The sequence below is a fragment of the Streptomyces sp. NPDC047841 genome (assembly GCF_040704085.1).
Lineage (GTDB): Bacteria > Actinomycetota > Actinomycetes > Streptomycetales > Streptomycetaceae > Streptomyces > Streptomyces argyrophylli.
Genome location: NZ_JBEYRP010000038.1, coordinates 1 through 55,252, shown reverse-complemented (window position 1 = coordinate 55,252; position 55,252 = coordinate 1). Strand labels below are relative to the sequence as shown.

The following is a 55,252-nucleotide window of genomic DNA, read 5'->3' as shown; positions in this document are numbered from 1 at the left end:
CCCGGGTGACCGACCACCAGTGCCGGCAGCGGAGCGCCGGCCGGGGTGTCGGGGAGGTAGAGGTGGGCGGCGATCTCGATACCGGCGCTGTCGAAGCTGACGGTGGTCCTGGCCATGAGGGCACTCCTGTGGAGACTCGTTGAGGTGGGTGACACACCCGGCAGCGGCCCCCCGACAGGGAGCCGCACCCTTTCCGGGCACACACCCACACTCCGCCACCCCGCCCCCGCACGGAAGAGACAAGTCCCTGCCCGGGAAAGAATCTGCCCCCCTTTCCGTCCGCTCGGGAGTGCCCGTCATACGTGTTGCCCCGCATGACATCGTCACCCGTGCGAGGCCGTCAGGAGCGGACGGCCAGGATCCAGCGATTGGCGGCCAGCGCGTCGTCCGGCGCCGGCCGCAGGGCGACGCCGTGGCGGCCCGCGAAGTCGAACGGCGTGTGTACGGCCGTGTCCCAGCCCCGCGCCTCGAGATCGGCGACGGAGTCCGGGCGGGGTTCGGTGCTGAACAGGGCGAGCAGGTCGATGCCGAGCCGCTCCCGGACCGCCGCGTAGACGGGGTAGTCGCGTTGCCCGGCCGGGTCCACCCCGCGTTTGACCTCGTAGCCGAGCGCACTGCCCGGTGCGCTGTGCGCGTTGACGGTCGCGAGGAGTTCCTGTTCCGCGGCCGGCGGCAGATACGGCACCAGCCCCTCGGCGAGCCAGGCCGTCGGGCGCGTCGGATCGAAACCGGCCGTGATCAGGGCGTGGGTCCAGTCCTCGCGCAGGTCGGCGGCGAGGGTGACGCGGGTGGCCCGCGGCACGGCCCCGAGCGTGTCCAGGACGGACTGCTTGAAGGCGAGCACCTCCTCCTGGTCGATCTCGAAGACCGTGCTGCCGTCGGGCCACGGCAGCCGGTGGGCGCGGGTGTCCAGACCGGCGCCCAGCACGACCGCCTGCCGGCAGCCGCCGGCCGCGGCGCTGAGCAGGAAGCCGTCGAAGACGCGGGTGCGCAGTCCGAAGAACCGGGCCAGCCGTCCCCACAGCGGATCGGCGTCGCCGTCCGGCACCTCGTCGAACCGGCGCGGCCAGTCGGCGCAGCCGGGCGCCGCGCGGACGAAGTGCTCCGCGTACTCGTCCCGCGCCGGTGCGTCGGGCCGGGAGGTCTCGATCGCGCGGGCCGCGGCGACCAGTAAGGCGGTCACGCCCACCCCCGCGACTCCGGTGCTGCTTCCTCGGGCGGTATCGGTCATGTCCCTCTCCGCGGTGCCGTGTCGCTGCGCGGTTCCCGCGCCTGACATCCTGTGCCTGACACGTCCCCGGGCGGGCCCGGAGTTCACTCGACACGTGTGCGCGGGTGCGGACCCGGTGCGCGGGGGCGTCCGCGCCGGAGGCCGTCCATGCCCGCCCCCGCCACTCGTCGCCGTACCCCGGACGGCATGATGGTGTTTCCCGCACCCGCGTCCGGAGGGGAAGACATGTCCGCCGCACCGGCACCGGAAGGCCGCCCGGTCCCCGTCTCGATCCTGCTCGTCGAGGACGACGAGGTGATCCGCAGATCCGTCGCGCTCGCCCTGGAGCGCTACGGCTACCAGGTCACCACGGCCGGGGACGGGCTGACCGGACTGGAGCGGTTCCGGGAGGGCGGGCACGACGTGCTGCTGCTGGACGTGATGCTGCCGCACCTGGACGGTGTCGGACTGTGCCGGCGTGTCCGGGAGACCAGCACGACGCCCGTGCTGATGATGTCCGCGCGCGGCGACGCCCTGGACGTGGTCTCGGGTCTGGAGGCCGGCGCCGACGACTACGTGGTCAAACCCGTGGACACCGCCGTACTGGTGGCGCGGATCCGCTCGCTGCTGCGCCGTGCCACCTTCGTCGCGGCCGGCGCCTCGCCCGTCGAGGCCGCGCGGAAGGACACCGTGCTGGTCTTCGGTGACCTGGCCGTCGACACGGCGGGGCTGGAGGTGACACGGGGCGGTGAGCCGGTCGCGCTGGCCCCCACCGAGCTGCGGCTGCTGCTGGAGTTCGCCGCCAGCCCCGGCATCGTCCTCGACCGGCAGACGCTCCTTCGCACCGTGTGGGACTACGGCTGGGAGGGCGACACCCGGGTGGTCGACCTGTGCGTGCAGCGGCTGCGGAAGAAGATCGGCGCCGACCGGATCGAGACCGTACGCGGCTTCGGCTACAAGCTGCGGCGGACCTGACGTGCACACCGTCCGCTCCCTGCTCAACTGGCGTTCGCTGCGCTGGAAGATCGCCCTGCTGGTGGCCGTGGCCTGCTGCGCCGTCGCGCTCACCGTCGGACTGCTCGTCCACCGCAGCACCCTGGACCGCTCCATGAACGACGGCGCCGCCAAGGCGGTGACCGCCCTGTCCCACTCGGTGGAGCGCTACGCGCGCGAGGGGACGCTCGAACCGGGCGACGAGCTGGACCCCGCGACCGTGCCCGAGGAACTGCTGCGCCGGCTCCACGAACGGAAGGACCCGGTCCACAACCCCGTCACCTGGTACGACGGCGATCCCCAGGCCCCCCGGATGTACGCGGCGACCAGCTACCGGGGTGAGCCCTTCGCCGTGTACGCGGACATGACCCCCGATCTGCTCACCCGACAGGCGCTGGACCGGCACATGTGGAAGTACTCGCTGCTGATGCTCGGGATCGTGGTGCCGGTGTCGGCGCTCGCCGCCGAGCTGCCCCACCGCAGACTGCGACGGGTCGCGAAGACCGCGCGCCGCATCTCGGACGGCGACCTGTCCGCGCGCACCGGGGCCGGCGGCGGGGACGAGATCGGCGCCATCTCCGCCACCGTCGACGCGATGGCCGACAGCCTGCACGAACGCCTGCTCGCCGAGCAGCGGTTCACCGCCGACGTCGCCCACGAACTGCGCACCCCGCTGATGGGGCTGGTCACCGCGAGCGGCCTGCTGCCCGAGGGCGAGGCCACCGATCTGGTCCGGGACCGGGTGGCGGTGCTGCGGAACCTCGTCGAGGAGCTGCTGGAGATCTCCCGGCTCGACGCGGGTGCCGAGACGGCCGATCCGCGCCGGGTGCCGCTGGCCGCCGTGATCCGCGACTCGCTGGCCCGCACCGGCCTCGCGGCACGGTTCACGGCGCACGGGGAGCCGTGGGCCGACACCGATCCGCGCCGGCTGGACAGGATCGTCGCCAACCTGGTCACCAACGCGCACCGGCACGGCCGCGCGCCGGTCGAGGTCGAGGTGACGGGCACGACGGTCACCGTACGCGACCACGGCCCCGGTTTTCCCGCCCACCTGCTGGCCCACGGACCGCAGCGGTTCCGCACCGGGGCGGCCGAGCGCGGCCACGGCCACGGCCTGGGCCTGACCATCGCGCTGGGCCAGGCACGGGTCATCGGAGCCCGGCTGGAGCTGGCCAACTCCCCCGGCGGCGGGGCGGTGGCCGTGCTCCGGCTGCCCGCCGCGCCCTGACCACACCGCCGTAACCGGGCCCCGATACACGACGGATGCACAGCCGAGCGGTGCCGGCGCGCCGGCCGCCGCCGCGCGGACACACCTGCCCCGCAAGGTGACCGGGGTGCGTGGACGTCACGCACCTGCCCGCAGGAGGTGCGTTCCCATGTGCCCGGCCACCGTTCCCGGCGAGTCCGAGCTGTGCCCCGACCAGGTGTCGCCGTCCACCGGCCGGCGACGCACGCCCTGGCGGCGGCGCCCGCTCCGGTCGCGCCTGTTCGTCTCCGGTGCCGCCGGTGCCGGCGCGCTGACCGCCCTGGTGGTGCTCGGCACCGTCGTACACCCCGGCGGTGGCGGTCCGGCGGTCCCCGGGTCGCCGACGTCCCTTTCCTGGCCGGCGGAGGGACAGACCAGCATCCACGTCGAGGGCCTGGGCTCCCGGGGCGAACTCGGCTCCCGGGGCGCTCAGAAGCCCGTTCCGCTGGCCAGCGTGACCAAGGTGATGACCGCGTACGTCATCCTGCGCGACCATCCAGTCCCTCCCGGCGGCAGCGGCGCCGTCCTCACCGTCGACGCGCGGGCCGCCCAGGAGTCCAGCCTGGGCGCGGAGTCGACGGTGGCGGTCGAGGCGGGACGCCGGCTGAGCGAACGGCAGGTGCTGGAACTGATGCTGCTTCCCTCCGCCGGTAACGTCGCCCGGATGCTGGCCCGTTGGGACGCCGGTTCGGAGGAGGCGTTCGTCGGGAAGATGAACCGCGCCGCCCGCGGTCTGGGCATGACGAACACCACGTACACCGACCCCAGTGGCATCGCCCCGACGACGGTCAGCACCTCCGAGGACCAGCTGAAGCTGGCCCGGCAGGTGATGCGCGACCCGGTGTTCCGGTCCGTCGTCGCCGAGCGGGAGGCCCGGGTGCCCGGGGTGTCCGGCACGGTACGCAACACCAACACCCTGGTGGGCGAGGGCGGGGTGATCGGCGTCAAGACCGGGTCCAGCACCCCGGCGGGCGGCAACCTGATGTGGGCGGCCACCGCGCCGGACCGCGACGGGCACCAGCGGCTGGTGCTGGGCGTCGTACTGCACCAGAAGGCCGGCACCGGCTCCGAGCAGGGTCTCGACGCCGCGCTCGCAGCCGGCGGTTCGCTGATCGCGAGCGTGCGGCGGTGGGTGGCGGCGACCGGGCCGGCCACCCGGTGACGGGCCGCGCCCGGCGGCGAAGGGCACGCTCGGCGGGTGGCGGCGCGCGGACCGGCCGTCCGGTGGCGGGCCCTCGGCGCAGGCCGCCGGCGCGTGCCACGGTCCAGGTCGCCGCGTTGCCCGCCGTGTCCGAGGCGCTCGCCCGCCGGAGACCCGAAGCCGGCTCCGCGCGGCGCGTCGAGGACGCGGCGCCCGCGGCGCCCGTGCCGCGGCCGCTGCCGGGGATGCCCGTCGCCGCAGGACACCCCGACGGCCGGCCGGCGTGGCCCCTCAGTCCCGGATGCGCAGGACGATCGGGTTGGTCAGCGCCGCCATCGCGCCCCACTGGAGGTCCGGGCCCATGGTGTTGCCCTTGCCGGGGGTGCCGTCCGCCTTCGGGTGGCGTACCTCGGCGCGCACGTACGCGGCGAGCGAGGCGGTGGTGCGCCAGACGACCGTGCCGGTGCCGGAGGCGCCCAGCGACTCCTGGTGCAGCTGGCCCTCGTCGGTGATGAACCGCACCGTGCCGTTCGGCACCCCCGACACCTCCAGGCGCACGTCGACGGGCGTGTCGGCGGCCACCCGGAGCGTCTCGCCGATGCCGGCCTGACGGCCGCCGCCGGTCGCGGTGAAGGCGACGGTGACGGCCGAGGACTCGGCGACGTAGCTGCGGCCCCCGCGGATGCCCTCCAGGATCGCCGGCCGGCTCAGGTCGTCGGCGTACACGACCGTCTGCGGCAGGCCGATGACCTGCGGCACGCTGTGCGCGTCGCTGTTGGCCATGGCGGGCAGCCAGTCCTCGCCGGTGCGCATCGCCGTGCCGAGCATCGCGTCCCAGGTGTCGACGGCGGACTCGTCGTCGTAGGTCCAGGGGCCGTTCCACACCTCCACGGCGTCGGCGTCCTCGTAGCCGAACTTCCATTGGCACGCCACGTACGGGCAGTAGGGGTGCGCCGGGACGACCAGGCCGCCCTGGCGGCGCACCTGGCGGGCGAAGCGCGGGAACGCGTCGTCGCGCGAGCGGTAGCGCCAGTCGATCCACGAGCCGTTGTCCAGGCCGAGCGCCAGCCAGTGGCCGTTGCGGGTGGTGATCTCCTCGCCGTTGACGATCAGCAGGTCGGGGCCGGCGTACTCGCCCCAGACCGCGTGCGCGGAGGAGGTGTTGTGGTCCGTGGAGACGATGAAGTCCAGGCCGGCCTCGCGCGCGCCGGCGGCGACCTCGGACGGCAGGCGCTTGCCGTCGGAGTGCACGGTGTGCAGGTGGCAGTCGCCGCGGTACCAGGCCCGGCCGCGGCCCTTGGCGCGCTCGCTCGGGTAGTTCGGCTTGAAGGGGGCGCCCGCGGGGCCGTAGCGCAGGGTGACGGTCACCGAGTAGTCCATGCCCTGCGGGGCCACCTGGTAGGGGCCGAGGACGACGTGCCAGGTGCCGGGGTTGACCGGGCCGGGCAGGTAACCCGGGGTCGCCGCTTCGCTGTTGACGACGAAGGAGGTGCGGGCGCCGCCGGACCAGCCGCGGAAGCCCTTGCCGCCGAGTGCGGTGCCGCGCTCGTCGAAGAGGCCGATGTCGCACGCGTTGCCCGGCGTGCCGCTCGGCACGGACGGCTTGTCGTACGTGTAAGACACGGCGATCTGGTTGACGCCCCGGGGCACCTCCACCGGCAGGTGGACGAAGTCGGCGGCGCCCGTGGCGAGATGGCCGGTGATGGTGCGCGTCACCTCCGTGCCGTCGGCGGGCACGCCCGCCGGTGCGGCCTCGCCGGCCTCCGCGAAGCGGACGGGCGCGAGGGTCAGCGCGCCGGCCGCGCCGAGTACCCCGCCCGCCATGAGCAGGCCCCTGCGGCCCATGCCGGCCGTGCTCTCCGCGGCCGGGCTCGGACCATGTTCACATGTTCCGCTCTGGCACATGCGATCCCCTCCTGAGTGTGTGCGGTGTCCGGTGACCCCGGCACATTCGTCGGCCGAAGTGAAACACCACACACTCCTTGGCGAAACCCTCACCACGGCTGGTTGAAGCCCGGACGACACTCGCCGGCCCGCGGGAGCGTGGCGTGCGTGTGGCGTTCCTCGCTTCCGGGCGCCGGACTCGACAAGAGGCCGCTGGCCCTTATCGTGGAGCGCGGTAAAGTTCCACTGGCCTCTTATGAGGCCGCAGTACCCCCCAGCCACCGGGCCGCACAGCGCCGCCCGCACAGAAACCGAGGCAACGACCATGAGCAAGACCTGGCTGATCACCGGAAGCTCCCGCGGACTGGGCCGTACCCTCGCCGAGTCCGTCCTGGAAGCCGGGCACCACGTGGTGGCCACCGCGCGGCGTACCGAGGCGCTCGGCGCCCTCGCCGAGAAGTACGGCGACCGGGTCCGCCTGGTCACCCTGGACGTGACCGACGCCGCCGCCGCGCGGCGGGCCGTGCAGGCGGCCGTCGAGGCGTTCGGCGGTCTGGACGTGGTGGTGAACAACGCCGGCTACGCCGACATGGCCGCCATCGAGGACATGTCCGACGAGGCCTTCCGCGCCCAGATCGACGCCAACCTCTTCGGCGTCGTCAACGTCACCCGGGCCGCCCTGCCGGTCCTGCGCGAGCAGGGCTCCGGGCACATCATCCAGATCTCCTCCGTCGGCGGACGCGTGGGCGTCCCGGGCCTGGGCGCCTACCAGGCGGCCAAGTGGGCGGTCGGCGGCTTCTCCGAGGTCCTGGCCAAGGAAGTGGCCCCCCTCGGCATCAAGGTGACCGTCGCCGAGCCGGGCGGCATGCGCACCGACTGGGCCGGCTCCTCCATGGACACCCCGCCCGTCAGCGCACCCTACGAGCACGTCGTCGGCGGCGCCGTCGCGGCCATCCGCGGGCAGGACGGCAAGCAGCCGGGCGACCCGGTCCGCATCGCCCAGGTCCTGCTGGACATCACGGAGGCCGAGGAGCCGCCGCTGCGCCTGCTGCTCGGCAAGGACGCCGTGGCCGTCGCGCAGGACATGGCCGGCCGGCTGGCCGCCCAGGACGCCGAGTGGCGCCAGGTGAGCGAGTCCGTATGACGGTTGCCGTGCGGCGAGCAGGCCCTCACACCTCGTCGGGGCCGTCCTCGGGGCCGTCCCGGCGAAGCGTAGGGTTGCGGCGGGCGGCACCGGGTGCGGGCCGCGGAGGAATCCCCTGGGGAAGCGACGATGACAGACGACCGGCCGACGGACTTCCAGCGCGCGCGCAGCGCCGAGCAGCGTGAGGTCCGCAAGCAGGCCATCCTCGAAGCCGCGACACAGCTCCTGACGGAGATGCCGGTCAGCGAGATCAGCCTGCGGGAGCTGAGCCGGCGGGTGGGGCTGTCGAAGACCAACGTGGTGCGGTACTTCGAGACGCGGGAGGCGGTGTTCTTCGAACTGCTCAACCGGTCCCTCACCGAGTGGATCGAGGAACTGCCCGCCGACCTGCCGCCCGCCGGTGCCGCCTCGCCGCAGACCGTGACGGGTGCCCTGGCCCGGTCCCTGGCCCGCCGGTCCCTGCTGTGCGACCTGCTGAGCGCGCTGGGTTCCGAACTCGAACGGAACATCTCCGCCGAGTCCGCGCGGGCCTTCAAGCTCGCCCATGTCCGGCTGCTGGGTACGCTGGCGGATCTGCTGCGGCGGCACATCACCGCGCTGACCCCGGCCGCCGCTCGCGAACTGGTCTCCCTGACCGTCGTGTGCACGGCCGGGCTCTGGCCCTTCGCCCACCCCTCACCGGCTGTCGCCGAGGCCCAGGAGGACCCGGAACTCGCCGGTACGAAGGTGGACTTCGCCGAGCGGCTGGGCCGTACCCTGCACGTCACCGTCGCCGGGCTGCTGAGCCTGGGCTGACGCGAGCGGCCGGCCCGGCCCGGGCCGGCCGGACTTGTACCGGAGCGGTGCGGCCCGGCGGCACGCGCCGGGCCGTACGACGCCGGGTCACACCGGACGCCGGTCGCACCGCGGGCCGGGTTCACACGACGGGCCGGGTTTACACGACGGGCCGGGTCACACCACGAGCCGGGTCACTCCGCCGTTGACGTGGAGGTTCTGGCCGCTGACCCACCGCGACTCCGGGCCGACGAGGAAGGCGACGACGTCGGCGATGTCGGCCGGGTCGCCCAGTCTGCCGAACGGCGACAGCTGGGCGGCCTGCCGCAGGGTCTCCTCGGCGTTCACGGACCGCAGCAGATCCGTGTCCGTGAAACCGGGGGAGACCGTGTTGGCGGTGATGCCGCGCGGCCCGAGTTCCCGCGCCGCGACCGCCGTGAACTGTTCGACGGCACCCTTGCTGCCCACGTACACGGAGGCGCCCGGGACCGTCATCCGGGTGTTGATCGTGGACACGCTGATGATCCGGCCGCCGTCGCGCATGTGCCGGGCCGCCTCCTGGAGGGCGAGGAACACGGCCTTCGCGTTGACGGCCATGATCCGGTCGTAGTCCTCCTCGGTGACGTCCGCGATCGACGCGGGCAGCGCGGACCCCGCGTTGTTGACCAGGATGTCGAGGCCGCCCAGCCACTCCCGCGCCCCGCTCAGGAACCGCCGTACGGCCTCGGGCTCCGCCAGATCGACGCGGAACCCCTTCGCCGCGCCGCCGTTCGCCTCCGCCGCGCGTTCCACCTCGGCGGCGCGCTCGGTGCCGGAGAGGCAGGAGAACGCCACGCGCGCCCCGTCCGCGACGAGGCGTTCGACCACCGCCCGGCCGATCCCGTTGGACCCGCCGGTGACGATGGTCCCTTTTCCGCTCAGTACGGGCACGCCGTCCTCCTGTTCGTCCGCGCGGAGCCGCGCCTCAGACCTGTTCGTCCGGCAGGCCGATGGTCCGGGCGATCTCCCGGACCCGCTCCGACCAGGCAGTGGGCTGGAAGGTGGTGCTGTCGAGGCGGACGACGGTGCGACTGCCGTGTGCGTACGTCGTCGTCCCGTCGGCCGAGCACACCCGGTAGCCCGCGGTGGCGGAGGTGGTGCCCAGCCGCTCCATCCACAGGTGTACGGCGTACTCACCGATCCCCGCAACGGGCTGGTCGTAGGTGATGTCGAAGTGCTTGGCGACGTTGAAGCCGTCGCCGTCCAGGCCGCTCCTGCCGCCGATCCCCTTGTCCCGCCAGAACCACCCCCACGCCCGCTCGACCAGCACCTGGTAGTGGCCGTTGTGCAGCAGGCCCATCGGGTCCAGGTCGTCGAAGTGCACGACCACGGGCATCAGGACACCGACGTCGGTGCCGGGCGTGTCGGCTGTGGGGGTGGCGGGCATCGTTCTCCTCCTCGCGCATGTGTGTCTCCCGGGACGATACCTGTCACCTCGGACTGGGTCACACATGAACACACATGTTTCAGCGGGAGCGGGCTGTGCGTCTTCGTCGAGCGAGGAGAGGGTATCGGTGATTCGCCACACTGATATCGTCGATCCATGACCACGGAGACGGCACCGGAGCAGGCAGGACCGACACTGCGGCAGAAGATCGTCCTGGCCGCCGCCCGGCTCCTGGAGGAGGGCGGCCTGGACGCGGTGTCGACCCGTGCCGTCGCCGCCCGCGCCGGCGTGCCGACCCCGTCGATCTTCCGGATCTTCGGGGACAAGGAGGGGCTGCTCGAGGAGGTCGCGGAGCACGGTTTCCGGCGCTACCTCGAAGTGAAGGCCGAACTGCTCACCGACGACGACCCCGTGCAGGCGCTGCGCGACGCGTGGGACTTGCACATCCGCTTCGGACTCGAGCACGCCGCCTACTACTCGCTCGTCTACGGCCAGGTCCGCCCCGGCCACATCCCGCAGGCCGGACGGCGGGCCGCCGCCGCCCTGCGACACATGATCACCCGAGTGGCCGCGGCGGGACGGCTGCGGATGAGCGTCGAACGCGCCACCGAGGTCATGCACTCCGCCGGCGTGGGCACGATCCTCACCCTGATGAGCCTGCCCGAGGACGCCCGCGACCCGCGGACCGCCGACACGGCACGCGAGATGGTGATCAACACCCTCACGCTTCCGCCCGCGCGGCACGGCGCCGGCGACGACGGCGTTCCCCGTGCCGCCGTCGCCAGCCGTGCCATAGCGCTGCTCGCCGCCCTCGACCGGGAGGACACCGTGGCGCTCGGCCCCGCCGAGCTGAGTCTGCTGCGTGAGTGGCTGAACCGGCTGGCCGACGCGCCGGACGCCGTCGGCTGAGACGCGAGGCGGCCGCGGTCACACGTCGCCCGGCAGCGGTCACACTCCGTCCGGCATGGGTCACTCAGTGCCAGGGTGCTGCTGGCCGCGCTCGACCGCGAGGACACCGTTGCGCTCGGTCCCGCCGAGCTGAGTCTGCTGCGTGAGTGGCTCGACCGGCTGGCCGACGCGACGGGGCCAGGCTCGGAATGACGTCGGCACGGATGGTCAGCCGCGGTGGCACATGCTGTCATATTCCGTCCCGTGTGGCGGAGCATCGTGGGGGCATGACCAGTAACGACCCGTCCGTCTTCGGTGGACGCCTGCTCATCGGCGCGACCGGCTCCGCCGCGATCGCCATGCTCCCGATGTACATCAACGCGCTGCGCACCACGTTCACCGGGACCGTCACCGTCCTGATGACGCACACCGCCGCCACGTTCCTCCCGCCGCACACCGTCGGCCTGTTCGCGGACCGGGTGGTCACGGGAGCCGCGCCGGACGGCTGGGCCCACGAGAACCAGGCGACCCTGGCGGCGGAGCACGACATGATGGCCGTCCTGCCGGCCACCGCCAACATGCTCTCCGCCACCGCCACGGGCGCCGTGCCGAACATGCTGACCGCGACGATCGCCGCCGCCGACTTCCCCGTGGTGTTCTTCCCGGTGATGACCGGCGAGATGTGGCTCAAGCCCGCCGTCCAGCGCAACGTCGACCAGCTCCGCCAGGACGGCTACCACGTCATCGACCCGCAGTGGGGACAACGCTACGACGTCGGCCTGAAGCAGCTCGTCAAGGCTCCCATGCCGCCGGCGCCGCCCCAGTTCGTCGAGACCGTCCGGGAGCTCATGCCCCCGCGCCGATCCGAGGACGGCTGAGGACGGCTATTGAGGGCACCAAGGGGACCGTCACTGCGCGCCCGGCCGCCCGGCACGGTAGGCGCCGGGCGTCATGCCCGTGACCGCCCGGAACGCCCGGTGCAGCTGCGCGTCGCCGCCGAAGCCGCACGCGTGGGCCACCGCGGCGAGAGGGCGTTCGGGGTACGACCGCACCAGCCGCTGGGCGTGTGACACCCGGAGCCGGCGGATCAGCTCCGTGAGCGATTCGCCGTACGCGGCCAGGGCGCGGTACATCGTGCGCCGGGAGATTCCGCAGCCCGCGGCCACCCCGGCGGCGTCGAGACGGGGGTCCGCGGCGTGCCGGCGCACGAACCGGTGGATCCGTTCGCGCGTCAGCGCCGTGGCGGACGCCTCCGGCGGCACGCTGCCCGCGGCCCAGGCCAGACCGGTGTCCAGCAGGTCGACGGCGTGCGGCAGCAGTGCGGCCGCCGCCCCGGCATCCTGGCCCTGAAGACGGTGGAGGCCGACGAGGAAGTCCGCGATGACCCGGCCGGGGCCCGAAGCGCCCAGCCCGACGCCGGTCGCCCCGGCCGGCGCGCGGTGCGCCAGCCGGGATCCGGGCACCTTGACCACCAGCTGGGAGAAGTCGTCGTCGAAGTCCAGCGCGTAGGGACGGGTGCTGTCGACGAAGGCCATCGTCCCCGGCGCGAGCAGGGCCACCCGCCCGTTCTGCTCCAGCCTGCCCCGGCCGCGCAGCTGGATGTTGGCGAGGAGGACGTCCTCGTGGTCGCGTCCGATCAGCCGGGGTGTCCGGACCACCTGCTGGGGGCCCGCGGTCAGCTCGGCGAAACCGATCCCGTCCAGGACGCAGTGCTCGATCCGCCCCTCGAAGGCCGCGTCCGGCCCGGGGCGCACCGCCACCCCGACGAACGTGTCACAGATGACGTCGGCCCAGTACGCGAACGCGTCGGAGGTGCCGAGGTCCGCGCTGGACCACAGGGTGCGCGCACCAGGCCGTGGGCAGGTGTTCATGCCTTCCATGATGGCTGCCCGCCCGTGGTGCTCAGGACGTGGACCACTTCTGGTTGGGGCTGCCGGAGCAGGACCACAGCTGGAGCCGGGTGCCGTTGTCCGTGGCGTTGTCCCGGACGTCGGTGCACTTGTCGGCGAGGGTGCTGACCAGGTCGTGCCGGAAGTTCAGCGTGAACCGCTGCGCCGGGCTCCCGTCGCAGGGGGCGAGTTCGAGGTCCGTCCCGTCGGCGGTCGAGCCGTTCGCGAGCTGCACGCACATGCCGAGCGCCCGCATGGTCCCGCCGGTGAACGTCCAGTGCTGCGCGGTGGATTCCGAGCAGTCCCAGATCATCAGGCCCGCGCCCGGCACGGCCTTGCCGCCCACGACGGCTATGCAGCGCTGCGAGGCGTGACTGAACACGTTCACCCCGGGTGCCGCGGCCGGAGCGGGCGTCCCGGTCCCGTTCGTGGCCTTCGCCGTGGTGGTGGGGCGCCGTACGGGGGACGCCGGGTCCTTGCCCGGCGCACTGCTGCCGGGCGAGGCGGACGCGGGCTCCCGGGAAGCGCCGGCCGTCTCGCCGGGGCCGGTCGCGGACGCCTTCACCGGGGGCGCCGGCACACCGCCGAACGCGTCGCTGACGTCCGTGCCGCGACCACGGGAGTCGACGGTCACCGAAGCCCCGTCGCGCTTGCCGTCGCCGTGACCGTTGACCAGGCCCAGGGTCAGCAGGACACCGCCCGCCGCCAGCAGCCCGACGACGCCCACGACACCGAGGGCGCCGCGCAGCCCCTCGCGCCGGGTCCTGGGGCCCGCGCCCCGCCGGGCCGGTCCGAGGGAGACGACCGGGTCCGGGGCGGCACCGCCGTCCGTGTCGGCGCGGCGTGCGAAGGCGTCGCCGGGTTCGTCCCCGGCGGAGCCGCCCGCCGTGTCGTCGGCCGCCCGGGACGACGTCCCGCCGGCGCGGCCGGCGTTCCCGCGCGATCCCAGCGAGGAGATCTGGGCGAGCCGGGGCAGGGGGGTGCCGTTCCCGGCGGCGTCGGGCGCCCGGTCACCGCCGTCCGGTGCGGACCGCTCCGCACCGCCGGCCGCGGTGCCGTCCTGGCCGGGCCCGGAGCCGGGACTGACGGGTCTGGCGCTGCCGGGGACTCTCCTGGGGAGATCCCCCGCCGACCGGGACGTGTGTGGAGGCTGCATGGGTTCCTTTCCAGCGGAGCCGGAGCGTGGGTGGCAGTGTCGCGGGGGATGCCCGACCGGTCTGCGGCGCGGTCCGGCCCTGCCACACATGGAGCGGATCCGCCGCCGCTCCGGTTCACGCCCGGGAGGTGTGACATGTGACTCATACCGGTGTGCGCGCGGAGACTCGAACCGGCGCGCCGGACGGCGCGGCCGGCCGCACCGGTGGCGCGGACGCCGCCGCGCACACACGAACGCCGCCGCGCACACGAACGCCACCCGGGCCTCACGGCCGGGCGGCGCCTGGTGCCTGGCACCCGCTCACCTCGCCGACAACCTCAGGCCCAGCAGCCGTTCACGGTCGCGGCCAGACCGTCCATCGCGTCCTTGATGTCGTTCGGAGCGGCCGTGGAGCCGTTCTCGATGAAGGAGAAGACCCGCCACTCGCCGTCGTCGGTCCGGGTCAGACCGCTCAGGGCGATGGCCCCGGTGAGGGTGCCGGTCTTCGCCCGCACCTTGCCGACCGCGCAGCGGGAGTTCGGGTCGTCGAACCGGCCCCACTCCGGGCCGAGGGTGGAGCCCGCCTCCCCGGCGACCGGCAGGCCGTCCAGGATGGAGCCCAGGGTGTGCGCGTAGCGGGGCTCCGTGAGCAGTTCGAGGATCTGCGCGAGGGTGGCCGCCGGGATGCGGTCGGTGCGGGACAGGCCGCTGCCGTCGTGGATGACGAAGTTGTCGAGGGAGACGCCGTAGCGGTGGCTGAGCACCTGGCGCACGACCTCGGTGCCCCCCTCGAAGGTGGCGGGGTGTCCCGCGCCCAGGGCGGTCATCCGCAGCAGGGTCTCGGCGATGTCGTTGTCGCTCGTCTTGAGCATCTTCTTGACGATGTCCGACAGCGGGGCCGACCGGTGGCGTGCGACCGGTACGTCGCCGCGGTGCGCCGTGCCGCGTGTGACCTCGCCGTCGACGGTGACACCGTCCTGGGCGAGCAGCCCGGCGAAGGTCTGCCCCGCGTCGATGGAGGTGTCCTGGACACCGCGGCCGTCGACCACGAGGGCGCGGACCGGGGCGACGGTGTCCGGGTAGTAGCCGTCGTTCCAGCCGTCCGCGAGGGTCGGTGCGGGGAACAGGCTGTCGTCCACGGCGACCTTCACCGTGGTCAGGCCCGCCTTCTTCAGCCCGGCGACCGCGGTCTTCGCGAGTTCCGCGAGGTCGGCACTGCTGAGGGTGCGGTCACCGCCGCCGACGAGGGTGAGGGTGCCGTGGCCGTAGACGACCTTGGTGGTGAACCGGTGCTCGGGGCCCAGCACGGTCAGGGCGGCGGTCGACGTGGCCAGCTTGACGTTGGAGGCCGGCATCAGCGCGGTGGCGCCGTCGTGGTCCCACAGGGTCTCGTCGGAGTCCGCGTCCAGGACCACGCCGCTCACGTCGGAGCCCAGTCGCTGGTCGAGCACGCGGGTGTCCAGGTTGGCGGCCATCTGCTGGTCGGCGGGGCCGGCCAGGTCCGCGCGGCCGGACGTGCCGCTGCCCGGCGCCGTGGTGCCGTTGCCGGCGGCGAAGGCCGAGGGACCGGCCAGCGCGGCCGAGGCGACCGGCACCGCCAACGCCAGCACGACGGTACGCCGGAGACCCGCGCCGCACTGCCTCGTCCTCCGGTGCCGGCGCCGGCCGCCCGGCGTGAAGGAATCGGTCTGCGTTTCCGCTGATGTTTCCGCTGAGGAGTGGTTCATAAATTCCAGGGTTCGATCGGGATACGTGTGAAGTGGACCGGCCGCACGCTACTCCGTCGCACCACGGCCCCCGCACCGCTTCTGTGCCTCGCCACCACTTCTTCACACCGGGGTAACCCGTGCGTGTGCCTAGACTGAGACAGATGTCTCGGGGGCGGGAAGGCGGCACACCGTGCCGGTCCGTTCGACGTGCCACCGAGCCGGTGTGACACGGGGAGGGTGGCGTCCGATGAAGTCCGCACGCCGGGAGAACGCCTGGTGGCCCGCGGTGGGTACGTGGGCCGTCGTGCTGGTGCTGGCCGCGGCCGGGTTCTGGTTCGCCGGCCGGACCGGCGAGCCCCCGCACCACGCCGGTGACGTGGCCGCCGACCGTGTGACCGCGGGCCGGGTGTGCCGGTCGGCGCTCCCGCGCGGCATGGAGCTGTCCTGTGGGACGTACGGCTTCGGCGACCTGCGGTACGTCTGCGCCGACCGGCACCACGACGGTGCGCGGTGCCGGCCGACCTCGCAGGTGACGGTCCGCAACCCGGGCCGCGCCAGGGTGTACGTGTCGTACCTGGCGGGCCCGCGGCCGGGCGAGCGCGAGGAAGGTCCGCGGCAGGTGGTGGGGCCGGGAGACGAGACGACGCTGCGCCCTGGTGCGGGACGGCTGTTGTTCGACATCACCCTGCGCGGCGGGGACGGAGGACCGAGCCGCCTGGAGGTGGTCCGCGTCCGGTGACCCCTGACGGGGTCGCTCCGCGTGTTCGCCGGCACGGCTGGCACGGCTGGCACGGCTGGCACGGCTGGCGCGGTCGGCGCGGTCGGCGGGTTCGCGTGCGCCCCGTTGTGCGTGCCCGAGCGGAGGACCGAGCCGCCCTGAGGTAATCCGCGTCCGGTGAACCCTGACGGGGTCGTTCCGTGCGTTCGTTGGCACGGCTGGCGTGGTCGGCGAGTTGGCGTGCGCCCCCTTGTGCCCGCCCGCGCGGAGGGTCGAGCCGCCTGGAGGTAGGTCCAGGGCCGGTGACCCCTGACGGGTTCGTTCCGCGTGTTCGGCGGCACGGCTGGCACGGCTGGCACGGCTGGCACGGCTGGCACGGCGCTGGCGCGGCTGGCGCGCTTGCGCGGTCGGCGGGTTCGCGTGCGCCCCGTTGTGCGTGCCCGCGCGGAGGACCGAGCCGCCTGGAGGTGGTCCGGGTCCGGTGAACCGGTGAACCCTGGCGGGGTCGTCCGGCGACAAGTGCGTCGACGCCAAGGACGACGGGACCGCCAACGGCGCGCACCCGCAACGGTGGACGTGCGCGGGCACACCCAACCAGAAGGGGAGCTTCCGCACTCCGTAGGCGTCCCGGCCGTTCCGGAGAACAGAAGGGTGCCCGCCCCCGACGGGGGACGGGCACCCTTCGCGCTGGGCGCACACGTCGCTCCGCGCGCCCAGCGCGACCCGCGTCCGCTCAGCGCAGGCCGTAGGCCCGCGTCACGGTCTGCCGTATCCGGTCGCCCGCCCGGTCCACGGCGTTCGCCCGCAGGGTGACGTGGCCGCCCGGGTGTCCGCCCGCCGGTATCACCAGCGACCAGCGGTCGTCACCGGCAGCCTTGGCCACGGCCCGCCGCCAGCTCTTGCCGTCGTCGTAGGACACGTCGACGGTGACCTCGCGGACCGGGGAGGTGCCGGACGCGCCCGGCTGGTGGCGTACCGTCACCGACCCGGTGAGCCTCCTGCCGGCCCGCGCGGTGTCGTTCCGGTCGAGCGGCAGGACGAAGCCCAGGTCCAGCAGGTCCAGCGGGGTGCGGACGGCGGTGTCGGTGCGGCCGGTGCTGAAGGTCCACTCCGAGCGCACCTTCGGGGACAGGGCGGACGGGCGGGTGCCCGTGACGACCAGCCGGTAGGTGCCGGGAGCCGCGGGCAGGTCGAAGGCCCCCACCCCCGGTGTGCCGTTGGCGCCGACCTTCGTGGTGCCCCGGAACAGCTGGGTCGTGCCGTGTTCCTGCACCGCGCCCTCGTAGTCCGTCTCGGGAAGCACGAGATGGCGCGGGTCGGCGGCGCCGAACACGGGGATGCGGGTCACCAGCCGGTTCCCCTGCCGGTACGCCGTGGGCAGCGGTTCGCCGTCCGACCCGGCGCGCACCACCTGGGGCAGCCTGGGGGCGAAGGGGGCCGTGCCCCACGCGATCGAGGTGCGCTGCCCGGCCCGGTAGCGGGTCGGTGCGGTCACCTCGCTCGTCCCGGACGTCCAGTCGGCGGTCAGCCCGACGGACGTATCGGCGCCCCAGAAGACCCCCGGGGTGAAGTACTCCACGCGCTTCTGCGGGAACGTCGGCGCGGACATCGCCGTGTCCGTCAGACCGGTCGCCGGGTCCGTGAAGGTCAGCGCCTGGCCGGAGACGTGCCGCCCCCCGGCCGGGTTGCGGTAGACGGCGTCCACCCGGGCCAGCGCGGCGCGGTCGAAGTGCCAGGCCTGCCCGTGCGGAAGCGCCGTGCCCACCGAGCCGTACAGGGCGTACGACGTCGGGGAGACGGGCCGGCCCTGCACATGGACCCGGTCCTGCCCGGCCGCCGCCCGGTCCCGCAGGCCCTGGATGTCCTCGGGGCGGATGAGGTAGAGCACCGGCAGCGCCCCGGTGTCCCCGAGGTCGTCGTACGTGAGCACCAGGGCGGCGCCCCTGTCCCGCAGGGCCTTGACCAGCGGGGCGAACTGCTCGGCCGTGGGCGGCTCGACGGGCTCGCCGCGGACGTCCGGGGCGATGAGGACGACCTTGCCGCCGACGTCGCCGATCCGGTCGGGGTCCGTCTCCTCGCCGATGTCCACCAGCCGTGCGGTGACGTCCCCCTCGTAGCCCTCGGGCCGGGGGTCCTCCACGTCGCCGGCCTCGTACGGGTCCTCGCCCACCGTCGTCACCCGGTTGTGCGGCGGGGCCCAGGCCGCGCTGTAGGAGAGGGTCGTCCCGGGGATGGCCTCGGTGGACTGCACATAGCGGTGCGGGTAGTTGCTGACCACGGAGAAGTCGCTGGTCTGTGCGGTGCCGGCCACCACGGAGCGGAGAGTGACGTTGGCGGTGTAGATCTCGGGACGGGCGGCGGGGTCGTTCAGCTCGGCCGTCACCGGCCGGGCCGCACGTGTGTCGAGGGTGACGGTCCGCTCGCCGTCGACGCGCAGTCCGTCCCGCGCGAAGTAGGTCGTCGACACACCCGGCGACTCGTCCGTCAGTCCGACGCCCAGCAGGCGGTACGTCCCGACAGGGACCTCCGCGGTGACCGAGCCGGCGTCACCCGTGCCGGACCCCTCGTCGCCCACGGGGAAGTACACGGAGCCGGTGGCGTCGTTCTGCAGCACCGTCAAGATGCCGGACGCGTCCATCGGCTGCCCGGACCGGTCGAGCACCCGGAGCGTCATCGTGCCGGTGCGGTCGAGGACGTCGGCGGCCACCGGGGTCACCACACGGGTGTCTCCCGCGGACGCCGTCAGCCGGCCCTCCCAGGAGCCGACGGAGCCGGAGCCGGCCAGGACCCGGACGGTGGCGGACGCGGTGCCGTGCGCCGGAACGGTGAGCGACGACGGGGCCGAGAACAGACCCTCCGGGGCGGGCGCGCCACCCGTGCTGGTCACCGACAGGCTCAGGGCCAGCGTGACCGGGGTGTCGCCGTCGTTGGCGTACGTGACCTTCCCGGTGGCCGGCTTCGCCGGGTCGTGGGGCCAGGACAGACGTCCCAGGCCCAGCGACGGGGTCAGCGCGCGCACGGGCTGCGCGGCGGCGCGCGCGACGTCGAGGCGGCCCGCGCCGTTGCCGAACACGTCGATGCCCTTCAGCACCTTCGCCGACCCCGTGAGCGCGGCCTTGATCTGCCGGCCGGTCCAGTCGGGGTGTTCGCCCGCGAGGATCGCCGCGGCGCCCGCGACGTGCGGGGTGGCCATCGACGTGCCCGACAGCGTCACGTAGTGGCTGTCACCGGGTGCGTTCGGGAACGCGCCGGGGGCACGGGCCGCGGTGATGTCCTCGCCGGGCGCCGAGATCTCCGGCTTCAGCCCGAAGTCGCCGATGCGGGGGCCCCGGCTGGAGAAGGAGCTGAGGGTGTCCCGCTTGGTGGTGCTCGCCACGGTCAGCGCCGCGTCCGCGGCGCCGGGTGACGACACGCTCTCCTGCGTGCCGGAGTTGCCGGCGGCCACCACGAACAGCGCCCCCGACGACGCCGACAGCTCGTTCACCGCGGAGGACAGCACGTCGGTGCCGTCACTGGGGAACTCGCCGCCCAGGCTCATGTTGATCACCTTGGCGCCCTGCTGGACCGCCCACTCCATGCCGGCGAGGACCTGCGAGTCGCTGCCCCGGCCCGAGTCGTCCAGGACCTTGCCGTTCAGCAACCGCGCGCCCGGGGCCACACCCCGGTAACGGCCGCCGGACGCCGCGCCGTTGCCGGTGATGGTGGACGCCACATGGGTGCCGTGGCCCACGTGGTCCCCGGTCCCGGCCGCGTCGGTGAAGTTCTTCGCCGCGTCGACCTTCCCCTTCAGATCGGGGTGCCCGGTGGCGATGCCCGTGTCGAGGACGGCGACCTTCACGCCGTCGCCCTTGTACCCGTGCTTCCAGGCCGAAGGCGCCCCGACCAGCGGCACGCTCACGTCCAGGGTGGGGCGTACGACCCCGTCCAGCCAGATCTTGGTGCCGTGCGCGGGAGCGGCCCGGCGGGCGCCGGCACCGCCCTTCTCCCCGGTCAGGGCCGCCCACAGCGCCGTCGCGTCCGACTTGCGCGTGGACAGCGCCCGTATGCCCAGCCGCGGCAGGGTACGGGTGACCTCGGCGGTGGACGGCGTCGCGGTCTTCGGCGCGCTGCCCGGCCTGCCGGTGACGAGCACGCCGATACGGCCGGTGTGCCCGTCGTCGAGCCGCTGGGCCGCGAGCCCCGTGATGTCGAACAGGGCGCGGTCCACCTCGCCCCGTGTCAGCGCGCCCCAGGCGTCCTGCGGTACGACATAGGTGTGTCCGTTCTCGGTGAAGCGCGCGAAGGCCGCCTCACGCCGCCGCGGGGCGGGAGCGGTACCGACGATCTCGACGGTGCCGCCCGTGCGCCGGTAGCTGACCGTGTCACCCGTGATGAGGGTGACCTTCTCGACGGGCCCGGCGGCCGCTGCGCCCGGCCGGTCGGCGGCTTGCGTCGTCGGCGCCGCGTCGGCCGGGGCGACGACCACCCCTGCCAGCGTGCCGACCCCCAGCAGCAGCGCCGCTGTTCTGTGTCCTGTCACTGCAACCCTCCTGTTGCCGTCCCTTGGTCGAGGGACGGGGACGGTGTTCCGACAGGAGAACCGGTCGGCAGGGCCTCCGGGTTGCCCGGCGGGGTCAGAATCCCCGGAAGACGCCGTCGTCGTCCGCGGCGTCCACGAACTCCTCCCAGTCCATGTTGGCGAGGGATATGTTGTTCTCGATCGCCGGCAACTCGGCGGCGATCACCCGGAGTTCGTCGAAGCCCTGCTCCGGTGCGTCGTCCTCGCCCTTCAGGACGGCCAGCAGCGGCAGCTCCGATCCGCTCAGGGCCCGCCGGTCCGCCACGATCAGCAGGTCGTCCTCTGCGGGCGCGAGCGCCACGATCTGCTCGGTGGTCAGGTCGCGGTAGGCGGGGTCGTCCACGATGTGCAGCGCCGCGAGGAACCCGTCCTCCTCGTCGGGGGTGGTGACCACCGCGCAAAGCCTCCGCCAGGCCTCCTCGTCGGAGAAGTCGGTGCGGATCAGCAGGGTGTCCTCGTTCTGCGGCAGGCTCTTCACGGGCGCATCTCCTGAAGGGGTGGGCGACGACCGGGCTGTGCGGCACCCGGCACACATGGCCTGCGCATGTTAGCCAGTCGGACGGTCACACATGTCGGCGCGTCGCGGGTGTCACGGAGGGTGAACGGCGACGCCGCGGGCGCCGGTTCGGACGGCGCCGCCCCGCGGCTCACCGATCCCGCTCGGCGGGCGGGAGGCGGCGCGCCGAGCCGGTCGTCGCGGTCACGCACGGCATGGGCGGCGGAAAGCACCGGGCCGCCGCGGTCACCGCCGCGCCGTCCGGGGGCCAGGCGCACGTCGGCCGTCGAGCGGCCCCCCGTATGCTCGTCCTCATGAGCGCCGCACCTCCCGCCCGTAAACGCGACGGCGCCGCGACACGCGAGGCGATCCTCGCGGCCGCGGTCGTCGAATTCACCGAGCACGGCTACGCCCGGGCCGGGGTGCGGCAGATCGCCGAGCGGGCGGGTGTCACGGCGATGATGATCAACCGCTACTTCGGCTCCAAGGAGGGCCTGTTCGCCCAGGCCGTCGACCGCGCCTTCGGCCCGCCGACCATCGTCGGCGACGAACTGGCCGGTCTGGCGCACTCCCTCGCCCGCACGCTCGCCGAGCGCACGACGCCCGGCGCCGAGCGGCTCGACCCGTTCCTGCTGTTGCTGCGCTCGGCATCGGACCCGGAGGCGGCGAGCATCGTCCGCGACGGCGTCGAGACGCACGTGGGCGCGCGGCTCGCCGGGCTGCTCGGCGGTTCCGACGCGGACGTCCGCGCTCAGCTCGGACTCGCGCTGGTCGCCGGTACGTGGCTGCTGCGCAGCGTCGTCGGCATCACCGCGCTCGCGGCGGCCGACAACGAACGCCTCACGGAGATCCTCGCCGACATGCTCCGCCCGGTCACCGGCGAGCCCGACGCCACGCCCCCGCCCAACGCCGGCCCGGACGGCACGGAGGGGTAGCGCACCGGCGCCAGGAGGCCGGCGTTCAGCTCAGGACGGGGGCCGGCGTCGTACGGTCCGCGTCCCGGCCGGAACGCCTCGGCGGGCCTGCCGCCCGCTCGCGCTCAGAACGCGGACCGGATGAGCCCGCCGTCCACGCGGATCGTCGCTCCGCTGACGAGCCCCGACGAGTGTCGAGCCACCTGCAACGTCAATGTCGTCTCGGGTGTCCGGATGATCCAGCACCTGGTCCCGGCGATGCGGGAGCGCGGCTGGGGACGGGTGGTGACGATCGGCGGCGGTCTCGCCTCCCAGCCGATGAACACCCACCCGCGGCACAACGCCGCCCTGGCGGCCCGGCACAACCGCGCCGTGTCCCTGGCCCGTGAGCTGAAGGGCACCGGCGTCACCTCCAACGTGGTGTCACCCGGAGCGATCCTGGTCGAGGCCACCAGGGAACTCGTCACCGGGATCGGGCCCGCCCGCGGCCGGGGCCGGACCTGGGAGGAGATCCGGCCGGCGCCGTCGAGGCACTCATCCCCAACGACCAGGAACGGTTCGGCGAGCCGGACGAGATCGCGGCGGCGGTGGCGTACCTGTGCAGCGCCTACGCGCAGTACGTCAGCCGGCTTCTACCGGCACCTGTCGTGGGCGCGGCAGATTGAGGTTCATGCCTGTTCTCCAGCTCCTCGGACTCCATGCGTGACGGCAGGAGATGTGTGTCACCGGCATAAAAGTATACAATTGTAGACTTCCTGGAGTTCCTTGTTCCCGTGCAAACCGTGGAACCCGCACGACCCGCGCGGCATCATCAGTGGCAAGCGACACGCAAAGGAACAAGGCGACAGCAGTGCACCCACACAACGCGACGCGTGCCCCCGGAGGCATGGCAGGCGCGGCCACCGATACCCGCCAGCGTCTTGTTCCGCCCTTCCCCAAGCCGGCGGTCCGCCTGTGGGAGCTCACACGTCTCGATCCGGCACGTGCCTACCGCGTCGCGAAGGCGATGGACTGGCTGGGGCCGGTCCTCGTCGCCGTCCTCGCCGGAGCGCTCCGTTTTTGGCGCCTCGGCCGGCCGCGGGGCCTCGTCTTCGACGAGACCTACTACGCCAAGGACGCCTGGTCCCTGCTGCGGCTCGGCTACGAGGGCAGCTGGCCGGACCGCAAGATCACCGACCCGCAGATCCTCGCGCACCCCCAGGCGGTCCCGCTCTCCGACACCGGGGCCTTCGTCGCCCACCCGCCGACGGGCAAGTGGGTGATCGCCCTCGGCGAGTGGACGTTCGGCCTGAACCCGTTCGGCTGGCGGTTCATGACGGCGGCCCTCGGCACCCTGTCGGTGCTCATGCTGTGCCGGATAGGCCGCCGCCTGTTCCGCTCGACGCTGCTGGGCTGCCTGGCCGGCGCGCTGATGGCACTGGACGGCCTGCACCTGGTGATGAGCCGTACCGCGCTGCTGGACCTCGTGGTGATGTTCTTCGTCCTGGCGGCGTTCGGCTGCCTGCTGATCGACCGGGACCACGCACGGGCCCGGCTCGCGGCGGCGCTGCCCGTCGGCGCGGACGGCCGGGCGCGCCCGGACGCGCGCACCGGCGACCGCGCCGGGACCGGGGTCCGCCCCTGGCGGCTCGCCGCCGGCCTCTTCCTGGGACTTGCGGCCTCCACCAAGTGGAACGGGCTCTACGTCCTGGTGTTCTTCGCGGTCCTGACCGTGCTGTGGGACGTCGGTGCCCGCCGCGTCGCCGGGGCCCGCCGCCCGTACCGGGCGGTGCTGCGCAAGGACCTCGGCCGGTCGTTCCTGTCGCTGGTCCCGGTCGCCGCGATGACGTACCTGGCGACCTGGACCGGCTGGTTCCTGTCCGGCAAGGGCTACGGACGCCACTGGGCCGACGGCCGCGGCGGCACCTGGTCATGGGTTCCCGCCCCGCTGCGCAGCTGGTGGCACTACGAGTACGGCGTCTACCAGTTCAACGTGGGGCTGCACTCCCCCCACTCGTACGAGTCCAACCCCTGGAGCTGGCTGGTCCTGGGCCGCCCCGTGCTGTTCCACTACGAGGCGCCGAAACCCGGGCACGACGGCTGCCACACGGCGACCGACTGCTCGCAGACGGTCCTCGCCCTCGGCACACCGCTGCTGTGGTGGTCGGCGTGCTGCGCACTCGTGTACCTGCTCTACCGATGGGCGCTGCGCCGCGACTGGCGGGCCGGCGCCGTCCTGTGCGCGGTGGGCGCCGGCTATCTGCCCTGGTTCCTCTACCAGGACCGCACGATCTTCTCCTTCTACGCGGTGATCCTCGTGCCGTACCTGTGCCTGGCCGTGACGATGCTGGTGGGAGCCCTGGCCGGACCGCCGGGCGCGGACCGCGGACGCCGCACGGCGGGCGCGGTGGCCGCGGGTGTGCTCGTCCTGCTCATCGCCTGGAACTTCGTCTACTTCTTCCCGCTCTACACCGGGCAGACGATCCCGTACGCCGACTGGCACAGCAGGATGTGGCTCGACACCTGGGTCTGACGGCACGTACCAGGTTGCCGGTATTGCGCGGAAGACGCATATGTGTTCCGCTCTGTGTACTGACACCCGACCCCGACACCCGACATCTGACACCTGACACCTGACACTGAAACCGACCGAGGAGAACACGCAATGCTTCGCAACGGACTGGAACCCTGGCACCTGCTCATCGTGGCGATCGTGCTCATCGCGCTGTTCGGATCGAAGAAACTCCCCGACGCGGCCCGCGGTCTGGGCCGCTCGATGCGCATCCTCAAGAGCGAGGCCCGGGCGATGCGGGAGGACGACGCCGTCGAGGGGCCCACCGCCTCCGCCGTTCCGCACGACGCCCGCACCCCGGCCGCCGGGACCGCCACGGCAGGGCCCGCCACGGCCGGGCCCGCGACCGAACGCTGACCGCCGCACCCGGGCGACCGGGGCCGTGCGAAACGGGGCAGTCGTCCGACGCAGAGACGGATGACCGCGTCGCGCCGGTGACGCAGTCATTCGACGGATGTGTGCGCAATGTCGGTCCCCGGACACTGATCTGGTGCTGCTCGCACACGCCGAGCCGCGAGCAGGCGGGCACCGGCCCGCGCGGCCTCCCCGCCGCCCCGGACGCGCTCACGACCGACGAAAGGCGACCCGTATGCCCACCTTCGCTGACCACGTCATCGCCTCCCTGAAGGCTTCCGGCGTGCGGCGCCTGTACGGCCTGCCCGGCGACTCCCTCAACGGCCTGACGGACGCCATACGCCGGGACGACGACGTCGACTGGGTGCACGTGCGGCACGAGGAGAGCGCCGCCTTCGCGGCGGCGGCCGAGGCCGGGCTGACCGGTGAGCTGACCGTCTGCGTCGGCAGCTGCGGTCCGGGCAACCTGCACCTGATCAACGGGCTCTTCGACGCCCAGCGCAGCCGTGTGCCGGTCCTCGCCATCGCCGCCCAGATCCCGGGCGGCGAGATCGGCTCCGGTTACTTCCAGGAGACGCGCCCGCAGGAACTGTTCGCCGACTGCAGCGTCTACGCGGAGGCCGTCACCAGCCCCGAGCACGCGACGCGCGTCCTGGAGATGGCGATGCGGGCGGCCGTCGAGCGCAGGGGCGTCGCGGTCGTCGTCGTACCCGGTGAGATCTTCCTCGGCAAGACCGGCCGCGACCTGGCCCCCACGGTGGTGCGCCCGGCCAGGACCGTCGTCCGCCCGGACGACGCCGACCTGCGCGAGGCCGCCGCGCTGCTGAACGGCGGGCAGAAGGTGACGATCCTGGCGGGCGCGGGGGCCGCCGGCGCCCACGACGACCTGGTCCGGCTCGCCGAGACCCTCAAGGCACCCGTCGTGCACGCCCTGCGCGGCAAGGAGTACGTCGAGTACGACAACCCGTACGACGTCGGGATGACCGGTCTGCTCGGCTTCGCCTCCGGTTACAAGGCGATCGAGGAGGCCGACACCCTGCTGATGCTCGGGACCGACTTCCCCTACCGGCAGTTCTACCCGCAGGGCGCCAAGGTCATCCAGCTCGACATCCGCGGCGAGCAGATCGGCCGGCGCACCCGGGTCGACCTGCCCCTGGTCGGCAGCGTGCGCGACACCCTGCCCGCGCTGCTGCCGCTGCTGACCGTCAAGAGCGGGCGCAAGCATCTCGACGAGGCCCTCGCCCACTACGCCCGCACGCGCAGGTCGCTGGACGCGCTCGCCGTCAACGACCGCGAACGCACCCCGATCCACCCGCAGTTCGTGGCCCGCACCCTGGACCGCCTCGCGGACCGGGACGCGGTCTTCACCGTCGACGTCGGCTCCCCGGTGGTGTGGGCGGCCCGCTACCTGACCTTCAACGGACAGCGGCGGCTGCTCGGCTCCTTCAACCACGGGACGATGGCCTGCGCCCTGCCGCACGCCGTGGGCGCGCAGGCGGCGTACCCGGGCCGTCAGGTGGTCTCGCTGTCGGGCGACGGCGGGCTCACCATGCTCCTCGGGGAGCTGTTCACCCTGCGGCAGAACCGCCTGCCGGCCAAGATCGTCGTCTTCAACAACGGCTCGCTGAACTTCGTCGAGCTGGAGATGAAGGCGGCCGGCATCGTCAACTACGCGACCGAGCTGGACAATCCGCAGCTCGCCGAGGTCGCCGCCGCCGTCGGGCTGTGGGCCCGCAGGGTGGAGCGGCCGGGGGACCTGGAGGACGCGCTCAAGGGCGCCTTCGCGCACGACGGGCCCGCCCTGGTCGAGGTGATGACGGCCCGTCAGGAGCTGTCCGTGCCGCCGGCGGTCACCGTGGAGCAGGCCAAGGGTTTCACGCTCTACGCGATCCGCACCATCCTGTCCGGCCGGGGCGAGGAACTCCTCGACCTGGTCACTACCAACGTCGCCCGGCGGGTCCTGCGCTGACCGGCGGCCAACCCGGAACACGTGTCTTCGATGACATGTGTGTGCCAGGGCACATGTAAACATGCTTGCCTCAGGCAACCAGGCACCTGCATAGTTGCCTTGAGCAAGAATATCGGGAGGCACGTGTGGCCGACAGAGCTCAGTACGAGGAGCTGATGCGCCAGCTCAGCGCCATCGGATCCGTACGACGAGAGCTGGGCCGGATCCTTCCGGGCGGCTGCTCCAGCGTCGCCGCCACGGTGCTGGCCCTGCTCGGCCGTGACGGCGACATGCGCATCGGCAGGCTCGCGGAACTCCTCGCCGTCGACATGTCGGTCACCAGCCGCCACGTCGCGCACGTGGCGGCCCGGGGCTGGATCGACCGCAGCCCCGATCCCGCCGACCGGCGCTCGCGCATCCTGCGCCTGACCCCCGAGGGCCGGGCCATGCTCACCCGGCTGTCCGAGCACACCGGGCAGCTGCTCGCCCGGCGGCTGAGCGGCTGGAGCGACGAGGACGTCCGTCAGCTGACGTGCCTCATGGCCCGGCTCCGGGCGAGCTTCGAAGACCCCTGGACCGGAGCCGGCCCCTGGGCGGAACAGCCCCCCGGGACCGCACAGGACCCCGGCGCCGGACCGCCCGAGGACGACTGTTCACCCCGTACACCCGCTGCCACCACGTAAGGACGAGAAACCCCATGACAACCACCCCGAAAGCAGGTGTGCGGGCCCACGCCCGTCCAGGAGGAGGTTCGCCCGACGCGCCGATGACCCACGCGCAGATCATGCGCGCCCTGTCCGGACTGCTGCTCGGCCTGTTCGCCGCCATCCTGTCCTCCACCGTGGTCACCAACGCGCTGCCGAGGATCATCGGTGACCTCGGCGGCGGCCAGAGCGCCTACACCTGGGTCGTCACCGCCTCCCTGCTGGCGGTGACCGCGTCGACCCCGCTGTGGGGCAAGCTCGCGGACCAGTTCAGCAAGAAGGTCCTGGTCCAGTCGGCGCTGATCGTCTACTGCGCCGGCTCCCTGGTGGCCGGTCTCGCGCCCAACCCCGCGACGCTGATCACCGCCCGTGTCATCCAGGGCCTGGGCGGCGGCGGTCTGTCGGCGCTGGCCCAGGTCGTCCTGGCCGCGATGATCGCTCCGCGCGAGCGCGGCCGGTACTCCGGCTACCTGGGCGCGACCTTCGCCGTCGCCACCGTCGGCGGGCCGCTGCTGGGCGGTGTCATCACCGACACCTCCTGGCTCGGCTGGCGCTGGTGCCTGTTCGTCGGCATCCCCTTCGCGCTGGTCGCGCTGGTGGTCCTCCAGCGGACGCTGAACCTGCCCGTGGCCAGGCGTGACGTCAAGGTCGACTGGGCCGGCGCCTTCTTCGTCACCGCGGCCGTCTGCACCCTGCTGATCTGGGTCACCTTCGCCGACGACAAGTACGCCTGGCTGTCCTGGCAGACGTACACCCTGGTGGCCGCGTCGATCGTGCTCGCGCTGATCTTCCTGTTCGTCGAGACGAAGGCCGCGGAACCGATCATCCCGCTGCGGCTGTTCCGCAACCCCACCATCGCCCTCGCCTCCGTCGCCTCCCTCTTCGTCGGCATCGCGCTGTTCGCGGGCACCGTCTTCTTCAGCCAGTACTTCCAGCTCGCGCGCGGCGATTCCCCGACCAGGTCGGGCGTCATGACGATCCCGTTCATCGCGGGCCTGTTCGTCTCCTCCACGGTCTCCGGACGGGTCATCACCCGCACCGGCAAGTGGAAGGGCTGGCTGCTGACCGGCGGTGTGCTGCTGACGGCGGGCCTGGCCCTGCTGGGCATGCTCCGCTACGACACCCCGTACCTGTTCATCGCGCTGTGCATGGCGCTGATGGGCCTCGGCGTCGGCATGACCCTCCAGAACCTCGTGCTGTGCACCCAGAACCAGGTCGCCCCGACCGACCTCGGTGCCGCGTCCTCCACGGTGACCTTCTTCCGCTCCCTCGGCGGCGCGGTGGGCGTCTCCGTGCTCGGCTCGGTCCTCACCACCCGGATCGGCCACTACGCGCGTGAGACCATCACCCGGCTCAGCCCGCCGGACCAGGCCGTGGCCGCGAAGACCTCCGGCGACGGCCGGCTGCCCGACCTCGCCCTGCTGCCCGCTCCGGTCCGCACCTGGCTGGAAGGCGCCTACGGGCACGCGATCGGCGACATCTTCATGTACGTCGCCCCGATCGCGCTGATCGCCTTCCTGGTGACCCTGTTCATCAAGGAGGTCCCGCTGCGCGCCTCCAGCGGCCTGGTCCAGGCGGCGCAGGCGGCGCAGGCGGCGGAGACCGCCGAGGCCGTCGCCGGGCTGCCGGTACCGGCGGAGGCCGTCGACACGGACGCGCAGGCCCTCGCCCCCGCGGGTGTCCCGGTCCGCGGCCGGGTCAGCGTCGACGGGAGCGAGCCCGTCCCGCGGGCCGTGGTCACGCTGACCTCACCGCAGGGCCGGCAGCTGGGCCGGGCGGAGGTGCGGGCCGACGGCTCCTACACGCTGGACGCCCCCGGCTCCGGGCGGTACGTCCTGGTCACCTCCGCCGACGGCTACCCGCCGCAGGAGTCCACGATCGTGGTCGACGACGAGTCGGTCGTCCACGACGTCCTGCTGACGGCACCGGCCGGCTGACCGGTACGACGCGGCCGTGCCGGTCCCGCCCCGGACCGGCACGGCCACCGCGTACCGGGCGACCGAAACCCGTACCGGCGTCGCCGCACAGCGAGGCCACCCCTCGCACGGCACCGGCGCTCACACGTGCCCGAAGGGCCGGACGCGGGCGGCGGATGCGCCGTGGTCACCTGAGGGCACGTCAAGTAGCGGGCAGGCGACGAGACGGACGGCGCCGGACACGTATCTCCGCCCGCGCACCGACCGGTTGGGGCGGCCGGTCGCGGGAGGACCGGCACTCGCCGCGACAGCGACGGGAGTTGGGGTGATGCTGGATGCGGGCCGAAGCCCGGACCGGCCCCTCACCCTCCCACGCGGCCGTGGCATCGTCACACGGGCCGCCCGAGCAACGAGGTGAAGCCCGTGAGCGCACCCGTCCGCCCCCTCCCGGCCGCCGCAGACGGCACCCGTGCCCCCGCCGAACCGACCAGGTCCGCGCAGCGGGTCGTGGAGTGCCTCCAGGCGCACGACGTGCCGTACGTCTTCGGCGTGCCCGGCGCGAAGATCGACGCCGTCTACGACGCGCTGGCCGACACAGGCCCGGAACTCGTCGTCTGCCGGCACGAGCAGAACGCGGTCTTCATGGCCGCGGCCGTCGGCCGGCTCACCGGAGTGCCGGGGGTGGTCCTGGTCACCTCCGGCCCCGGCACCAGCAACCTGGCGACCGGACTGCTGACCGCCACCACCGAGCAGGACCCGGTGGTCGCCCTGTGCGGCGCGGTCTCCCGGCCGGACCGGCTCAAGCGCACGCACCAGTCGATGGACGCCGCCGCGCTGCTGGCGGCCGTCACCAAGTCCGCCGGCGAGGTCAGCCACCCCGACAACGTCCCCGAGGCCGTCGCCAACGCCTTCCGCCGCGCGCTGAGCGAACCACGCGGCGCCGCCGCCGTGATCCTCCCCGCCGACGTCGCGGCGGAGAGCACGCCCGCGGCCATCCGCGAGCCACTGCCCGTTCCGCCCGCGGGCCCCGCCCCCGCCGATCGGATCCGCGAGGCCGCCCGGATCCTGCGCGGCGCCCGCAACCCGGTCGTGCTGGTCGGCGCGCGCGGCGCCGACGAGGCGGCCTGCGCGGCGATCCGCTCCCTCATCGCCGGCGGCGGACTGCCGGTGATCGAGACCTTCCAGGCCGCCGGCGTGGTCTCCCGAGAACTGGAGAGCCACTACCTCGGCCGGGTCGGGCTCTTCCGCAACCAGCCCGCCGACGTCGTCGCCGCCGCCGCGGACGTCATCCTCGCCGTCGGCTTCGACCCGGTGGAGTACGACCCCGGACTGTGGAACACCGACCCGCGGCGCACCGTCGTCCACGTCGACGCCCTGCCGGCCGAGATCGACAACCACTACCGGCCCGCGCTGGAACTGCGCGGTGACATCGCCGCCACCCTCACCGAACTGGCCCGCCACACCGGGCCGGTCCGGCTGGGACCCGAGGCCGACGCCGCCGTGGCGGCGCAGCGCGCCCGGCTGACCGCCATCGACGACGAGGCCCGTGCCCGGCCCGCCTCCGACCGGGGTCTCGACCCCGCGGCCGTCTGCCTGGCGCTGCGCGACCACCTCGGCGACCAGGCCACGATCGCCTGCGACATCGGCTCGGTGTACATCCATATGGCCCGCCACTTCCGCGTCTACGAACCGCGGCGGCTGCTGTTCTCCAACGGCCAGCAGACCCTCGGCGTGGCACTGCCATGGGCCCTCGCCGCCGCCCTGGTCCGCCCCGGAACACAGATCGTCTCCGTCTCCGGGGACGGCGGATTCCTCTTCTCCGCGCAGGAGTTGGAGACCGCGACCCGCCTGGGCCTGAGCTTCGTCCACGTCATCTTCCGTGACAACACCTACGACATGGTCGGTTTCCAGCAGGACCTCAAGTACGGGCGCAGGAGCGGGGTCGCCCTCGGCGACTACGACGCCGTCGCCTACGCGCGGGCGTTCGGCGCCCGGGGCGTCCGCGTGCGCAGCATGGAGGAGTTCGGCAGCGCGCTGCGCCGGGCGCTCGAGGCCGACGGGCCCACGATCATCGACGTGCCGGTCGACTACTCGCGCAACACCGAACTGGGCGAGCACCTGATCCCCGGCGCGTTCGAGTGAGCCCCACGCGGAGGGAACAGGACATGACGACGACCGAGTCCGCCACCGGCCGGCTGCACCGATTCGTCTCCGCGCTACGGCACCTGCCGCCGCTGCGGGGCACGCCACCGGCGCTCTACCAGACGTCGACCATGGCCGCCCTGCTCGCGGGGGTCTACGACGGCGATGTCACCGTCGCCGAACTGCTGCGGCACGGCGACTTCGGGCTCGGCACGTTCGACCGGCTCGACGGCGAGATGCTCGTCCTCGGCGGCACCTGCTACCGCCTGCGTGCCGACGGCTCGGTCGAGGAGGCGGGCGGCACCGAGCCGACCCCCTTCGCCGCGGTGACCCGCTTCCGGCCCGAACGGCGTGCCGAGCTGTCGGGGCCGCTGACCCGGGCCGAGACGGAGGAGGCCGTGGGCGGACTGCTGACCAGCCCCAACCTGGTGCACGCGGTCCGGATCGACGGACACTTCAGCGCCCTGCGCACACGGACCGTGGCCCGGCAGCAGCGGCCGTACCCGCCCCTCGCCGACGCGACGGCCGGGCAGGCGGAGAACACCTTCTCCGACGTGTCCGGCACGCTCGCCGGCTTCTTCACCCCGTACTACGAGCAGGGTGTGTCCGTCGCCGGCTACCACCTGCACTTCCTCGACCGGAGCCGGACGCGTGGCGGCCACGGCCTGGACTTCACGCTCACCGGGGGACACGTCAGCGTGCAAGCGCTGCCGGAACTGCGGCTGCGGCTGCCCACCACCCGGGACTTCCTGCGGGCCTCCCCTCCCTCGACCCCCCTGGACGAGCAGATCCGCCGCATCGAGAACGGCTGACCTCCCGGCGGGCCGCACACGCCGGTGCCCTCGGCGTGCCCGTCGGCCGGACGGCCGCGCCACTGACACCGGACCTGTCGAACGCGGGAGCCACCGGGCGCCTGCTGCGGCCGGGTCCGGCTACGGGGATGCCTGTGCTGTGCTGCCGGGTGTGTGGCCTGCCGGATGCGTGCGGTGCCGGGCGCGGGTCCCGCCGGGTGTGTGCGCCACCGGGGTCCGGTCTGCCGGATGCCTGTCTCGCCGGGCGTGTGCGTCGGCTGCGCGTCTGTCGCGCGGGGAGTCTTGGCGGATGCCTGCGCCGCTGGGGGCGTGGCCTGCCGGATGCGTGCGGTGCCGGGCGTGCGTCCCGCCGGGTGCGTGCGCCGCCGGGGCCGGGCCTGCCGGATGCCTGTCTCGCCGGGTGCATGCGTCGGACGCGTCTGTCGCACCGGATGCCTCCGGCGCCCGGCGTCTGTGCCACCGGCGCCCGGCCTGCCGGACGCCTGCCTCGCCGGGCGCGTGCCCCACCCAGGCTGCTGTCCAGCGCCGCCGGATGGTCGGCGGGAGCCGGCCTGAACCGGCTCCGTGCACAGGGCCACGGGGCCGGTTCCCGGTGCTTCGTGCGTTCGCCGGGACTGGCAAGCGCAGGCGGCTGGCCGGAGCCGGTGCCTCGTGCGTTCGCCGGGACTGGCAAGCGCAGGCGGCTGGCCGGAGCCGGTGCTTCGTGCGTTCGCCGGGACCGGGAAGCGCAGGCGGCTGGCCGGAGCCGGTGCTTCGTGCGTTCGCCGGGACCGGGAAGCGCAGGCGGCCGGCCGGTCCCGGTGCTTCGTGCGTTCGCCGAGGCGGCCGGCGGGCGTTCAGCCGACCTCGCCGCCCACCGCCTGTGTCACCGGTACCGCCGCCGCCCGCACACCCGGTCCGAGCGCGGCGAGGACGCCGACGGCAGCGGCGCCCGCGAACAGTGCCAGCAGGGCCGCCCAGGGCACCGAGATCACGGCGCCGTGCTGTCCGGCCACCGCCGCCACCCCCGCCGCGCCGCCCGCGAGGATGCCCAGCCCGGCGCCCAGCGCCGACACCACCACCGCCTCCACCCGCAGCATGGACCGCACGCCCGCGCGGTCCAGACCGACCGCGCGCAGCAGGCCGATCTCCCGGGCCCGCTCGAAGACCGCCATGCCCATGGTGTTCGCCACGCCCAGCGCCGCCACGGCGACCGTGACACTGAGCATCGCGTACAGCACCGACAACAGCGGGCCGAAGCCGCGCTCCGCCTCCCGTGCCGCGTCCGCCCGGTCCTGGACGAGCAGCACCGGATTGTGCAGCGCCCGGCGGATCTCCTCCTTCAGCGCACCCGTGCGGCCGGGCTCGGCACGCACCAGCACCGAGAGCACCTCACTGTCCGGCGTACCGGTCCCGGTCACCGCGCTCTGCGGCAGCAGGGCCGGGCCGAGGGCGTCGGGGCCGTCGTAGACCGCGACGATCCGGCGGTCCAGCGCCGGGCCGTCCGCCGTGCCGTCGTCCGACAGACGCCTGCCGGTGATCCGGTCGCCCAGGTGCCACCCGTGCTCCTCGGCCAGGTCCCGCGTGACCGCGATGGCGTCGGCCCGGCCGGCCAGCTCGTCCAGATCGCCCGCGCGCACCGTGAGGTCGGCGAGCCGGCCTGGGCCCACGGCCCGTGGATCCACCACCGCGGTCCACAGGTCGGAACCGTCGCGGAGGCGGAAGCCGGCCTCGCGGACCGCGCTGACCGCCGCCACGTGCGGCAGCCGCGCCACCCGCGCCGCCGTGTGCGTGCCGATCCGCGCGTAGTCGACCGCGGTGATCCGCAGGTCCGTCGGCATGGCCGCCTCCGCCTCCCGCCCCGCCGTGGCGCTCAGCGAGGACAGCGCCACGGTGACCGCGCTGACGAGCGCCACGCACACGGTGAGCGCCCCGGCGGTCGCCGCCGTACGCCGTGGATCGCGGCGCGCGTTGGCCAGCGCCAGGGTGCCGCGCACTCCGGTCAGCAGCCGCACCGGCGCGCGCAGCGCCCGGGTGACGGCGTCCGCCAGTCGCGGCGTGAGCAGGATCAGCCCGGCCAGCAGCACCGGAGTGGCGAGGGACAGCACCCCGAGGTCGCCCTCGCCCGCGGCCATCAGCAGCGCACCGGCGGCGGTGGCCGCGAGGCCGGCCAGGGTGCGGCGCCGCAGCGCGGCGGCCGGGGCCGGCAGGTGTGTGCGCAGGGCCGCCACGGGGGCGACGGCGGAGGCCCGCAGGGCGGGTACGTACGCGGCGGCGGCCGTGAAACCCACACCGACGCACAGGGCCGTCAGCAGCGGAACGGGGGACAGCAGGGCCGGCGGAGCGGTGCCCGCGGGCCCGGCGGCCGGTCCGAACAGGCCGGCGAGCAGTGTGGCCGCGCCCGCCCCGAGCGCGTACCCGGCCACGGCCGCCACGGCTCCGACGACGGCCGCCTCGGCGAGCACCATGCCCAGCACCCGGCGGCGGCTCGCGCCCACCGCGCGCAGCAGGGCGTGCTCACGTGCCCGCACCGCGCTGAGCATGGTGAAGGTGTTGCTCACCAGGAAGGCGGAGACGAACAGGGCGATCCCGGCGAAGAGCAGCAGGAGCGTGCCGAGCTTCTTCCGGTCGGGTGCCGCCGCGGCCTCCCTGTCCAGTTCCGCGCGGGTCACCGCGTCGAGGCCCCGCGGCAGGATCCGTGACGCCCGTCCCGCGAGGGCCCGCGCCGGGGTGCCGGGGGCGGCCGTGAGGGTCACCGACGCGTACCGGCCGGGCGCCGGCGCGAACAGGGCCCGCGCGGTGGCACCGTCGAACGCGGTGACCGTGCCGCCGGCGGCGGTGGCGGGGTCGTACACGGTGAAGACACCCGTGAGCCGTACCGTGCGGACCTCGCCGGCGACGACGACCCGCACCCGGTCACCGACCCGGTACCCGGCCCGCTCGGCGGACCACCGGTCCACGGCGATCTCCCCGGGACCCTGCGGGCCGCGCCCACGCGTCATCGGGTAGCGGGGGTCGGCGCCGTGCGCGTCCGGCACGAAGTTCACCCCGGCGTCGGCGGACGGCGGCCCCACCAGGGTGCCGTCGCGCGCCACCAGGAAGGCAGGGCCGCGCAGGGCGCCCCGGGCCGCCGCCGCCCCGGGCAGCGCGGCGAGCCTGCGCCGCAGCGCCTCGCCGGGTGCCGTGCCGCCTCCGGCGGGGCGCACCTCCACGGACACGTCCGGGCGCGAGGCACGCTGGAGCCGCTCGGCACCCCTGGCCAGGGACTCGGTGTACAGCAGGGAGCCGCTGACGCAGGCGACCCCGATCAGCACGGCCAGGGCAGGCAGGACGAAGCGGTGCCGGTCGCGGAGCACGGAACGCATGACGGTACGGAGCATGGGGCCTTCCAGCGCTGCGGTCGGGGTGACGGTGCCGGGGAACCGGCGGACGGTCCGATCCTGACCGGGGCGGGGGCCCGCGCGGATCAGCCGGAGGTGCGAAGGTGCGGGGCGCGCACCGGGCGTTACTCGGCCGAACGGACGAGGCGCGGCGGCGGGGGAGCGCCGTACCCTCCCCGGCATGAACCAGCTCTTCGACGTCCCGCCGGGAGGCAGGCGGATCGCGGCGGCCTGCGCGGCGGTGATCCTGGTCGCCGCGGTGGCCACCGAGGGCGCGGACACCGGCTCCGTGCCGCTGGCCGCCGCCTGGACGGTGTCCGGCGGCCTGCTGCTCGCCGCCGTCGCCGTGCGCCGGGACCGCTTCGGCGCGGTGGCCGCCGCCGGTGTCCTCGCCTCCTGCCTGGTGACCCTCGTGACCACCCGGGTGGCCGCCCGGCCCGACACCACCTTCGGGCTCGCCGAGACCTCCGCCCTGCTGCTGGTCGTCGTCCGGGCGGCGCGCCTGCGTCCGCCGCTGCGCGCCGCGGCCCTGGCCGGCGGGGCGCTGGTCGCGCTGACCGTGATCCTGCTGCGGCTGCCGCCGTCCGAGTACGAACCGCTGGTGCCGTTCGTGGTCCCGGCGCTCTGGTTCGCCGCCGCCCTGGCGACGGTACTGGGCCTGTACCTCCGGCTGCTCGACCGTTACCGGGCGCAGGAGCACCAGGCCGGCTTGCAGGCGCAGCGCCTCGAATACGCGCGGGAACTGCACGACTTCGTCGGCCACCACGTGACCGCGATCATCGCCCAGACCAAGGCCGTGAGGTACGCGACGGCGGCCGGCCGCCCCCCGTCGCCGGAGGAACTGGACGGCATGCTGGCGGCCGTGGAGGAGGCCGGGTCGCAGGCCATGCAGTCGATGCGCGCCATGGTGGCGGTGCTGCGCGACCCCGGCGGCCCGGCGGCCACGGCGGGTCCGGGCGGGGAACTCGCCGACCTGCGCGCCCTGACCGGACGCTTCTCCGCGACCGGCCCGGCCACCGCACTCACCCTCGATCCCCGTCTCACCGCCGCCGCGCTGCCGCCGGGCGTGGCCGCCACCGTGCACCAGGTCGTGCGCGAGTCGCTGACCAATGTGCGCAGGCACGCGCGCGGGGCCGGGGCGGTCACCGTCGACGTACGGCTGGCCGGCGACACCGCCTGCCCGTCCGTGCTCGTGTCGGTGACCGACGACGGACCGGAGGCGGCCGGGAGCGGCGGGGCGCCCGCCGACGGGGCCGTGGGGGGACCCTCCGCCCGGGGCGCCGGGGCCGCCCGCTGCGGGTACGGACTGGTCGGGCTGGCCGAACGCGCGGCCATGATGGGCGGCACCGTCACCGCGGGGCCGCGGCCGGGCGTCGGCTGGCTCGTCGAGGCCCGCATCCCGCTGCCCGGGCCCCTGCCCGCCCCCGGCGACGACCGGCGTCACGGAGACGGCCGTACGACTGCCACCCTGGAACCATGACGATCAGCATCCTCATCGCCGACGACCAGCAGATGATCCGCTCGGCCTACGGCATGATCCTCGGCGCCCAGCCCGACATGGAGATCGTCGCCTCGGTGGCCGACGGCAGCACCGCGGTGCGGGAGGCCCGCCGGCTGCGTCCGGACGTGTGCCTGCTGGACATCAGGATGCCGGGGATCGACGGCCTGGAGGCGACCCGGCTGCTGGCGGGCCCGGAGGCGCCCGACCCGCTGAAGGTGCTCATCGCCACCACCTTCGACCTCGACGAGTACGTGTACCGGGCGCTGCGCAACGGCGCCTACGGCTTCCTCCTCAAGGACGGTTCCCCCGCGCTGCTCGTCGAGGCCGTGCGGGCGGTGGCCGCCGACAACGCCCTGATCTCCCCGGCGGTGACGGTCCGGCTGCTCCGGCACATGACCGACGCCGCGTCCGACGCCGTGTCCGCGTCCGGCTCGGGGAAGCCGGCGCACCGGCGGCGCGGCTCGTCCGGGGCCCGCCCGACAGCGCTCGAACTCCCGCTCACCGCCCGTGAGCTGGACGTCGTACGACTCGTCGCGCGCGGCCGTACCAACGAGGAGCTGGCGGCCGAGCTGCACGTCTCCCTGTCCACCGTCAAGACGCACCTCGGCAGCGTCCAGCGCAAGCTCGCCGCCCGCAACCGGGTGGAGATCGCCGCCTGGGCCTGGGAGAACGGGGTGTGCACCGGCCAGGACACACGGGGCGCGGCCGCCGACTGACACCGGGGACGCACCGACCGCGGCCGGGGAACGGTGTCGCCGGGCACCCATCCCTCACAGATGCCCGGCGACACCTGCCGCGGTCGGTGCGTCCCCAGGGGACCGCGGCGGCTCCGGTGAGGCCAGGAGATATGTTTCCCGCCGCGGACGGCCGGCACGATGGGGCGCACCCCAGGTTTGCGTGGCGGTGTGTGCAGGGCACTCCCTACGGGTGCGCCGGGGTGACGCCGGGAGGCCCCCCGGACGCGCGCGGAGTTCCCCATGCGTGAGTGGTACACAAACCGTAGGGCTCCCCCTATGGCCCCGCCGTCCGGCCGTTGGGCATGCTGAGGTCATGTGCATCGACATCGTCGTCGTCGACGACGACCCCGGGTTCCGCCGTATCGCCACGACGCTGCTGACGGCACGGGGCCTGCGTGTCGTGGCGGAGTCCGGGGACGGCGCCTCGGCCCTGGCCGCGGTGCGGGCACACCGCCCCGACGGGCTCCTGCTCGACCTGCACCTGCCCGACCTGGACGGACTGAGCGTGGCCCGCCGGCTGACCGAGGAGGACGATCCGCCGCGGATCGTGCTGACCTCCACGGACAAGTCGTTCTGGTCGCAGGAGGAACTGCGCAGAGCGGGGATCGAGTCCTTCGTCGCCAAGGACAAGCTGTTCGACGCCGACCTGCGGGGCATGTTCGCCCCCTCGGCATGAGCCCCCGGCGCCCCGTTACTGTCCGAGGTAGCGCAGCACCGCCAGCACGCGCCGGTGCTGCCCGGTAGCCGTCTGGCTGAGCCCCAGTTTCATGAAGATGCCGGTCACGTGCCGCTCCACGGCGGCGACGCTCACGAAGAGCTTCTCGGAGATTCCGGTGTTGGAATGGCCCTCGGCCATGAGGGACAGGACCTCGCGCTCCTTCGGCGTCAGCGCCGCCAGCGGGTCCTCCGGGCGCTTGCGCCCCAGCAGGGCCGAGATCACGTCCGGGTCGAGGGCCGAGTCGCGGGCCACGACCCGCTCGACGGCGTCTATGAGGATCTGGGGACTGGCCACCTTCTCCTTCAGCAGGTAGCCCACCCCGCTCGGGTCGTCCCCGACCAGGTCGAGCGCGTAGGAGGCGTCGAGGAACTGCGAGAGGACGATCACGGCGGTCTCCGGCCGCGCCGCGCGGATCTTCCGTACGGCGTCCAGGCCGTCGGCCTCCAGGGCCGGCGGCATCCGGATGTCGGTGATCACCACGTCGGGCCGGTGCTCCTCGGCGACGCGGACGAGGTCCACCGCGTTGTCGACGGACGCGACGACGTCGATGCCCGCGTGCCGCAGGATGGTCGCGATGCCCTCGCGTACGATCGGCTGGTCTTCTCCCAGCACCGCCCGCAGTGGTTGGCTCATGGCGGAATCTTAGCCTGCGGTGCGTCGTGTCCAGTTGACGAGTGAGCCCGGGGGAAGGCGGCCCGCGCGCCGCCGGATCGGGCGGCGCCCGGGGCGGAAGTGCCCGGCCGAGCGGCCTCGGCGGCGCCGGCCGCTCACGCGGAGACCGGGGCCGCATCGACCTCGCGCGCGTACAGGCGGGCCAGCTGGACCCGGGAGCGGACGCCGAGCTTCTCGAAGGCGTGCCGCAGGTGCGTGTTCACGGTGTGCGGGGACAGGAACAGCCGTTCCGCCGCCTCGCGGTTGGTGGCACCGTGGGCGATCAGCCGCACCACGCCCAGCTCCGACCGGGTCAGCCCGCGCCATTCCGGTTCCGGGGCGGCCGGGACGGCGGCGCCCGCCACCCCGGCGGGCCGGATCCCGAGCTTGCGGAGCCTGCCGTGCACCCGCCGCGCGTCGCGCTCCGCCCCGCACCCGGTGTACAGCGCGAACGCCTCCTCGAAGCGGGACCGGGCCGTGCCGGCGTCGGCCGCGGCGGCGCACTCCCCGGCGTCCTCCAGGGCGCGGGCCCGCAGCAGGGGGCGCGCGGCCCCATGGAGTTCCGCCGCCTCGGCGAGCAGCCCCGCGTCCCGGGCGAACAGGCCCCGGGCGTGCGCGGCGGCGCCCGCGAACAGCGGCAGGCCGGGGTTGAGCCGGGCCCGGTCCTCGGCGAACTCCACCGCCGCGGCGGCCACGTCACGCCGCCCGGAGGCCAGCGCGGCCGCCGCCAGCAGCACCACGTCCCCGGCGTCGACGCAGGTCGCGTGGAGGAAGCCGCGGCGCAGGTGGGCGGCGGCCGCGTCCAACTGGTCGCGGGTCAGGGCCTCGTCCCGGTACAGGGCGGCCAGGACCGCGATCCACGCCCCGGCCCTGCGCGACTGCCGGTCCTCACCCTCCAGGTAGGTCTCCGCCAGGGCCGCGCACGCCTCCAGTGCGGCGTCGTCCCCGGTGTGGAAGGCGATCCGGGCGCGGGCGCACACCACGGCGGCCCCGCTCGCCGCGGACGTCCCCGGTACGTGCGGCCCGGCACCGGCCGCCGCCAGTTCGCGTGCCGCCTCCGGCAGCCGTCCGCCGTCCAGCAGCAGCCGGGCCCGCGCGGTGCGCCACAGCGGCAGGTACGCCCGCCGGCCCCGCTGCTCCGCGTCCGCCAGCCCGCCCTCGACCAGGTCGGCGGCGGCCGTGCCGTCGCCGGCCAGGCCCAGCAGCGCGGCCCGCCAGACCGTCGCCAGGACCACTTCGGGGAGGGCGGGTCCGTACGCCGGGTCCAGCTCGGCGGCCTTCGCCGGCACCGGCTCGCTGTGTCCGAGCGCCTCGGTCCACCGCTGCCGGTGGCAGGCGCTCATCGACCTCAGGGTGCGCTGCGTCAGGTCGTTGAGCGGGTGTGTGCCCCGGGCGCGCGCCAGGGACCCGGCCAGGGCTCCGCCGGCTTCCTCGGCCTCGCCCGCCAGCAGACGGTGCAGCAGCGCCGTCGACAGCAGCTGGTCCTTCACCGGCTGCGGCACGCCCCGGTGGCCCAGGGCCCGGCGCAGATGTGCCTCGGCCTGGGCCACCGGGAACGGGCCGCCCATCCGGGTCAGTTCCAGGCACACCCGCGCGTGGGTGGCCGCGTCCGGCGGCACCTGGACCACCTCGCGGGCCAGGGCGCGGGCCTCCTCGGCCTCACCGGTCTGCCACAGCAGCGGAACCAGCCGCGCCGCCAGCCGCATCCGCCGGGGCACGGCGTCCCCGCTCAGCCGCACCGCGCGGCGCAGGTGTGCCGCCGCCGTCGCGGGCGAGTGGGGCGCCAGTTCCCGGGCGGCGGTCTCCAGGACGCGGATCGCGTGCTCGTCACCGGGCTCGGCCAGTTCGGCGATCTCGGCGGCGAGCGCCGCCGGGGGCGTGCCGTCCGCGAGCCGCAGGTCGACCGAGCGCCGGCGCACGGACAGCCGCACGGGCGGCGGCAGGGTGGCGACGACGGCGTCGCGGACCGACGGGTGCGCGAACGCGAGGTGCTGTCGATCGGCCCGCATCAGTCCCGCCGCCAGCACCTCGCGCAGGGGGCGCAGCAGGGCGGACTCGCCGCGGCCGAGCACCCGGGACAGGTGCCGGACGGTGAGGCTGTCGCCCAGCGCGGAGGCGATCAGCACCAGCTCCTTCGCGGGCCGCGTCAACTGGTCGAGCCTGCGGGCGGCGGCGGCCCCGGCCACCGGGTCCTCGCCGGCACGGGCACCGGCGGCGGTCCCGGTCCGCGCGGCGAGCAGGCCGCACAGCTGCCGGACGGCGCCGGGCAGGCCGCCGGCGAGCGGAAGGTACGGTTCCGCCTGCGCGGCCCGCGGTCCCAGCAGGTCCCGGACCAGCAGCCGTACGGGGTCCGGCTCCAAAGCCCCGACGTCGAGCGGGACCGCCCCCTCGGCGAGCAGATCGCGCCGCAGCGACTCCACGGCCGGCACGTCGAGGTGGGACCGGGCGGCGAGCACCCACAGCAGCGGCAGCCCGGCGAGCCGCGCGGTGAGGCCGCGCACCGCGAGCAGGGTCGGCTCGTCGCAGTGCTCCACGTCGTCCAGCACGACGACGACGGGCCGGTCGCGGGCGAGGTCGCGCAGCCCGTCCTCCACCCGCCGCACCCACAGGTACGGAGAACCGGCCTCGGGGTACGACGCTCCCGGCCCGGGGTACGACGACCCTGGCCCGGGGTACGACGACCCTGGCCCGGGGTACGACGACCCCGGTTCGCGGTGCGCGGTGCCGGGCTCGTGGGACGGGGGAGTGCCGGGCTCGCCGCTTCCGCCGCTCCGTGCGGCCGGCATCGACGCGAGGGCGTCCAGCAGGGGGGCCAGCGGTGGCATGCCGGGCCCGGCGACGCCGCTGCCGGTCAGGACCAGGGCCCCGGCGGGCGCCGCCTCCTCGGCGGCGAAGGCGAGCAGGCGGGACTTCCCGGCGCCGGCGGGCCCCTCGACCCACAGCACCCCGCCCTCGTCACGGTGGAGGAGCCGCAGCACCCGCTGGAGGAGCTGTTCCCGCTGCCGCCCGTGCCCGCGCGGGACCGCCGCCGGCACGGGGACGGCGGCTCCGTACGTTCTCGGCGGGATGTCAGTCGCCTGGATCAAGGCAGCCTCCAGTGTCCGTGTGCCACGCGGCCGGTGCCCCCGGCTGTGCGGCACGGCCGCGAGCCCGGCCGGGCCGGGGGCGGCCGGCCGCGTTCCGCCTCGTCGACGGCCCGCACACGTGATGTGTCCTCGGTTCCGTCACAGGATGTGCCGCCGTCACGTCCCGCGGCTGTCAAGCACACCTGAGAGGCGCCGGGGGGCGCACTCCACGGGTGATGTGGGGACAACCCGACGTCTGCACGCGTGCCGTCCCGGAACCGGCCGGCCCGGCCCGTACGGCGCGACCGCTCCGCCGCACGTCACACGGCCGGGGCCCGCCGCGCTGTGGGGTGGGCCCTACACCGCCGTGGGGCAGCCCCTAGGAAGGCGGAGGGAGCACACGACAGACCCGGACGCGGCCCGATTCCGAGACTAACGCTTGTATCCGGGGGTTCGGTCCACACCGGCCGACCCGCCGGAGCCGACACGTTTGACCGACAGAACAAGAAGGCCCGCAGTGCACCGGACGCCTGCGGCTGACGAACGGGAACTGGGCATGGCACAGCTGGACACCCTCCGGGCCGAGGTCCGTCACCCCCTGGGCAGCACCGGCGTCCGGATGGTCGCCGGACCGGGCGGTGTCCTCACCCGCAAGGCGATGCTGGCCGGCTCACTGGTCTCGGCCGCCGTCGGGGGCGCACTGATCGTCGCGCCCGTCGGCACGGTGACCCAGGCCGGGGTGCTCTTCGGAGTGCACCTGGCCGTCCAGGGGATCCTGCAACTGCTCGCGGTCCACCAGTCGAAGGCGTCGGCGGCGGTCCGCCGGATGCTGGCCGGCGGAGGGCTCGCCGCCCTGCTGCTCGGCGCGGTCCTCCTCCTGGGCCGGGCCGACACCGTCTTCCTGCTCGGGCTGTGGGCCGGCTGCGGCTGGCTGCTGCGGGGACTGACCATGGCCGTCTCCGCCACCTCGGCCTCGGTGAGCCATGTCTTCGTCTACGACGACGTACTGAACGCGGTGATCGTCTCGGCGGGTCTGTTCATGACCGCCTTCCCCTTCTCGTCCCTGGGGCAGCTGGCCGACGTCGGCGGCTCCGTACTGATGGCCACCGGCGTGTTCGAGGCGTTCGCCGCCGCACGGCGGCACCCCCGCACCCTGCGCGCGATCGACTGAGGCGGACCCCGGCCGGGGCGGCGCCCCCCAGGCAGCCGCGGCGCCGGGACCGTACGCACACGACAACCCACGTTTCCAGGCCGGTCGACCGGCCGAGCCCCGAGGAGGCGACCATGAAGAAGTGCCGGCTCTCACTGGAGGTCACACACTGGGTGACCTCGGACCTCACCCTCACGCTGGACTCCGAGATCTCCTACGACACCCATGACCCGCTGGCCGTCACCGTGGTCCTCGACGCCGACGGGGAGCGGCCGGTGCGCTGGATCTTCGCCCGGGACCTGCTGGCCGACGGCCTGTCCGCGCGGGTGGGCGAGGGCGATGTGGCGCTCTGGCCCGTGTGCGACCTCGACGGTGCGGCGCCCACCTTCTGCCTGCGGGTGGGAAGCGCCCGTACGGCGCTCTTCGAGATCCCCGCCGAACCGGTCAGGACATGGCTCGCCGGGACCTACACCATGGTGGCGCGCGGGACCGAACTGGACGGGGTCGACTGGGACGAACTGGTCCAGCTGGCGGAGTGAGGCGCGCCCACCGCCGGCCCGGCACGAGCGAGCGGATGCGGGACACGTGTCCCGGAGGACCTTCACACACCCCTACTCGGAAGGAAGACAATGCGAAGCAACCCGCGGCCCCTCCTCAGCGACTGGCAGTGGCAGCAGAGCGCCGCCTGCCGCGGCATGAGCAGCTCCACCTTCTTCTCCCCTCCGGGAGAGCGGGGACGGGCGCGCCGCGAGCGCGAGGAGCGTGCCCGGCGCATCTGCGGCCGGTGCGCGGTCGCCGACATCTGCGCGGCCACGGCCCTCAGGCACGGGGAGGACTACGGGATCTGGGGCGGGATGTCGGACGCGGACCGCCGCCGGTTCGACACGGGCACCGCGGGCGCGGCCTAAGCCGAACGAGAGGCCCTGGCCACGGCGGAGCCGGCCATCGGCCGCGGTCGACGCGAATCCCGCGGCGCGTCACCGCCCCGGCGGCGGCGCGGCACCTGCCACCGGCCCATCACGCACATGTGTGATGTGTCCCCCCAGGAGCCGGCCACACCATGTCGTGCGCGGTGCCGGAGCGCCGTGAGGTGTCGACCGGAACGGCGAGTGAGGAGACCCAGGTGCCTGGCTTCACCCGAGGAAGGGACGACGTGTCGCGCCGATCGGATGCCTTCGGCGCGCGGGAGCCTCACGGCCGGGTCCGCATCCGGGTCCTGGGCGGCCAGGACGTGGCGCTGGTGAACGGCCCGGTGTTCCTGGTCGGCCTGTTCTACGCCGTGTCGCCGTGGGTGCTGGGTTTCGCCGCCGCCCACCGCGACCTCGCCGTGCACGACCTGGTCGTCGGCTGCGCCATCTGCGTCCTGACCGTCGGCTTCACGGTGGCTCCCGAGCGCATGACCGGGCTGAGCGCCGCACTCGGGGTGACGGGTCTGTGGATGGCGTTCTCGCCCTGGGCGGTGGTACGGCACCCGGGACGCGCCGCCGCCGCGGACGGCGTGGTCCTCGGCGCGCTCGCCCTGGTCCTCGGCCTGCTGTCCACCGCCATGGTCCGGCGGGCCAACCGCCTTCCGTGACCCGGCCGCCCCGGCGGTACGACCACTCACGCTCCCCCCCTCGCGGCGCCCGGTCGCCACCACACTCATGCCACGTCCGCCCCGCCCCCGCACGCCCCGCCCCTGCCGTCCCCGTCCGCCGACGGGCACCGCGTCGCCCGCAAGGAGAAGTCCGATGGCCGCACCCGTACCGCCCCGACACGACCCCCGGTCCCCATGGCGTTCCGAGGGAGTGCCGGGCGGGCCGCCCACGCCGGACGGCCGGCGCTCCCGCAACGGCTGCCTGGTGCAGGTCGTGATCCTCCTCGTCGTCTACCTGGGGACCGGCCTGCTCTACAACACCATGCACGGCGACGGCACCACGTCCATCGACTACACCGCCTTCACCGCACAACTGGACGCGGGCAACGTCAAGACGGTCTACTCCCAGGGCTCGCAGATCCAGGGCACGCTGAAGAAGGAGGCCCGCACGGCGCCCGGCGGTGACGGCGGCGCCACCTACGTCCGCTTCAAGACGTACAAACCCGCCTTCGCCGACGACGACGGGCTGTGGCGGGAGATCACGCGGCAGAAGGTCTCGGTCTCCGCGTCGCCGGTGGCCCAGGGACCGGGTCTCGGCCAGTCGTTGCTGGTGTCGCTGGTGCCGACCGCGCTGCTCATCGCCGTGTGGGTGTTCTTCGCCCGCAGGACGGGCGGCGGTCTCGGCGGCGGCATGGGCGGCATCCTGGGCCGCAGGCCGCCGAAGCCGGTCGAGGCGGAACAGGGGCGCACGACGTTCGCCGACGTGGCCGGCATCGACGAGGTCGAGGGCGAACTCAACGACGTCGTCGACTTCCTCAAGCGGCCCGAGGCCTACCGCCGCCTGGGCGCCAAGATGCCCCGCGGCGTCCTGCTCGCCGGTCCCCCCGGCACCGGGAAGACGCTGCTCGCACGGGCGGTGGCCGGCGAGGCCGGGGTGCCGTTCTTCTCCGCCTCGGCCTCCGAGTTCATCGAGATGATCGTCGGCGTGGGCGCCTCCCGGGTCCGCGAACTGTTCGCCGAGGCACGCAAGGTGGCACCGTCGATCGTCTTCATCGACGAGATCGACACCATCGGCCGGGCGCGCACCGGCTCGGCGGTGGGCGGACACGACGAACGCGAGCAGACGCTCAACCAGATCCTCACGGAAATGGACGGCTTCTCCGCCTCCGACGGCGTCGTCGTGGTCGCCGCGACCAACCGGGCCGAGATCCTGGACCCGGCGCTGACCCGGCCCGGCCGGTTCGACCGGGTGGTGACCGTCTCCCCGCCGGACCGCAAGGGGCGCGAGGCCATCCTGCGCATCCACACCCGGTCCATGCCGCTGGCCGGCGATGTCGACCTGGCCCAGGTCGCCCGTACCACCCCGGGCATGACCGGCGCCGAACTGGCCAACCTCGCCAACGAGGCCGCGCTGCTCGCGGTCAAGCGCGACCGGGACCGGGTGACCCGGCACGATCTGTCCGACGCCCTGGAGAAGGTCCAGCTCGGCGCGCAGCGCCCGCTCGTGATGCCCGAGGAGGAGCGCCGGCGCACCGCCTACCACGAGAGCGGCCACGCCCTGCTCGGCATGCTCCAGCCCGGCGCCGACCCCGTCCGGAAGATCACCATCGTGCCGCGCGGCCGGGCGCTGGGGGTGACCCTGTCGACGCCGGACGCCGACAAGTACGCGTACACGGAGGAGTACCTGCGCGGCCGGATCATCGGTGCCCTGGGCGGCATGGCGGCCGAGCGGGTCGTGTTCGGGGTGATCACCACCGGCGCCGAGAACGACCTGGAACACGTCACCGGCATCGCCCGCGGCATGGTGGCGCGGTGGGGGATGAGCGACCGGGTGGGACACCTGTCGGTGCTGCCCGACGACGGTCAGCAGCCCTACGGGATGTCCGCCGCCCCGCGCACCCTCGACCTGGTCGACGGCGAGATGCGCCGCATCGTCGAGGAGTGCTACGCCGAGGCGTGCCGCACCCTGGAGGAGAACCGCCACCGCCTGGACGACCTGGCCGTCGCCCTGCTGGAGCACGAGACGCTGGACGAGACGGACGCCTACCGCGTCGCGGGCATCGCACCCGCCGCCGCCGGACGGGAGGCCTGAGCGGACCCGGCCCCGCCGTACGCCCTGCCGGCGGGCGGCACCGACGTAGCGGCACCGCGCACCTCACACCCAGTGGCTTCCAAGTCAAATGACGGATGCGGCGACCGGGTGTGTCTGTGAGAGTCGACGCCAGCGGCGCCGGCGCAGTCAGGTGCGCGGGACCGCCTCGCGTGGGGACGTGCGGCGGCCGCCGTCCGCGGGCGTCGCATTCCGACGCCGCGAGGGCGGGCGCCGAGCCCTGGGGGAAGGAACGAGCGCGATGACGTCGATCGCCGATGAGCTGGGAAGCGTCCTTGACGTCATACGGCAGCCGGTCTGGGCCGTGGACGCCGATCACACGGTGCGCTACGCGAACCCCGCGGCCGCCGAGGCGCTGGGGTACGACCACCCGTCCGACCTGGTGGGCACGGACGGCCGTCCGTCCGGTCTTCCGGGCGCTGACCGCCGTCCGTCCGGCCTGTCCGGCGCCCGCGGTGGTCCGGCCCCCGGCTCCGGGGAGCCGGAGACCGCCGTGCGGGCCGGAACCCTGAGTGGTCGGGGCACGCTCACCCGGGCCGACGGCTCCCTCCTCCCGGTCGAGTGGACCCTGGTGCCGCTGTCCCGGCCGGGAGGCGACGACGCCCTGTACGTACTGCTGCCCCTCGGCGAGCCGGCCCGCGCCGGGCACGCCCTGCGGAACGGAGAGCCGCCGTACGCGCTCCTCGCGCACCGGCAGGTGGAACGAGAGCGCCGGTACGCCCGGACCCTCCAGCACGCGGTCCAGGAGCGCCTGGTGCGGACCCTGCTCGGTCTGAGCCTCGCCCGGCAGGAGCTGGGCGCGGCACCCGCCCGGGCGCTCGACCTGCTCCACGACGTCGTCCGCGACACCGAGGAGGCCCTGGCCGGCGTGCGGGAGGTCACCGACGCGCTGAGCCCCGGAGCCCTGCGCGCCGGCGGACTTCCCGCGGCGCTCGCCGCCCTCGCCGGGCGCTGCCCGGTGCCGATGACCGTCTCGGGCTCCCTGGCCGGACGGCTGCCCCCGCTGGTCGAGTCACACCTGTACCTCCTCGTCGCGGAGGCCGTCGAGCGAGCCGTGGAGAACGGCGGCGCCGGCCGCGTCCGGGTGACCGCCGACCTCGGCACGAGCCTCGTGGTCACCGTCGTGGACGACGGGGCGCCGCCCACCGGGGAGGCGGACCTCGCGGCGCTGGCCGCCCTGACGGAGCGGGCGGCGAGCCTGGGCGGCACGCTGGACGTGCGGCACACGCCCGGCGCCGGCACCACGGTCACGGCGTCCGTCCCGCTCTGAGCGCGTGATCGTCCCGCTCTGAGCGCGTGACCGCGCCCACGGAAACACGTGTGCGCGCGGAGCCGGAACACCCGCCGGTTCAGGCCGGTATCGGTATCTGGATCAGGATGGTCGTGCCGCCACCGGGAGGGGAGTCGATGGCCAGCTTCCCGTCGAGGGCCGCCACCCGGTCCGCGAGTCCGCTCATCCCGTTGCCGGCGGTCGCCTTGCCGACGCCACCGACGCCGTCGTCGGCGACCTTGATCCGCAGCAGGTCCCCGAACGCGAGGGTGACGTCGATCCGGGACGCCTGGGCGTGCTTGACCGCGTTCGTCACCGCCTCGGCCACGACGAAGTACGCGTTCGACTCGACGGTGGAGGAGATGCGCCGTTCGTCCGTGCTCTCGACGACGGTGGGCACCGGACACCGGGACGCCAGGTCCTTCACCGCTGCCACCAGCCCCTTCACCGTCAGCACGAGCGGGTAGATGCCCGAGGCGAGTTCCCTCAGCTCGTTGATCGCGGTCTGCGCGTTGTCGATGGACTGGTCCAGCAGATCGATCGCGTCCGTCTGCGTCTGCGGTATCAGCTCCCGTGCCAGCCGCAGCCCGATCATCAGGCTCACCAGACGCTGCTGTGCCCCGTCGTGCAGGTCCCGGGCCGTACGGCGGTGCACGGCCTCGGTGCTCTCCATGATGCGTCTGCGGCTGTCCTGGAGGGACGCCGCCATGAAGTTGAAGGAGGTGCCCAGTGCCCCGATCTCCGCCACCTTGCTGGGCGGCATCCGCACGCTGAGGTCACCGCCCGCGAGTTGTTCCGCCGCGGCCGCCGCCCCGCGCACCGGCCGCACCACCGCACGGTGCTGGAGCACCGTGAAGACGGCCACGAGCGCGGTCGAGGCCGCGAGCCCCACGGCGGCGGCGAGCACCGCCTGGCGGCTGTTGGTGCCCGCCGCGTCCGTGCGTTCCGCGAGCTGGGCCCGCTCGTCCGTCATGTACCGGTCGAACTGGTCCCGCAGGACGTCGACGCGCTGCTTGCCCTCGGCCGTCTCCTTCAGGCTGGACGCCGCGGGATCACCCCGCCGGACCATCTCGACCAGCGGGACCGAGTAGTCGTCCAGGAAGGACTTCACGCCGCGTGTGATCTGCTCGGCGGTGCGCCGCTGTGCCGGGGAGGTGGCGCTGTCGGTGAACCGCCGCTCCTCCGCGGGCAGCGCCGCGCGCGCCGCCTGCCACGGCTGGAGGAACTCCTCCCGCTTGGTGATCACGTAACCGCGCTGTCCGGTCTCCAGGTCGAGGAGCAACTGCTCCATGCCGCCGGCTTGCACGAGGGCCGTCCGGGACGCGCGCCGGGCGGAGACGGAGCTGTTCGCGTCGGAGATCGCGAACAGCAGGACGGCGAACGCCACACCGATCAACAAGGCGAGCAGGCCGCTCGCCGCGACCGTGAGGCTCGTCAGCCCCAGCCGCCGGCCCGTCTTGTCCTGTCGTGCGCCCATGCTCCGCCTGCCAGCCCGTGGATGGATCGAGACACCTGAAGTGTGCAATGTATCCGCACGCGAGCAGAAGACGTGTCCACATGGCAGGCACGGGCACACGCCCACGAGGTAGGCGAACCGGCGCGGCCGCACGCCGCCGCCTTCCCGCCGCTCCAGCCCGGCGCCGTCAGCCACTCGCGGGGCCCGCGTGGACGTCCCAGGTCGCAGTGGCGGAGGAGGGTGAGCAGGGTGAGTGTGGTCGCGGCGCTGAAGCCGGCGGCCAGGGCGTGCCCGGCCGTGTACGCGACGAGGGGCCGGGTCCAGGCGGGCACGGCGTGGCATCGTGCCGCCGCCCCCCGCCCTCGTGTCGCTTCAGTGCGGTGCCCCCGTCCACGTGCCGCTCCAGCCCGGCGCCGCCGCCCTCGTGCCGCTTGAGTGCGGTGCCGTCAGCTTCGGGTCAGGGGCCGCTGGTGTGCCGGTCCGGGGTCGCGGCTTCGGCGCGGTCCGTGTGGACGTCCCAGGTCGCAGTGGCGGAGGAGGGTGAGCAGGGTGAGTGTGGTCGCGGCGCTGAAGCCGGCGGCCAGGGCGTGCCCGGCCGTGTAGGCGACGCCCGGCCGGGTCCAGGCGGGCACGGCGTGGGACAGGGCACCCGCGGCCAGGAGCCCGCCGGTGCCGAGTCCCAGCACCGCGGCGCCCACCAGCGGTACGACCACCAGCAGCGACCCCACCGGATGCCGGTGCCCCGGGGCGGGCCGGACCCGGCCGGTGCGGGCCAGGACCGCGGTGAGGCCGCAGGCGACGGTGAGGACCAGCAGGTCGGCGCCGATCGTGTCGCTGGGACGGTGCCACCCGGCCGCCACCGTGTAGGCGCCCACGCCGGTGGCCCACAGCGAGCAGACGCCCACGACGGCGGCGCGCAGCCGGTACGGCACGATCAGGGCCAGCCCGAACAGCACGCTCATCGCGATGGTGGTGTGTCCGCTGGGAAAGCTGTTGTGGGCCAGTTCCGGCGGGGCGCCGACGAGATCCGGCCGGCCGAGCACCTGCCGCTTGAGCACCTCGGACAGCGCGAGCGAACCGGCCAAGGTGCCGACGGCGACCGCGGTCAGGGCGGGGCGCCGGCGTACCACCCCGATCACGACGAGCACACCCACGGCGCTGCCCAGGGACATCACGGTGATGTGGTCCAGGACCCGGTCCGCCTGGTGCACGGTGGTCGGCGTCTCGTCGCGCGCCCGCCCGGCCAGCACCGCGTTCTCCCAGCGCTGGCCCGCCGCCGTGCGCACGAACCCGGCGTAGACCAGCAGGCCCAGCCCCGCCGCGACACCGCCGGCCGCCGCCAGCCGTCCCGACACACGCACACCGAAGCCCCGATCGACACCATTTCCTCCGTTTCGTGACATGTTCCCGATGCTACGGGGGAGTCGCCGACCGCACACGCCGGGACGCGCTCACCGCACACGGGACCCGGATCGGCACACACGCCGGAACCTGCCCCGCCGCACACCTCAGCCGCGGCCCGGCCCGCCGCACAGTGTGTCCGAGGACACACATCACGCGAACATGTGATGCCGGGCCGACCGGACGATGTCTACCTTTCCGCCCCATACAGGTCCGCTGTCACGGTCCGTCCCCGAGGAGAGATCCATGCGCACAGCCACCCACGCCACCTGGCCCGCCCTCGCCGCCGCCGCGGCCCTCACCCTCACCGCGTGCGGCGGCGGGGGCGGACACCGGACCCGGAGGCCAGGGACCGCCGGGAGCGGATCATCCTCACCGGGGACGTGCCCTCCCCGACGGGCGTGCCCTCCGGGTGCCGGTTCCGCACCCGCTGCTGGAAGGCGCGCGAACGCTGCGCCGTCGACGTCCCCGCGCTCGCGGTCCCGGAGGCGTTCCGGCACACGGACGGCTCCGCCGCGCACGCCTCCGCCTGCCACTTCGCCGAGGAGTGGCAGGCGGGGCGCGCCCTGTAGGGACTTCCTCATCCCGTCCGCGCTCCGATCGTGGGGTGTGCCCCATGGCGTCACGGGCCGTGCGGCGCGAGAGTGGAGGTGTCCGGTCGTCAAGCACCCGACCGCGTTGGACCACGTGTGGCGCGGCGGCCCGTCCCCCGGGGGCCGAGCGCCGCCTTCCCCGCGGTGCGGGCCCGGTGTCACAGGCACCGGGCCCGCACCCACGCGGGCCGGTCCTCCGGCCGGCGGCCGGGTGGGGCCTGGTCGGAGGCCCCACCCGGCTCACACACGGGCGGGCCGGGGCGCACCGGTTCAGTCGGCCTGGGCGGTGGCCTGGTCGACGAGGCGCTGCGCGAGTGCGCCCAGCCGGGCGGGGTCGCGCTTGAGTGCCCACACGCCCAGGAAGTCGATGAGGCCGAAGAACGTGTCGTCGCTCTCGATCTTCCGCTCCAGCAGCATCGCGAGGGGGCCGGGCTCGTCGTACGGCAGCGTCCGCGCGGTCTGCCCGTTGGCGGCCGGGGGCGGGGTGCCGTCGGAGGGGGCGGCGGCCGTGCGCGGAGCGGTGACAGCCGGCGCCGGCTTGGACGGCACCGGGGAGGACACGGCGGGTGACGCCTCGGACCGGGCCGCTTCCCGGCCCGCGTCGGCGGCGACCGCCGGCGGCGCCTGGACGGTGTCGGCGGCGGCCGGCTGTGCCACGGGCGCCTGGACCGCCTCGGCGGTGGCTGCCCGGGGCGGTGGTGCCTGGACCGGTACCGTCGGCAATTCGTCGCGCACCGCCGGCGCAGCGGCGCCGCCGGCCTGTCCGGCGTCCGGCACGGCCGGGTGGCCGTCCGCGGCCGCACCGGAGTCGGCCGCCGCCGGTTCCGCCTGGCGAGCGGCCTTGCGGGCCGCCTTCTCCGCCTCCTTGCGGGCACGGTCGGCCTTGAGCGCCTCCAGGGCCGCCATCTGCTGGTCGGCCGGCTTGTTGCCGACGGCGCGCAGCAGGTCGATGGGCTCCTGGCCGATCCTCGCCTGGAGTTCGGGGGTGAGCGTGAGCAGCGCCAGCCGTTGCGACACCCAGCCCTGGGAGCGGTGCAGCCGCTTGGCCAGGGCCGTCTGGCTGCCGTGGATGGCGAGCAGCCGCTGGAGGGCCCGGGCCTCGTCGAGTTCCTCCAGGTCCTGCCGGTGGATGTTGGCGACCAGCGCGGATTCGAGCAGTTCCTCCGAGGTGCTGCCCTGTTCGTCGCTCACCATGACCTTGACGGTGGCGAGGCCGGCTTCGCGGGCGGCGGCCAGGCGGCTGCTGCCGTCGATGACGACGTGGGTGGTGTTCGGCTCCAGGTCGCCCGCACGGTCCGGGTTGGCCGCGAGGTAGGCGTCGCGGTTCATGACCGTGATGGCCTGCTTCTGGCCGTGGGTCTTCAGGCTGCCCGCGAGGTCGGTCAGATCGCCCAGCTGCGAGCGGGGGTTGTCGGGGTTGGGGCTGATCTGGTGGACGGGCAGTTCACTGGGCGGGGCCACGCCCGCGGTCGGCACGCCGGTCGCGGCGGCCACGGCCTGCCGGCGTGCGCTGACGGGCCGGGCGCCGCCGAAGCGTCCGGCGCCCAGCTGGTCGGCCTTGCTCATGAGATCTCCCGGGCCAGTGCGCGCATCCCGATGGCCTGCTGCGACTTGGGGGCGTAGGACAGCAGGGGCTGCTTCATGCGGACCGCTTCCTTCTGTTCCTTCAGGTCGCCGATCAGTCCCACCACCCTCGGGTCCTTTATGTCGACCCAGCCCTGGAGCGAGGAGGTGGCGATGTAACCGCGGCGCGAGTCGTAGAGGTTGACGACGATACCGAGGTAGTCGATGTCGATCTGGAGGTCGTCGCGCAGGTCGTCGATCTGCGTGGTGAGCAGTTCGTAGGCGTCGGCCGAACTGTCCTCGGCCTGCACGACGATGAGCGCGCCGGACTGACCGGGCTTCTCGCCGTCGCGGCGCCTGCCGTAGTAGGCGGCGGCGTCCATGCTGAGGCCCAGGCTGGGCGGGCAGTCGACGATGATGACGTCGTAGTCCGCCTCCAGCGGGGCGAGGGCCCGCTCCAGCGCGGCCTCCCGGGCGCGTACGGCGGACAGCCGCACGTCGAGGAGGAAGGCGTCGTTGCACGCGGGCAGCAGGTGCAGGCGGTCGCCGAAGGTCTCCTCGTCGATGGGCACGACGAGGTCGCGCAGATCGCCCTTGGGGTCGCCCGCCATGTGGTTGGTGAGGCTGTCGCCGTTCATCGGCAGGGGGCCGGCGCCGAGCTGGTTGGTGAGGTGGCACTGGGGGTCGAAGTCCACCAGCAGGACCCGCATGCCGAGGCCGGGCAGGTTCTCGATCTCCAGCGGCTCGTCCTCGCCCTCCCCGGCCTCGCTGGCCCGCAGGGCCTTGGCGAGCGCCTTCGACACCCGTACGGCGTGCAGGGTGTTGGGGGACTCGGCGAGCGCCTCGCCGACGCCGGCCGTGATGGCGGTCTTGCCCACCCCGCCCTTCTGGTTGCAGACGATGATGCGCCGGGTGACGCTGGGCCGCTCGACGTCGGGCGCCGGGTTGGAGTCCAGCCACAGCCTGACGGACTGGGCGAGTCCCTGGATGAGGGAGACGCTGCGGTCCGCCGCCACCTTGCGGAACGTCTCCCACTGTCCGGGCGGGAGGAAGGTGGAGAAGGAGTCGGCGCCCGCGGTGTCGACGGGTTCGGTGGCCGAGGCGAGGGCGCACCAGTCCCTGATGCCCTGCTCGACGGCGGCCTGGATCTCGATGCCGTGCTGGGCGGCTCTGACCTTCAGGTCCTGCCGTAGCTGGCCCGGCAGCTTGGAGACGACCTTGTCGCGGTCGCCGGAGGAGGCTGGAGAACTCATGGGGGTACCTTACTAACGCTCGTGATCGTTCGCGTCGCCGACACGTTAGTTAAGCCGACTGCCTGACGATCCGTTCCGCCCGTCAGGGCGGTCGGGACCGCCATTCGCGCGCCATCTCCCCCCATGCGTAACGGATTTCGCCGACTCGCCGGATCAGTTCCGGTTCCGGCCGCCCGGCCGAGCGGGTCACCCGCGAGCGGCAGTCCCCGGCGGACACCGGCCGCGGCGCCGGCCGCGACCCGTGTCCGGGCCGCGCCCTTCATAGCCAGGTCCGCGAAGGCCTGGTCGCGCGCCGCG

At 74.1% G+C, this 55,252-nt stretch carries 42 protein-coding genes and 2 pseudogenes; 27 read left to right on the top strand and 17 right to left on the bottom strand.

Annotated elements, in window-relative coordinates:
• Both AB0947_RS38330 and AB0947_RS38325 read right to left on the bottom strand, forming a co-directional pair.
• A pseudogene (locus AB0947_RS38330) lies at positions 1 to 116 on the bottom strand (alpha/beta hydrolase); the annotation flags it as partial.
• A 224-nt stretch (positions 117 to 340) separates the two neighbouring features.
• Positions 341 to 1,231, bottom strand: a complete 891-nt coding sequence (locus AB0947_RS38325) for a class I SAM-dependent methyltransferase (RefSeq protein ID WP_366755011.1) — start codon at positions 1,229 to 1,231, stop codon at positions 341 to 343.
• Between the two features lie 225 nt (positions 1,232 to 1,456).
• On the opposite strand from AB0947_RS38325, the gene cseB reads away from it, so the two are divergent.
• The 3 genes from cseB (at position 1,457) to AB0947_RS38310 (ending at position 4,611) form a co-directional block, all read left to right on the top strand.
• A complete protein-coding gene (gene cseB, locus AB0947_RS38320; RefSeq protein ID WP_366755010.1) occupies positions 1,457 to 2,185 on the top strand; it encodes a two-component system response regulator CseB in 729 nt (242 codons plus the stop codon).
• Between the two features lies 1 nt (position 2,186).
• A complete protein-coding gene (locus AB0947_RS38315) occupies positions 2,187 to 3,431 on the top strand; it encodes a HAMP domain-containing sensor histidine kinase (RefSeq protein WP_366755009.1) in 1,245 nt (414 codons plus the stop codon).
• Between the two features lie 148 nt (positions 3,432 to 3,579).
• Complete coding sequence (locus tag AB0947_RS38310) at positions 3,580 to 4,611, top strand: D-alanyl-D-alanine carboxypeptidase (RefSeq protein WP_366755008.1); 1,032 nt, start codon at positions 3,580 to 3,582, stop codon at positions 4,609 to 4,611.
• A gap of 270 nt (positions 4,612 to 4,881) precedes the next feature.
• Here AB0947_RS38310 and AB0947_RS38305 read toward each other — a convergent pair whose 3' ends face one another.
• Positions 4,882 to 6,435, bottom strand: coding sequence for a CehA/McbA family metallohydrolase (locus tag AB0947_RS38305; protein ID WP_366755007.1), 1,554 nt, complete (start codon positions 6,433 to 6,435; stop codon positions 4,882 to 4,884).
• A 364-nt stretch (positions 6,436 to 6,799) separates the two neighbouring features.
• Here AB0947_RS38305 and AB0947_RS38300 point away from each other — a divergent pair, with 364 nt between their 5' ends.
• Both AB0947_RS38300 and AB0947_RS38295 read left to right on the top strand, forming a co-directional pair.
• Positions 6,800 to 7,618, top strand: a complete 819-nt coding sequence (locus AB0947_RS38300; protein ID WP_366755006.1) for an oxidoreductase — start codon at positions 6,800 to 6,802, stop codon at positions 7,616 to 7,618.
• A 129-nt stretch (positions 7,619 to 7,747) separates the two neighbouring features.
• Positions 7,748 to 8,413 carry a TetR family transcriptional regulator gene (locus AB0947_RS38295; protein ID WP_366755005.1) on the top strand — a complete coding sequence of 222 codons (666 nt, stop codon included), beginning with the start codon at positions 7,748 to 7,750 and terminating at the stop codon, positions 8,411 to 8,413.
• Between the two features lie 156 nt (positions 8,414 to 8,569).
• On the opposite strand, the gene AB0947_RS38290 is transcribed toward AB0947_RS38295, so the two are convergent.
• Together AB0947_RS38290 and AB0947_RS38285 are read right to left on the bottom strand one after the other, a co-directional pair.
• The gene (locus tag AB0947_RS38290; protein WP_366755004.1) at positions 8,570 to 9,322 is read right to left on the bottom strand and encodes an SDR family oxidoreductase; all 753 of its coding nucleotides are present in this window, start codon (positions 9,320 to 9,322) and stop codon (positions 8,570 to 8,572) included.
• 34 nt (positions 9,323 to 9,356) lie between these two features.
• On the bottom strand, positions 9,357 to 9,818 hold the full coding sequence (locus AB0947_RS38285; protein ID WP_366755003.1) for a hotdog domain-containing protein: 462 nt from the start codon (positions 9,816 to 9,818) through the stop codon (positions 9,357 to 9,359).
• A 156-nt stretch (positions 9,819 to 9,974) separates the two neighbouring features.
• Between AB0947_RS38285 and AB0947_RS38280 the strand changes: the two genes are divergently transcribed.
• Positions 9,975 to 10,727, top strand: coding sequence for a TetR/AcrR family transcriptional regulator (locus AB0947_RS38280; protein WP_366755002.1), 753 nt, complete (start codon positions 9,975 to 9,977; stop codon positions 10,725 to 10,727).
• Between the two features lie 266 nt (positions 10,728 to 10,993).
• The gene (locus AB0947_RS38275; RefSeq protein ID WP_366755001.1) at positions 10,994 to 11,584 is read left to right on the top strand and encodes a flavoprotein; all 591 of its coding nucleotides are present in this window, start codon (positions 10,994 to 10,996) and stop codon (positions 11,582 to 11,584) included.
• A gap of 30 nt (positions 11,585 to 11,614) precedes the next feature.
• On the opposite strand, the gene AB0947_RS38270 is transcribed toward AB0947_RS38275, so the two are convergent.
• The 3 genes from AB0947_RS38270 to dacB form a co-directional block, all read right to left on the bottom strand.
• Positions 11,615 to 12,577, bottom strand: coding sequence for an AraC family transcriptional regulator (locus tag AB0947_RS38270; protein ID WP_366755000.1), 963 nt, complete (start codon positions 12,575 to 12,577; stop codon positions 11,615 to 11,617).
• A 31-nt stretch (positions 12,578 to 12,608) separates the two neighbouring features.
• Entirely contained in the window at positions 12,609 to 13,751 is a 1,143-nt protein-coding gene (locus AB0947_RS38265) for a ricin-type beta-trefoil lectin domain protein (protein WP_366754999.1), read from the bottom strand.
• A gap of 317 nt (positions 13,752 to 14,068) precedes the next feature.
• Positions 14,069 to 15,457: a D-alanyl-D-alanine carboxypeptidase/D-alanyl-D-alanine-endopeptidase gene (gene dacB / locus AB0947_RS38260; protein ID WP_366754998.1), complete on the bottom strand. Its 1,389-nt coding sequence runs from the start codon at positions 15,455 to 15,457 to the stop codon at positions 14,069 to 14,071.
• Between the two features lie 229 nt (positions 15,458 to 15,686).
• Between dacB and AB0947_RS38255 the strand changes: the two genes are divergently transcribed.
• Positions 15,687 to 16,178: a hypothetical protein gene (locus AB0947_RS38255; RefSeq protein ID WP_366754997.1), complete on the top strand. Its 492-nt coding sequence runs from the start codon at positions 15,687 to 15,689 to the stop codon at positions 16,176 to 16,178.
• Positions 16,179 to 16,890: 712 nt separating this feature from the next.
• On the opposite strand, the gene AB0947_RS38250 is transcribed toward AB0947_RS38255, so the two are convergent.
• A complete protein-coding gene (locus AB0947_RS38250) occupies positions 16,891 to 20,676 on the bottom strand; it encodes a S8 family serine peptidase (RefSeq protein ID WP_366754996.1) in 3,786 nt (1,261 codons plus the stop codon).
• A 94-nt stretch (positions 20,677 to 20,770) separates the two neighbouring features.
• Positions 20,771 to 21,193, bottom strand: a complete 423-nt coding sequence (locus AB0947_RS38245; RefSeq protein WP_366754995.1) for a hypothetical protein — start codon at positions 21,191 to 21,193, stop codon at positions 20,771 to 20,773.
• A 332-nt stretch (positions 21,194 to 21,525) separates the two neighbouring features.
• On the opposite strand from AB0947_RS38245, the gene AB0947_RS38240 reads away from it, so the two are divergent.
• The 9 genes from AB0947_RS38240 to budA all read left to right on the top strand — a co-directional run bounded on the left by AB0947_RS38240 (position 21,526) and on the right by budA (position 32,552).
• Positions 21,526 to 22,146, top strand: a complete 621-nt coding sequence (locus AB0947_RS38240) for a TetR family transcriptional regulator (protein WP_366754994.1) — start codon at positions 21,526 to 21,528, stop codon at positions 22,144 to 22,146.
• A gap of 120 nt (positions 22,147 to 22,266) precedes the next feature.
• Positions 22,267 to 22,875: an SDR family NAD(P)-dependent oxidoreductase gene (locus AB0947_RS38235; protein ID WP_366754993.1), complete on the top strand. Its 609-nt coding sequence runs from the start codon at positions 22,267 to 22,269 to the stop codon at positions 22,873 to 22,875.
• A 136-nt stretch (positions 22,876 to 23,011) separates the two neighbouring features.
• Positions 23,012 to 24,637 carry a phospholipid carrier-dependent glycosyltransferase gene (locus AB0947_RS38230; protein ID WP_366754992.1) on the top strand — a complete coding sequence of 542 codons (1,626 nt, stop codon included), beginning with the start codon at positions 23,012 to 23,014 and terminating at the stop codon, positions 24,635 to 24,637.
• 132 nt (positions 24,638 to 24,769) lie between these two features.
• The gene (gene tatA / locus AB0947_RS38225) at positions 24,770 to 25,033 is read left to right on the top strand and encodes a Sec-independent protein translocase subunit TatA (protein WP_366754991.1); all 264 of its coding nucleotides are present in this window, start codon (positions 24,770 to 24,772) and stop codon (positions 25,031 to 25,033) included.
• 232 nt (positions 25,034 to 25,265) lie between these two features.
• Positions 25,266 to 26,999, top strand: a complete 1,734-nt coding sequence (poxB, locus tag AB0947_RS38220; protein ID WP_366754990.1) for a ubiquinone-dependent pyruvate dehydrogenase — start codon at positions 25,266 to 25,268, stop codon at positions 26,997 to 26,999.
• A 125-nt stretch (positions 27,000 to 27,124) separates the two neighbouring features.
• Positions 27,125 to 27,661: a MarR family winged helix-turn-helix transcriptional regulator gene (locus AB0947_RS38215; RefSeq protein WP_366754989.1), complete on the top strand. Its 537-nt coding sequence runs from the start codon at positions 27,125 to 27,127 to the stop codon at positions 27,659 to 27,661.
• 14 nt (positions 27,662 to 27,675) lie between these two features.
• A complete protein-coding gene (locus AB0947_RS38210) occupies positions 27,676 to 29,619 on the top strand; it encodes an MFS transporter (protein ID WP_366754988.1) in 1,944 nt (647 codons plus the stop codon).
• Positions 29,620 to 30,021: 402 nt separating this feature from the next.
• Entirely contained in the window at positions 30,022 to 31,740 is a 1,719-nt protein-coding gene (gene alsS / locus AB0947_RS38205) for an acetolactate synthase AlsS (RefSeq protein WP_366754987.1), read from the top strand.
• 23 nt (positions 31,741 to 31,763) lie between these two features.
• On the top strand, positions 31,764 to 32,552 hold the full coding sequence (gene budA / locus AB0947_RS38200; RefSeq protein ID WP_366754986.1) for an acetolactate decarboxylase: 789 nt from the start codon (positions 31,764 to 31,766) through the stop codon (positions 32,550 to 32,552).
• An 836-nt stretch (positions 32,553 to 33,388) separates the two neighbouring features.
• Here the strand turns inward: budA and AB0947_RS38195 are convergent.
• Positions 33,389 to 35,911, bottom strand: a complete 2,523-nt coding sequence (locus tag AB0947_RS38195) for an ABC transporter permease (protein WP_366754985.1) — start codon at positions 35,909 to 35,911, stop codon at positions 33,389 to 33,391.
• A 181-nt stretch (positions 35,912 to 36,092) separates the two neighbouring features.
• Here AB0947_RS38195 and AB0947_RS38190 point away from each other — a divergent pair, with 181 nt between their 5' ends.
• From AB0947_RS38190 to AB0947_RS38180, 3 genes are all read left to right on the top strand, one after another.
• Positions 36,093 to 37,391: a histidine kinase gene (locus tag AB0947_RS38190; RefSeq protein ID WP_366754984.1), complete on the top strand. Its 1,299-nt coding sequence runs from the start codon at positions 36,093 to 36,095 to the stop codon at positions 37,389 to 37,391.
• Positions 37,388 to 38,128 (top strand): response regulator transcription factor, encoded by a 741-nt coding sequence (locus AB0947_RS38185; RefSeq protein WP_366754983.1) that lies wholly within the window; start codon positions 37,388 to 37,390, stop codon positions 38,126 to 38,128. The genes AB0947_RS38190 and AB0947_RS38185 overlap by 4 nt, the downstream gene beginning before the upstream one ends.
• Before the next feature lie 334 nt (positions 38,129 to 38,462).
• Positions 38,463 to 38,825, top strand: coding sequence for a response regulator (locus tag AB0947_RS38180; RefSeq protein ID WP_366754982.1), 363 nt, complete (start codon positions 38,463 to 38,465; stop codon positions 38,823 to 38,825).
• Positions 38,826 to 38,840: 15 nt separating this feature from the next.
• Here AB0947_RS38180 and AB0947_RS38175 read toward each other — a convergent pair whose 3' ends face one another.
• Both AB0947_RS38175 and AB0947_RS38170 read right to left on the bottom strand, forming a co-directional pair.
• Entirely contained in the window at positions 38,841 to 39,500 is a 660-nt protein-coding gene (locus AB0947_RS38175) for a response regulator transcription factor (protein WP_366754981.1), read from the bottom strand.
• A 134-nt stretch (positions 39,501 to 39,634) separates the two neighbouring features.
• Positions 39,635 to 42,604, bottom strand: coding sequence for a helix-turn-helix transcriptional regulator (locus AB0947_RS38170; RefSeq protein WP_366754980.1), 2,970 nt, complete (start codon positions 42,602 to 42,604; stop codon positions 39,635 to 39,637).
• A gap of 535 nt (positions 42,605 to 43,139) precedes the next feature.
• Here AB0947_RS38170 and AB0947_RS38165 point away from each other — a divergent pair.
• The 6 genes from AB0947_RS38165 to AB0947_RS38140 all read left to right on the top strand — a co-directional run bounded on the left by AB0947_RS38165 (position 43,140) and on the right by AB0947_RS38140 (position 48,689).
• Positions 43,140 to 43,754: a hypothetical protein gene (locus tag AB0947_RS38165; protein ID WP_366754979.1), complete on the top strand. Its 615-nt coding sequence runs from the start codon at positions 43,140 to 43,142 to the stop codon at positions 43,752 to 43,754.
• A 113-nt stretch (positions 43,755 to 43,867) separates the two neighbouring features.
• A complete protein-coding gene (locus AB0947_RS38160) occupies positions 43,868 to 44,272 on the top strand; it encodes an SsgA family sporulation/cell division regulator (protein ID WP_366754978.1) in 405 nt (134 codons plus the stop codon).
• Positions 44,273 to 44,362: 90 nt separating this feature from the next.
• Positions 44,363 to 44,641 (top strand): WhiB family transcriptional regulator, encoded by a 279-nt coding sequence (locus AB0947_RS38155; RefSeq protein ID WP_366754977.1) that lies wholly within the window; start codon positions 44,363 to 44,365, stop codon positions 44,639 to 44,641.
• A 245-nt stretch (positions 44,642 to 44,886) separates the two neighbouring features.
• A complete protein-coding gene (locus AB0947_RS38150) occupies positions 44,887 to 45,309 on the top strand; it encodes an SPW repeat protein (protein WP_366754976.1) in 423 nt (140 codons plus the stop codon).
• Positions 45,310 to 45,463: 154 nt separating this feature from the next.
• On the top strand, positions 45,464 to 47,401 hold the full coding sequence (gene ftsH, locus AB0947_RS38145) for an ATP-dependent zinc metalloprotease FtsH (RefSeq protein ID WP_366754975.1): 1,938 nt from the start codon (positions 45,464 to 45,466) through the stop codon (positions 47,399 to 47,401).
• Between the two features lie 259 nt (positions 47,402 to 47,660).
• Positions 47,661 to 48,689 (top strand): PAS domain-containing protein, encoded by a 1,029-nt coding sequence (locus AB0947_RS38140; RefSeq protein WP_366754974.1) that lies wholly within the window; start codon positions 47,661 to 47,663, stop codon positions 48,687 to 48,689.
• A 79-nt stretch (positions 48,690 to 48,768) separates the two neighbouring features.
• On the opposite strand, the gene AB0947_RS38135 is transcribed toward AB0947_RS38140, so the two are convergent.
• Complete coding sequence (locus AB0947_RS38135; protein WP_366754973.1) at positions 48,769 to 50,166, bottom strand: CHASE3 domain-containing protein; 1,398 nt, start codon at positions 50,164 to 50,166, stop codon at positions 48,769 to 48,771.
• Between the two features lie 425 nt (positions 50,167 to 50,591).
• Positions 50,592 to 51,500 carry a phosphatase PAP2 family protein gene (locus tag AB0947_RS38130; protein WP_366754972.1) on the bottom strand — a complete coding sequence of 303 codons (909 nt, stop codon included), beginning with the start codon at positions 51,498 to 51,500 and terminating at the stop codon, positions 50,592 to 50,594.
• Between the two features lie 378 nt (positions 51,501 to 51,878).
• Here AB0947_RS38130 and AB0947_RS38125 point away from each other — a divergent pair.
• Positions 51,879 to 52,118 (top strand): annotated as a pseudogene (locus tag AB0947_RS38125) (oligopeptide/dipeptide ABC transporter ATP-binding protein); the annotation flags it as partial.
• A 291-nt stretch (positions 52,119 to 52,409) separates the two neighbouring features.
• Here AB0947_RS38125 and AB0947_RS38120 read toward each other — a convergent pair.
• Entirely contained in the window at positions 52,410 to 53,705 is a 1,296-nt protein-coding gene (locus tag AB0947_RS38120) for a ParB/RepB/Spo0J family partition protein (protein ID WP_366754971.1), read from the bottom strand.
• Positions 53,702 to 54,955 carry a ParA family protein gene (locus AB0947_RS38115; RefSeq protein WP_366754970.1) on the bottom strand — a complete coding sequence of 418 codons (1,254 nt, stop codon included), beginning with the start codon at positions 54,953 to 54,955 and terminating at the stop codon, positions 53,702 to 53,704. The genes AB0947_RS38120 and AB0947_RS38115 overlap by 4 nt, the downstream gene beginning before the upstream one ends.
• Between the last annotated feature and the right edge of the window lie 297 nt (positions 54,956 to 55,252).

Excerpts from the sequence above, each read along its gene's own strand:
- AB0947_RS38325 (WP_366755011.1), bottom strand. The coding sequence starts at position 1,231 with ATGACCGATACCGCCCGAGGAAGCAGCACCGGAGTCGCGGGGGTGGGC.
- cseB (WP_366755010.1), top strand. The coding sequence starts at position 1,457 with ATGTCCGCCGCACCGGCACCGGAAGGCCGCCCGGTCCCCGTCTCGATC.
- AB0947_RS38310 (WP_366755008.1), top strand. The coding sequence starts at position 3,580 with ATGTGCCCGGCCACCGTTCCCGGCGAGTCCGAGCTGTGCCCCGACCAG.
- AB0947_RS38305 (WP_366755007.1), bottom strand. The coding sequence starts at position 6,435 with ATGGGCCGCAGGGGCCTGCTCATGGCGGGCGGGGTACTCGGCGCGGCC.
- AB0947_RS38300 (WP_366755006.1), top strand. The coding sequence starts at position 6,800 with ATGAGCAAGACCTGGCTGATCACCGGAAGCTCCCGCGGACTGGGCCGT.
- AB0947_RS38295 (WP_366755005.1), top strand. The coding sequence starts at position 7,748 with ATGACAGACGACCGGCCGACGGACTTCCAGCGCGCGCGCAGCGCCGAG.
- AB0947_RS38285 (WP_366755003.1), bottom strand. The coding sequence starts at position 9,818 with ATGCCCGCCACCCCCACAGCCGACACGCCCGGCACCGACGTCGGTGTC.
- AB0947_RS38280 (WP_366755002.1), top strand. The coding sequence starts at position 9,975 with ATGACCACGGAGACGGCACCGGAGCAGGCAGGACCGACACTGCGGCAG.
- AB0947_RS38275 (WP_366755001.1), top strand. The coding sequence starts at position 10,994 with ATGACCAGTAACGACCCGTCCGTCTTCGGTGGACGCCTGCTCATCGGC.
- AB0947_RS38270 (WP_366755000.1), bottom strand. The coding sequence starts at position 12,577 with ATGAACACCTGCCCACGGCCTGGTGCGCGCACCCTGTGGTCCAGCGCG.
- AB0947_RS38265 (WP_366754999.1), bottom strand. The coding sequence starts at position 13,751 with ATGCAGCCTCCACACACGTCCCGGTCGGCGGGGGATCTCCCCAGGAGA.
- dacB (WP_366754998.1), bottom strand. The coding sequence starts at position 15,457 with ATGAACCACTCCTCAGCGGAAACATCAGCGGAAACGCAGACCGATTCC.
- AB0947_RS38255 (WP_366754997.1), top strand. The coding sequence starts at position 15,687 with ATGAAGTCCGCACGCCGGGAGAACGCCTGGTGGCCCGCGGTGGGTACG.
- AB0947_RS38240 (WP_366754994.1), top strand. The coding sequence starts at position 21,526 with ATGAGCGCCGCACCTCCCGCCCGTAAACGCGACGGCGCCGCGACACGC.
- AB0947_RS38235 (WP_366754993.1), top strand. The coding sequence starts at position 22,267 with ATGAGCCCGCCGTCCACGCGGATCGTCGCTCCGCTGACGAGCCCCGAC.
- AB0947_RS38230 (WP_366754992.1), top strand. The coding sequence starts at position 23,012 with ATGGCAGGCGCGGCCACCGATACCCGCCAGCGTCTTGTTCCGCCCTTC.
- tatA (WP_366754991.1), top strand. The coding sequence starts at position 24,770 with ATGCTTCGCAACGGACTGGAACCCTGGCACCTGCTCATCGTGGCGATC.
- poxB (WP_366754990.1), top strand. The coding sequence starts at position 25,266 with ATGCCCACCTTCGCTGACCACGTCATCGCCTCCCTGAAGGCTTCCGGC.
- AB0947_RS38210 (WP_366754988.1), top strand. The coding sequence starts at position 27,676 with ATGACAACCACCCCGAAAGCAGGTGTGCGGGCCCACGCCCGTCCAGGA.
- budA (WP_366754986.1), top strand. The coding sequence starts at position 31,764 with ATGACGACGACCGAGTCCGCCACCGGCCGGCTGCACCGATTCGTCTCC.
- AB0947_RS38195 (WP_366754985.1), bottom strand. The coding sequence starts at position 35,911 with ATGCTCCGTACCGTCATGCGTTCCGTGCTCCGCGACCGGCACCGCTTC.
- AB0947_RS38190 (WP_366754984.1), top strand. The coding sequence starts at position 36,093 with ATGAACCAGCTCTTCGACGTCCCGCCGGGAGGCAGGCGGATCGCGGCG.
- AB0947_RS38185 (WP_366754983.1), top strand. The coding sequence starts at position 37,388 with ATGACGATCAGCATCCTCATCGCCGACGACCAGCAGATGATCCGCTCG.
- AB0947_RS38180 (WP_366754982.1), top strand. The coding sequence starts at position 38,463 with ATGTGCATCGACATCGTCGTCGTCGACGACGACCCCGGGTTCCGCCGT.
- AB0947_RS38175 (WP_366754981.1), bottom strand. The coding sequence starts at position 39,500 with ATGAGCCAACCACTGCGGGCGGTGCTGGGAGAAGACCAGCCGATCGTA.
- AB0947_RS38165 (WP_366754979.1), top strand. The coding sequence starts at position 43,140 with ATGGCACAGCTGGACACCCTCCGGGCCGAGGTCCGTCACCCCCTGGGC.
- AB0947_RS38160 (WP_366754978.1), top strand. The coding sequence starts at position 43,868 with ATGAAGAAGTGCCGGCTCTCACTGGAGGTCACACACTGGGTGACCTCG.
- AB0947_RS38155 (WP_366754977.1), top strand. The coding sequence starts at position 44,363 with ATGCGAAGCAACCCGCGGCCCCTCCTCAGCGACTGGCAGTGGCAGCAG.
- ftsH (WP_366754975.1), top strand. The coding sequence starts at position 45,464 with ATGGCCGCACCCGTACCGCCCCGACACGACCCCCGGTCCCCATGGCGT.
- AB0947_RS38140 (WP_366754974.1), top strand. The coding sequence starts at position 47,661 with ATGACGTCGATCGCCGATGAGCTGGGAAGCGTCCTTGACGTCATACGG.
- AB0947_RS38135 (WP_366754973.1), bottom strand. The coding sequence starts at position 50,166 with ATGGGCGCACGACAGGACAAGACGGGCCGGCGGCTGGGGCTGACGAGC.
- AB0947_RS38120 (WP_366754971.1), bottom strand. The coding sequence starts at position 53,705 with ATGAGCAAGGCCGACCAGCTGGGCGCCGGACGCTTCGGCGGCGCCCGG.
- AB0947_RS38115 (WP_366754970.1), bottom strand. The coding sequence starts at position 54,955 with ATGAGTTCTCCAGCCTCCTCCGGCGACCGCGACAAGGTCGTCTCCAAG.